The sequence below is a fragment of the Polaromonas sp. P1_G1 genome (genome assembly GCF_056405595.1).
Window position 1 is genome coordinate 1 of sequence record NZ_JBFUBU010000055.1, and the last position, 47,201, is coordinate 47,201.

46 protein-coding genes are annotated in these 47,201 nt (G+C 65.6%); 13 read left to right on the forward strand and 33 right to left on the reverse strand.

Annotated elements, in window-relative coordinates; all coding sequences use genetic code 11:
- Positions 1 to 274: 274 nt before the first annotated feature.
- The 24 genes from nagZ to AC1D1Y_RS22565 form a co-directional block, all read right to left on the reverse strand.
- The gene (nagZ, locus tag AC1D1Y_RS22450; RefSeq protein ID WP_477684291.1) at positions 275 to 1,333 is read right to left on the reverse strand and encodes a beta-N-acetylhexosaminidase; all 1,059 of its coding nucleotides are present in this window, start codon (positions 1,331 to 1,333) and stop codon (positions 275 to 277) included.
- Between the two features lie 21 nt (positions 1,334 to 1,354).
- On the reverse strand, positions 1,355 to 1,750 hold the full coding sequence (gene acpS / locus AC1D1Y_RS22455) for a holo-ACP synthase (protein ID WP_477684292.1): 396 nt from the start codon (positions 1,748 to 1,750) through the stop codon (positions 1,355 to 1,357).
- A 127-nt stretch (positions 1,751 to 1,877) separates the two neighbouring features.
- On the reverse strand, positions 1,878 to 2,684 hold the full coding sequence (locus AC1D1Y_RS22460) for a pyridoxine 5'-phosphate synthase (protein WP_477684293.1): 807 nt from the start codon (positions 2,682 to 2,684) through the stop codon (positions 1,878 to 1,880).
- A 10-nt stretch (positions 2,685 to 2,694) separates the two neighbouring features.
- Complete coding sequence (gene recO, locus AC1D1Y_RS22465) at positions 2,695 to 3,444, reverse strand: DNA repair protein RecO (RefSeq protein WP_477684294.1); 750 nt, start codon at positions 3,442 to 3,444, stop codon at positions 2,695 to 2,697.
- A 153-nt stretch (positions 3,445 to 3,597) separates the two neighbouring features.
- Positions 3,598 to 4,542 (reverse strand): GTPase Era, encoded by a 945-nt coding sequence (gene era / locus AC1D1Y_RS22470; protein WP_477678615.1) that lies wholly within the window; start codon positions 4,540 to 4,542, stop codon positions 3,598 to 3,600.
- Positions 4,543 to 4,715: 173 nt separating this feature from the next.
- Entirely contained in the window at positions 4,716 to 5,417 is a 702-nt protein-coding gene (rnc, locus tag AC1D1Y_RS22475; protein ID WP_436153606.1) for a ribonuclease III, read from the reverse strand.
- Positions 5,418 to 5,759, reverse strand: a complete 342-nt coding sequence (locus AC1D1Y_RS22480) for a DUF4845 domain-containing protein (RefSeq protein WP_477684295.1) — start codon at positions 5,757 to 5,759, stop codon at positions 5,418 to 5,420.
- Positions 5,760 to 5,824: 65 nt separating this feature from the next.
- Positions 5,825 to 6,799, reverse strand: coding sequence for a signal peptidase I (gene lepB / locus AC1D1Y_RS22485; protein WP_477684296.1), 975 nt, complete (start codon positions 6,797 to 6,799; stop codon positions 5,825 to 5,827).
- 11 nt (positions 6,800 to 6,810) lie between these two features.
- The gene (gene lepA, locus AC1D1Y_RS22490; protein WP_477684297.1) at positions 6,811 to 8,622 is read right to left on the reverse strand and encodes a translation elongation factor 4; all 1,812 of its coding nucleotides are present in this window, start codon (positions 8,620 to 8,622) and stop codon (positions 6,811 to 6,813) included.
- Between the two features lie 572 nt (positions 8,623 to 9,194).
- Positions 9,195 to 10,652: a DegQ family serine endoprotease gene (locus AC1D1Y_RS22495; protein ID WP_477684298.1), complete on the reverse strand. Its 1,458-nt coding sequence runs from the start codon at positions 10,650 to 10,652 to the stop codon at positions 9,195 to 9,197.
- 82 nt (positions 10,653 to 10,734) lie between these two features.
- Positions 10,735 to 11,745, reverse strand: a complete 1,011-nt coding sequence (locus AC1D1Y_RS22500; protein WP_477684299.1) for a MucB/RseB C-terminal domain-containing protein — start codon at positions 11,743 to 11,745, stop codon at positions 10,735 to 10,737.
- A 36-nt stretch (positions 11,746 to 11,781) separates the two neighbouring features.
- Positions 11,782 to 12,396, reverse strand: coding sequence for a sigma-E factor negative regulatory protein (locus AC1D1Y_RS22505; protein ID WP_477684300.1), 615 nt, complete (start codon positions 12,394 to 12,396; stop codon positions 11,782 to 11,784).
- A 110-nt stretch (positions 12,397 to 12,506) separates the two neighbouring features.
- Entirely contained in the window at positions 12,507 to 13,151 is a 645-nt protein-coding gene (gene rpoE / locus AC1D1Y_RS22510) for an RNA polymerase sigma factor RpoE (RefSeq protein ID WP_477655996.1), read from the reverse strand.
- Positions 13,148 to 13,690, reverse strand: coding sequence for a hypothetical protein (locus tag AC1D1Y_RS22515; RefSeq protein WP_477684301.1), 543 nt, complete (start codon positions 13,688 to 13,690; stop codon positions 13,148 to 13,150). The genes rpoE and AC1D1Y_RS22515 overlap by 4 nt, the downstream gene beginning before the upstream one ends.
- 34 nt (positions 13,691 to 13,724) lie before the next feature.
- Positions 13,725 to 14,969: a beta-ketoacyl-ACP synthase II gene (gene fabF, locus AC1D1Y_RS22520; RefSeq protein ID WP_477684302.1), complete on the reverse strand. Its 1,245-nt coding sequence runs from the start codon at positions 14,967 to 14,969 to the stop codon at positions 13,725 to 13,727.
- Positions 14,970 to 15,053: 84 nt separating this feature from the next.
- Positions 15,054 to 15,293, reverse strand: a complete 240-nt coding sequence (gene acpP, locus AC1D1Y_RS22525; protein ID WP_007873885.1) for an acyl carrier protein — start codon at positions 15,291 to 15,293, stop codon at positions 15,054 to 15,056.
- Between the two features lie 159 nt (positions 15,294 to 15,452).
- Complete coding sequence (gene fabG / locus AC1D1Y_RS22530) at positions 15,453 to 16,199, reverse strand: 3-oxoacyl-ACP reductase FabG (RefSeq protein WP_477684303.1); 747 nt, start codon at positions 16,197 to 16,199, stop codon at positions 15,453 to 15,455.
- The gene (gene fabD / locus AC1D1Y_RS22535) at positions 16,196 to 17,146 is read right to left on the reverse strand and encodes an ACP S-malonyltransferase (RefSeq protein ID WP_477684304.1); all 951 of its coding nucleotides are present in this window, start codon (positions 17,144 to 17,146) and stop codon (positions 16,196 to 16,198) included. The genes fabG and fabD overlap by 4 nt, the downstream gene beginning before the upstream one ends.
- A 92-nt stretch (positions 17,147 to 17,238) precedes the next feature.
- Positions 17,239 to 17,880, reverse strand: a complete 642-nt coding sequence (locus AC1D1Y_RS22540; protein ID WP_477684305.1) for a hypothetical protein — start codon at positions 17,878 to 17,880, stop codon at positions 17,239 to 17,241.
- Positions 17,861 to 19,207: a sialidase family protein gene (locus tag AC1D1Y_RS22545; RefSeq protein WP_477684306.1), complete on the reverse strand. Its 1,347-nt coding sequence runs from the start codon at positions 19,205 to 19,207 to the stop codon at positions 17,861 to 17,863. Before AC1D1Y_RS22545 ends, AC1D1Y_RS22540 begins: the two co-directional genes overlap by 20 nt.
- A 44-nt stretch (positions 19,208 to 19,251) precedes the next feature.
- The gene (locus AC1D1Y_RS22550) at positions 19,252 to 20,175 is read right to left on the reverse strand and encodes a beta-ketoacyl-ACP synthase III (RefSeq protein ID WP_477684307.1); all 924 of its coding nucleotides are present in this window, start codon (positions 20,173 to 20,175) and stop codon (positions 19,252 to 19,254) included.
- A complete protein-coding gene (plsX, locus tag AC1D1Y_RS22555) occupies positions 20,175 to 21,290 on the reverse strand; it encodes a phosphate acyltransferase PlsX (protein ID WP_477684308.1) in 1,116 nt (371 codons plus the stop codon). Before plsX ends, AC1D1Y_RS22550 begins: the two co-directional genes overlap by 1 nt.
- A gap of 85 nt (positions 21,291 to 21,375) precedes the next feature.
- Positions 21,376 to 21,558, reverse strand: a complete 183-nt coding sequence (rpmF, locus tag AC1D1Y_RS22560; protein WP_007873878.1) for a 50S ribosomal protein L32 — start codon at positions 21,556 to 21,558, stop codon at positions 21,376 to 21,378.
- Between the two features lie 239 nt (positions 21,559 to 21,797).
- Positions 21,798 to 22,349 (reverse strand): YceD family protein, encoded by a 552-nt coding sequence (locus AC1D1Y_RS22565; protein WP_477684309.1) that lies wholly within the window; start codon positions 22,347 to 22,349, stop codon positions 21,798 to 21,800.
- A gap of 26 nt (positions 22,350 to 22,375) precedes the next feature.
- Between AC1D1Y_RS22565 and AC1D1Y_RS22570 the strand changes: the two genes are divergently transcribed.
- Together AC1D1Y_RS22570 and AC1D1Y_RS22575 are read left to right on the forward strand one after the other, a co-directional pair.
- Complete coding sequence (locus AC1D1Y_RS22570; RefSeq protein WP_477684310.1) at positions 22,376 to 22,996, forward strand: Maf family nucleotide pyrophosphatase; 621 nt, start codon at positions 22,376 to 22,378, stop codon at positions 22,994 to 22,996.
- Entirely contained in the window at positions 22,993 to 23,760 is a 768-nt protein-coding gene (locus AC1D1Y_RS22575) for an SAM-dependent methyltransferase (RefSeq protein WP_477684311.1), read from the forward strand. The genes AC1D1Y_RS22570 and AC1D1Y_RS22575 overlap by 4 nt, the downstream gene beginning before the upstream one ends.
- Positions 23,761 to 23,824: 64 nt before the next feature.
- Here AC1D1Y_RS22575 and AC1D1Y_RS22580 read toward each other — a convergent pair whose 3' ends face one another.
- From AC1D1Y_RS22580 to AC1D1Y_RS22600, 5 genes are all read right to left on the reverse strand, one after another.
- Positions 23,825 to 24,883, reverse strand: a complete 1,059-nt coding sequence (locus AC1D1Y_RS22580) for a S49 family peptidase (protein ID WP_477656008.1) — start codon at positions 24,881 to 24,883, stop codon at positions 23,825 to 23,827.
- Between the two features lie 21 nt (positions 24,884 to 24,904).
- The gene (locus AC1D1Y_RS22585) at positions 24,905 to 25,270 is read right to left on the reverse strand and encodes a Rieske (2Fe-2S) protein (RefSeq protein ID WP_477684312.1); all 366 of its coding nucleotides are present in this window, start codon (positions 25,268 to 25,270) and stop codon (positions 24,905 to 24,907) included.
- Between the two features lie 17 nt (positions 25,271 to 25,287).
- Positions 25,288 to 25,947 (reverse strand): HAD family hydrolase, encoded by a 660-nt coding sequence (locus AC1D1Y_RS22590; RefSeq protein ID WP_477656010.1) that lies wholly within the window; start codon positions 25,945 to 25,947, stop codon positions 25,288 to 25,290.
- Positions 25,948 to 26,011: 64 nt separating this feature from the next.
- Positions 26,012 to 26,626, reverse strand: coding sequence for a hypothetical protein (locus tag AC1D1Y_RS22595; RefSeq protein ID WP_477684313.1), 615 nt, complete (start codon positions 26,624 to 26,626; stop codon positions 26,012 to 26,014).
- Positions 26,623 to 27,705 (reverse strand): RluA family pseudouridine synthase, encoded by a 1,083-nt coding sequence (locus AC1D1Y_RS22600; RefSeq protein WP_477684314.1) that lies wholly within the window; start codon positions 27,703 to 27,705, stop codon positions 26,623 to 26,625. The genes AC1D1Y_RS22595 and AC1D1Y_RS22600 overlap by 4 nt, the downstream gene beginning before the upstream one ends.
- A 700-nt stretch (positions 27,706 to 28,405) precedes the next feature.
- Between AC1D1Y_RS22600 and AC1D1Y_RS22605 the strand changes: the two genes are divergently transcribed.
- The 10 genes from AC1D1Y_RS22605 to AC1D1Y_RS22650 all read left to right on the forward strand — a co-directional run bounded on the left by AC1D1Y_RS22605 (position 28,406) and on the right by AC1D1Y_RS22650 (position 39,704).
- Positions 28,406 to 31,591 (forward strand): Rne/Rng family ribonuclease, encoded by a 3,186-nt coding sequence (locus AC1D1Y_RS22605; RefSeq protein ID WP_477684315.1) that lies wholly within the window; start codon positions 28,406 to 28,408, stop codon positions 31,589 to 31,591.
- Between the two features lie 121 nt (positions 31,592 to 31,712).
- Positions 31,713 to 32,225 (forward strand): RDD family protein, encoded by a 513-nt coding sequence (locus AC1D1Y_RS22610; RefSeq protein WP_477684316.1) that lies wholly within the window; start codon positions 31,713 to 31,715, stop codon positions 32,223 to 32,225.
- Between the two features lie 11 nt (positions 32,226 to 32,236).
- Entirely contained in the window at positions 32,237 to 32,953 is a 717-nt protein-coding gene (locus AC1D1Y_RS22615) for an RDD family protein (RefSeq protein ID WP_477684317.1), read from the forward strand.
- Positions 32,950 to 33,948 carry a stage II sporulation protein M gene (locus tag AC1D1Y_RS22620; RefSeq protein WP_477684318.1) on the forward strand — a complete coding sequence of 333 codons (999 nt, stop codon included), beginning with the start codon at positions 32,950 to 32,952 and terminating at the stop codon, positions 33,946 to 33,948. Before AC1D1Y_RS22615 ends, AC1D1Y_RS22620 begins: the two co-directional genes overlap by 4 nt.
- On the forward strand, positions 33,938 to 34,693 hold the full coding sequence (locus tag AC1D1Y_RS22625; RefSeq protein ID WP_477684319.1) for a hypothetical protein: 756 nt from the start codon (positions 33,938 to 33,940) through the stop codon (positions 34,691 to 34,693). The genes AC1D1Y_RS22620 and AC1D1Y_RS22625 overlap by 11 nt, the downstream gene beginning before the upstream one ends.
- Entirely contained in the window at positions 34,690 to 35,487 is a 798-nt protein-coding gene (locus AC1D1Y_RS22630; RefSeq protein ID WP_477684320.1) for a DUF4129 domain-containing protein, read from the forward strand. The genes AC1D1Y_RS22625 and AC1D1Y_RS22630 overlap by 4 nt, the downstream gene beginning before the upstream one ends.
- Positions 35,484 to 36,710 (forward strand): DUF4350 domain-containing protein, encoded by a 1,227-nt coding sequence (locus AC1D1Y_RS22635; RefSeq protein ID WP_477684321.1) that lies wholly within the window; start codon positions 35,484 to 35,486, stop codon positions 36,708 to 36,710. Before AC1D1Y_RS22630 ends, AC1D1Y_RS22635 begins: the two co-directional genes overlap by 4 nt.
- Positions 36,711 to 36,725: 15 nt before the next feature.
- The gene (locus AC1D1Y_RS22640; protein WP_477684322.1) at positions 36,726 to 37,721 is read left to right on the forward strand and encodes an AAA family ATPase; all 996 of its coding nucleotides are present in this window, start codon (positions 36,726 to 36,728) and stop codon (positions 37,719 to 37,721) included.
- 12 nt (positions 37,722 to 37,733) lie between these two features.
- On the forward strand, positions 37,734 to 39,101 hold the full coding sequence (locus AC1D1Y_RS22645; RefSeq protein WP_477684323.1) for a DUF58 domain-containing protein: 1,368 nt from the start codon (positions 37,734 to 37,736) through the stop codon (positions 39,099 to 39,101).
- Between the two features lie 60 nt (positions 39,102 to 39,161).
- Positions 39,162 to 39,704 carry a DUF805 domain-containing protein gene (locus AC1D1Y_RS22650; protein WP_477684324.1) on the forward strand — a complete coding sequence of 181 codons (543 nt, stop codon included), beginning with the start codon at positions 39,162 to 39,164 and terminating at the stop codon, positions 39,702 to 39,704.
- Between the two features lie 33 nt (positions 39,705 to 39,737).
- Here the strand turns inward: AC1D1Y_RS22650 and AC1D1Y_RS22655 are convergent, their stop codons facing one another.
- From AC1D1Y_RS22655 to hemC, 4 genes are read right to left on the reverse strand one after another with little or no spacing between them, the layout of a single operon-like run.
- On the reverse strand, positions 39,738 to 41,027 hold the full coding sequence (locus AC1D1Y_RS22655) for a heme biosynthesis HemY N-terminal domain-containing protein (RefSeq protein WP_477684325.1): 1,290 nt from the start codon (positions 41,025 to 41,027) through the stop codon (positions 39,738 to 39,740).
- A gap of 24 nt (positions 41,028 to 41,051) precedes the next feature.
- Positions 41,052 to 42,218: a uroporphyrinogen-III C-methyltransferase gene (locus AC1D1Y_RS22660; RefSeq protein ID WP_477684326.1), complete on the reverse strand. Its 1,167-nt coding sequence runs from the start codon at positions 42,216 to 42,218 to the stop codon at positions 41,052 to 41,054.
- Complete coding sequence (locus tag AC1D1Y_RS22665) at positions 42,215 to 43,048, reverse strand: uroporphyrinogen-III synthase (RefSeq protein ID WP_477684327.1); 834 nt, start codon at positions 43,046 to 43,048, stop codon at positions 42,215 to 42,217. The genes AC1D1Y_RS22660 and AC1D1Y_RS22665 overlap by 4 nt, the downstream gene beginning before the upstream one ends.
- On the reverse strand, positions 43,048 to 44,040 hold the full coding sequence (gene hemC / locus AC1D1Y_RS22670; RefSeq protein ID WP_477684328.1) for a hydroxymethylbilane synthase: 993 nt from the start codon (positions 44,038 to 44,040) through the stop codon (positions 43,048 to 43,050). The genes AC1D1Y_RS22665 and hemC overlap by 1 nt, the downstream gene beginning before the upstream one ends.
- 80 nt (positions 44,041 to 44,120) lie before the next feature.
- On the opposite strand from hemC, the gene ppc reads away from it, so the two are divergent.
- The gene (gene ppc, locus AC1D1Y_RS22675; RefSeq protein WP_477684329.1) at positions 44,121 to 47,006 is read left to right on the forward strand and encodes a phosphoenolpyruvate carboxylase; all 2,886 of its coding nucleotides are present in this window, start codon (positions 44,121 to 44,123) and stop codon (positions 47,004 to 47,006) included.
- Positions 47,007 to 47,201 lie beyond the last annotated feature (195 nt).

Below are 47,201 nucleotides of genomic sequence, written 5' to 3' on the forward strand. Positions count from 1 at the left end.
CCACCCCTTGTGGATGCGCCGAGGAGCGGAGGTCCAGACGGATCAGGGATCGCGTTGTTTGAGCGAAGCGAGTTTAGCGAGACCCCGTCTGGACCGAGCACCGCAGGTTGCCCGCAGCGAAGCGAAGGGACGCAGCAACCAGGGTCGCCGTTTCTTTTGCTTACTTTTATTTTGGCGAAGCAAAAGAAAAGTGAGTTGCCGCCGGGCAACCCCCGGCCAGCAGAACCAAGCAAGGAGAACAGGAAAGCGCGCAAAGACCGGCGCAAGACCCGGCTTAAGGAATCAACCCCAAAGCATGCATATACGCCGGCTGCACCATCAACTCATCCCACCCAAACCCCTTCCCCTGCGGCAGCAACGCCAGTCGCCGCAACTCGCTGGCCTCCATGGCTTCCCACTGGCCTTTGAGCAGGGCTTCGGCCATGCCGTCCAGCAGTTCGTCGACGGGCTGGCCCTCGCCCACGGACTGGTTGCACAGCAGCACCATGTCGCAGCCGGCGTTGAGCGCCGTCACCGCGGCTTCGGTATAGCTCACCTCTTTGCCGTCTATCAGGCGGGCACCGGCCATGCTGAGGTCGTCGCTGAAGATCGCGCCGCCGAAGCCCAGCTGGCTGCGCAGGATGAAGTTGAGCCACTGGCTGGAGAAACCGGCCGGCCGGGCGTCGACCTTGGGGTAGATCACATGGGCGGGCATGACGCTGCTGAGCGTGGTGTTGAGCCAGCCGTAGGGTGCGGCGTCGTCGGCCAGGATGGCTTTCAGGCTGCGCTTGTCGACCGGGATGTCGGTGTGGGAATCGGCCTTGACGAAACCATGGCCGGGGAAGTGTTTGCCGCAGTTGGCGACGCCGGCCTGCAGCAGGCCGTGCATGAGGCTTTTGGCCAGCAGCGTGACGACGCGCGGGTCGCGGCCGAAGGCGCGGTCGCCGATCACGCCGCTTTCACCGTAATCCAGGTCCAGCACCGGTGTGAAGCTGAAATCGACGCCGCAGGCACGCAGTTCGGCGCCCAGCACATAACCGCAGGCGGTTGCGGCATTGGTGGCGGCCAGCTGGTCCTTCATCCACAGCAGGCCCAGTTCGCGCATAGGTGGCAGGTGGGTGAAGCCGTCGGTCTTGAAGCGCTGTACGCGGCCGCCTTCGTGGTCCACGCAGATCAGCAGATCCTCGCGAATGTCCTTGATCTCGGTGCACAGGTCGGACAACTGCCGGCGGTCTTTCCAGTTGCGGGCAAACAAAATAATGCCGCCGGTCAGCGGGTGTTTGAGGCGCCGGCGGTCGGCTTTGGTGAGCGATAAACCGTCGATGTCGATGATGAGGGGGGCGTGCTGGGTCATAGGGAAATCCGGAGGTTGGGGTCAGGAGCGTTTTTCCACCACACAGAAGCTGGCGGCGTAATCAGTCTCGTCGGTCACGGTGACATGGGCCGTGAGCTGGCGCGACTCGAACCAGGCCTTGAGCGCGCCGTGCAGGACGATTTCGGGCTTGCCGCTGGTGGCCTTGGCGATTTCGCAGGAGCGCCAGGTCATGGGCATGCGCATGCCCATGCCGATCGCCTTGCTGAAAGCCTCCTTGGCGGAAAAACGCGTGGCCAGGTAGCTGACACCGCGATCCGGCCAGCGCGCGCTGCGCTCTTTCCAGGTGGCAAGTTCGCCGTCGGCCAGGATTTTTTTGGCAAAACGCTCGCCATGCTTTTCAAGGCTGGCGCGAATGCGGCGCACGTCGCAGATGTCGGTGCCGATCCCGTAGATCATGGAGCCCCCACGGTCGCCCACTGCGTGTGGCTTCCTGCCCCCCGAGGGGGCCGCCCGCCTGCGGCCCGGCAAAGCCGGTTCCGCGGCTCAGGCTGGTACTTCAGGGTCGTTTCACGGCAGCGGGAAATCATGCCGGTGCAAACGCCCGGTCTATGCAAGCTAGGTAGCCCCTGACAGTGGCGGCATAACCCAGCTCCAGCGCGTCGGCGACCAGGGCGTGGCCTATGGACACTTCCAGCACGCCGGGCACTTCGCGCACAAACTCCGTAAGGTTGTCGCGGTTCAGGTCGTGGCCGGCATTGACGCCCAGGCCGGCGGCGGCGGCGGCGTGGCCTGCCTCGGTGAAACGGGCCAGGACTTGCGCTTTTTCAGGGCCGCCCCAGGCGCGAGCGTAGGTTTCCGTATAAAACTCCACCCGATCGGCGCCCACGGCTTTGGCGGCGGCCATGGCTTCGGGCACCGGGTCCATGAAGAGGCTGACGCGCACGCGGCGGTCATGCACCTGCTGGATCAAGGGCCACAGGCGCTCGGCATCTTCGGGGAAATTCCAGCCGTGGTCGCTGGTGAACTGGTCTTCGCTGTCGGGCACAAAGGTGCACTGGTGCAGCGGCAGGCCGCGGGCGGCCAGGTCATGCACAAAACCCATGAGGTTCTGGAAGGGGTTGCCTTCGATGTTGAATTCGCGATCCGGCCAATCTTTCATCAGTGCCGCGAGCTCAAAGACGTCGTCAGGGCGAATATGGCGCTCGTCGGGCCGCGGGTGCACCGTGATGCCCTGGGCGCCGGCCTCCAGGCACAGCTCGGCGGCGCGGCGCACGCTGGGGATGTCCAGGTGACGGGTATTGCGCAGCAAGGCGACCTTATTGACGTTGACCGACAGTGCGGTCTTGCCGTACGCATGGGACACGATGGGAACGGGCGAGAGGAGTTTCATGGGTGGCTCGTTAAAAAGCTTGCAGATCCATCATCATTTGCCGGGTTTTCAGGACCTTCACGCCGCAATGGTAGTGCAGCAGGGCGCGCAACTGGGTTTTAAGCTCATTGAAGCCGGGGATACAGGCCCGCACGGTGTCCGAGAACAAGGCCTCGTCGCCCAGCGCCTGCTGCAGCGCCTGCCACTGCCCGCCGGGCAGGCTGACACGGTCGTCGTCGTGCGCCTGGCGCAGGCCTGCCTCGGGCACCAGCACATAACGCGTGTCCGGGTCCAGCGGCGCCAGCGTGGCGGTCTCAAGATCCAGCAGGGGCAAAAGGCCGATGTCGCGCAGCAAGCGCAACTCGAACGCGCGCAGCGCCAGTTGCAGGGTTTCGGCGCTCTGCGCGGCGATCAGTTGCACCGTGGCCGCATAGGCGTCAAACAGCACGGGATGCGGGTCGTCACGGGCCATCAGGCGCATCAGCAGTTCATTGAGGTAATAACCCGACAGCAGCGCATCGCCCGTCGGCATCACATGGCCGCCCTGCCATTCGGCGCTCTTGAGGGTGCGGATTTCGGCATCGCCGCCGAAAGCGATGTGCAGCGGCTGCAAAGGCAGCAAGATCGGCCGGAAACTGGAACTCGGCTTTTTGGCCCCCCGCGCCACCAGCGCCACCCGGCCATACTTGCGGGTGAACACTTCGAGAATCAGGCTGGACTCGCTCCAGTCGTAGCGGTGGAGAACGTAAGCAGGCTCGTCGCCAATGCGTTTAGTGGCCATAGCGGTGCGCCTATAAATCCGATGGCCGGGCGCATGGCGGCGTTGCGCGGTGCTCGGAATCCTCATGCACCCAAGTGCATTCCGGTGTCCTGCGCTCCGTGCGCCTTGCCCTGCATCCCGGCCATCGAATTTCTAGGCGCACCGCGACTCCACTTACTCGTAGCCGAATGTTTTCACTCTGGCTTCATCATCGGCCCAGCCTGAGCGGACTTTCACCCAGATCTCCAGGAAGACCTTGCCGCCGGTCAGGGTCTCAAGCTCATGCCGGGCTTCGGTGCCTATGCGTTTGAGCTTTTCGCCTTTCTCGCCAATGATCATGCCCTTGTGACCGTCGCGCTCGACCACGATGGTGGCGGCGATCTTGCGCAAGGCGCCCTCCTCCTCGTACTGGTCGATGATGACGGTGGAGGTGTAAGGTAGCTCGTCGCCGGTCAGGCGGAACAGCTTTTCGCGGATGATTTCAGCGGCCATGAAGCGGTCGCTGCGGTCGGTCAACTCGTCGGCGCCGTACATCCAGGGCTGGACCGGCAGGTATTTCTCGCAAATGCCGAACAGGCGCTCGATGTCCTTGGCGTTGTTGGCCGACATGGGCACGAATTCGGCGAAATTGTGCCGCTCCTGCATTTCCTTGAGCCAGGGGGCGATCTCTGCGCGCCGGTGTATCAGGTCAAATTTGTTGGCCAGCAGGATCGCGGGCGTTTTTTCAGGCAGCAGAGCCAGCACCTTGGCGTCGGCCTGGTTGAACTGCCCGGCTTCGACCACAAAGACAATCAGGTCCACGTCGTTTACGGCGCCCACCACGGTGCGGTTCAGCGAGCGGTTCAGCGCGTTGCCGTGCCGGGTCTGGAAACCCGGCGTGTCCACGAATACATACTGTGTCGCCTTGACCGTGCGCATGCCGGTGATGCGGTGGCGCGTGGTCTGGGCTTTGCGCGAGGTGATGCTGATTTTTTGCCCCACCAAAGCATTGAGCAGGGTGGATTTGCCCACGTTGGGCTTGCCGACAATGGCGATAAGGCCGCAGCGCTGCTCGCCGGCAGCCGGCGTGCCGGGGGCGGGCACGGCAGCGCCGCGCGAGGACAGGGCTTGCGCCAGCATGGCTTCGAGCGCGTCGGGCGGCTGCACAGCGTCCAGGGCTTTGGCCTGCCGCGCTTTGGGCTTGGCGGCCGGGGCGACGGCCGGGGCCGTCGCGGGTTTCTTGGGTTCTTTTTTACCTGTACTCATAATCTTGGTGTGTTGGCCTGCGTCTCTGGGCGGCCGCAGGCGCGGAGTCAGGATTCCAGCGTCTTGACAAACATCAGCATGGCCGCGGCGGCGGCCTGCTCCCCGGCGCGGCGCGAACCGCCTATGCCGCGCTCGGCCCGCCCGAATTCGGCGATTTCACATTCGACGTCAAATGTCTGCTTGTGGGCGGCGCCCATGGTGCCCACCACGCGGTAGATGGGCAGGTTCATTTTGCGCCCTTGCAGCCACTCCTGCAATTCAGTCTTGGGATCCTTGCCGATGGCCTGCATCTGGGGATTGATCTCGACGTCCTTGAAAAGGCGGCGCACCAGCTGATTGGCGGTTTCAAATCCTGCATCCAGGTAGACCGCGCCGATCACGGCCTCCAGCGCGTCGGCAAGGATGGACGGCCGCTTGTGGCCGCCGGACTTGGCCTCGCCCTCGCCCAGGCGCACCAGGTCGGGCAGGCCCAGCACCACCGCCAGCTTGTGCAGGGTGTCCTGCTTGACCAGGTTGGCGCGCACGCGGGACAGGTCGCCTTCGGGCAGCTCGCTCAGTTGTTCATAAAGCAGGCCGGCCACCGCAAGGTTCAGGACGGAATCGCCCAGGAACTCGATGCGCTCGTTATGGTCGGACGAAAAACTGCGGTGCGTCAGCGCCTGCAGCAGCAGTTTGGGATTGGAGAACTCATGCTCCAGGCGCTTTTGCAGCGCTGGCAGGCCCGGGCTCGATGTGGCGCTGGCTCGCACTTATTTGGATTTGCCGCTGTACTTGAGCAGCAAGAAGGCGGGACCGACCATGTGGATTTCCTTGGTGTACGCGAAAGCCACCACGGTTTTGTCGCCATCCTTGGTCACTTCCAGGTCCTTGCCAGTGATCGATTTGATGTCGTCAATCTGGGCCGCCTTGTCGAAGATGGTCCGGACTTCGGCGACGGTATTGCCGTCCCTGGCCTTGTTGGCGGCCTTGGTGATGGCCTGGAGCTCCACCAGGGTCGGGAAAACCTGGGCGGCCACAATACCCGCGCAGACCAGGATGACGCAGAAAAACAGAAGGCCGATGAAAGAAAGGCCGCGTTGCTGATGTTTCATTTTTTCTCCGCTCCGACTAAAAAATCTTCCGGCTCACCATCGGGACGGCGCCGCCGCCCGTGACCTTATTCGAAAGAGCCGATACGTTTGAGGTTGCCGAAATTCATCCAGACAAAAAAGGCCTTGCCCACGATATTGGCCTCCGGGACAAAGCCCCAATAGCGCGAATCCTGCGAATTATCGCGGTTGTCGCCCATCATGAAGTACTGCCCCTCAGGCACCTTGCAGACCATGCCCTCGCTACTGTAACGGCAATTTTGCTTGAAAGGAAAGTCCATGACCTCACGCTCATCCAGTCCGGCGCGCCGTGTGTCGTCATTCAGCAACCGGTACTTGCGGGCGCCGTTGACCTCCTCGAACTGCTTGGCGTAGCGCAGCACGTCTTCATCGAAGAAATCCGGCAGCGGCGTCTTGGGCAAGGGCTTGCCGTTGATGGTCAGCTTCTTGTTGATGTAGGCCACCTCGTCCCCCGGCACGCCGACCACGCGCTTGATGTAGTCCAGGCTGGGTTTGGGCGGGTAGCGGAACACCATTACGTCGCCGCGCTGAGGGCTCTGGTTGTTGATGACCTTGATGTTCAGCACCGGCAGGCGCACGCCGTAGTGGAATTTGTTGACCAGGATCAGGTCGTTGACGAGCAGGGTCGGGATCATCGAGCCCGAAGGGATCTTGAAGGGCTCGAACAGGAAGGAGCGCAGCAGGAAGACCACCACGATCACCGGGAAGAGGCCCGCCGTCCAGTCCAGCCACCAGGGCTGCATGATGAGCCGGGCCCGGGCCTCGCCGAAGTTGATGTTGTCGACCTGGGTAATGCCTTTTTTGGCCAGTTCGGCCTGCCGGCTGGCGGCGCTTTCCTCGAGCGCCGCGGCGGCCCTGTAGCGCTGCGGCAGGAAATAAAAGCGCTCGGCCAGCCAGTAAATGCCGGTGACCACGGAGGCCAGGAACAGCAGCAGGGAGAAATTGCCTTCGACGGCGCCGAAGTACCAGGCGGCACCGTAGCCCACAAAGGCCGCCAGCACCACGGCGGTGATCGTGCTCATTGCGCCGCGCATCAGTCTTCCACCTGCAAAATGGCCAGGAAAGCTTCCTGGGGTACTTCAACGGAACCGATTTGTTTCATGCGTTTTTTACCCGCTTTTTGTTTCTCTAGGAGTTTGCGCTTGCGTGAAATATCGCCGCCGTAGCACTTGGCGATCACGTTTTTGCGCAGCGCCTTGATTGTCTCACGCGCAATAATGTTGGCCCCGATGGCCGCCTGGATCGCGACGTCGAATTGCTGGCGCGAAATGATCTCGCGCATTTTGGCCACCACCGCTCGCCCGCGGTAGGCCGACTGGCTGCGGTGGACGATGATGGACAGCGCGTCCACCTTCTCGCCATTGAGGAGGATGTCGACTTTCACCACGTCGGAGGCCCGGAATTCCTTGAATTCGTAGTCCATGGACGCGTAGCCGCGGGAGACGGATTTGAGCTTGTCGAAAAAGTCCAGGACGATCTCGCCCAGCGGCATCTCATAGGTCAGCATGACCTGCTTGCCGTGGTAGGCCATGTTCAGCTGGATGCCGCGTTTCTGGTTGGCCAGCGTCATGACGGCGCCCACGTAGTCCTGCGGCATATATAAGTGCACGGTGACGATGGGCTCGCGGATCTCGTTGACTTTCCCGGCGTCCGGGATTTTGGACGGGTTCTCGACCTTGATGGTCTCACCGTCGGACTTGAGCACCTCATAGACAACGCTGGGCGCCGTGGTGATCAGGTCCTGGTCAAACTCCCGTTCCAGCCGCTCCTGGACGATCTCCATGTGCAGCAGGCCCAGGAAGCCGCAGCGAAAGCCGAAACCCAGGGCTTCGCTGACTTCCGGCTCATAGTGCAGGGAGGCATCGTTGAGCTTGAGCTTTTCGAGCGCGTCGCGCAGGGACTCGTACTCGCTGGCCTCGGACGGGTACAGCCCGGCAAACACGGCGGGCTGGATTTCCTTGAAGCCGGGCAGTGCCTCGGTGGCGGTGAAAGCCGCGCCGCCGGTGCCGGGCTTGATCAGCGTGACGGTGTCGCCCACGCGGGCGGCCTGCAGTTCCTTGATGCCGGCGATCACAAAGCCCACTTCGCCGGACTCAAGCGCCTGGCGCGGCTCGGTGTGCGGGGTGAAAACCCCCAGTTGCTCGGCGTTGTACATGGCTTCGCTGGCCATCAGCTTGATGCGGTCGCCCTTGGCGAGCCGGCCGTCCACCACGCGCACTAGCATGACCACGCCCACATAGGCGTCGTACCAGCTGTCGATGATCATGGCGCGCAACGGGCCGTCGGGGTTTCCCTTGGGCGGCGGAATCCTGGCGACAACGGCCTCCAGAATTTCATCGATGCCCATGCCGGTCTTGGCGCTACAGGGGATTGCGTTGGTCGCGTCGATGCCGATCACTTCCTCGATTTCCTGCTTGGCGTTTTCGGGGTCGGCCTGCGGCAAGTCCATCTTGTTGAGCACCGGCACGACTTCGACGCCGAGGTCCAGCGCGGTGTAGCAGTTGGCGACGGTCTGCGCTTCCACGCCCTGGCTCGCATCCACCACCAGCAGCGCGCCCTCGCATGCGGACAGCGAGCGGCTCACTTCATATGAGAAGTCGACGTGGCCCGGCGTGTCGATCAGGTTGAGGTTGTAAACCTCGCCGTTGAGTGCCTTGTATTTGAGCGCGGCGGTCTGCGCCTTGATGGTTATCCCACGCTCTTTTTCGATGTCCATCGAATCCAGAACCTGCGCGCTCATCTCGCGGTCCTGCAAACCACCGCAGCGCTGGATGAGCCGATCGGCCAAGGTGGACTTGCCGTGATCGATGTGCGCAATGATCGAAAAATTTCTGATGTGATTCATCAACGAGAACGCCTAAGTACTTGAAAGTATTGCGAAGAGATTGGACTCAATTCGCGAGGGGCCATAAAAAAGGGCGCGTCGATTGCGACGCGCCCTGAACCAACAATCTATGGCAACTGCGATAGTTGGAACTTCATTGTAGGCAAAAAGCCAGAGCCGAACAGTCCCGAAATCGCCATATTTTTGTCGTTGCAGGCTAGCAACAGGAATCTTATACACAACTTATTCACAATTTTAAACTGCTTGTCTCTGGACAACTTGTGGGTGATCTGTGGAGCGATGGGTATTACCCAAAATTAAGATCGAAAGTGGGATTTTGGGCTTCCCGATATATCCAAAAGACGCAGAGGCAAGCCGATATTCTACCGAAAACCGTCCTTGTCTCGTTTTATTGTTAGTGGTCACCAACAAAAAGCAGAGGCGAGCCCTCTCAAAAATATATTTTTTGGAGGCCCAAAAAAGACTGGGGACCCCGGCAAAACCCACAAATCCCAGCAGGGTATGGGGGCCTTGAAGACCCGCATCGACCTCTCCGACGCCTTTGCCGGGCCTCCTCCAGGTTTGCTTGCGGTTTAGCGTGAGGGCCGGATCAAAGCGTACTGCGCCCATTCGCCGCGGCGGAACAGCACGTTGATGGCCTTGGTCTTGTCGATTTTTGCGAGCGCAGCCTCAAATTCCTTGACGCTGGTGACTTCGGAATTGGCGATCGCCACGATCACGTCGCCCTCTTTCAGCCCAGCGCGTGAGGCCGCGGCTTCGGCCGTGTCCACCTTGACGCCGCCCTTGATCTTGAGTTCCTTCTTCTGCGCGTCGTTCACTTCGCTGACCACCAGGCCCAGGGCCTGCGCGGCGCCGGCGACCGGGGGCTTGGGCTCGGGGCCCGACGCTTTTTTGGCCGGTTTTTCAGGCTCGACTTCGCCGATGGTGACCGAGAGGTCCTTGCTCGCGCCGCGCCTGAAGACGGTCACCACGGCCTTGGTGCCGGGCTTCACATTGCCGACCATGCGCGGCAGGTCGCTGGATTTCTCGATGGCCTTGCCGTCGAACTTGATGATGATGTCGCCGGCCTCGATGCCGGCTTTTTCCGCCGGTGCGCCGCTTTCAACGCCGCGGACCAGAGCGCCCTGCACCTTGCCCAGGCCTATGGATTCCGCCACCTCCTTGGTGACCTGGTCGATCTGCACGCCGATACGGCCCCGCGTCACCTTGCCGGTGCTGCGCAGCTGGTCGGACACGCGCGCGGCCTCGTCAATGGGGATGGAAAAGGAAATGCCCTGGAAGCCGCCGGAGCGCGAGTAGATCTGGCTGTTGATGCCGACGACCTCACCGCGCATGTTGATCAGGGGGCCGCCGGAATTGCCGGGGTTGATGGCCACGTCGGTCTGGATGAAAGGCAGGTAGTCGCCGGTGTCGCGCTGCTTGGCGCTCACGATACCCGCGGTCACGGTGTTTTCAAGGCCGAAAGGCGAGCCGATGGCCATCACCCATTCACCCACCTTGAGGCGGTTGATGTCGCCGATCTTGACGGCCGGCAGGCCTGTCGCCTCGATCTTGACCACGGCCACGTCGCTGCGTTTGTCGGCGCCGATGATTTTGGCCTTGAATTCACGCTTGTCCGTCAGGGTGACGAGGACCTCGTCGGCGCCCTCGACCACATGCGCATTGGTCATGACGAAGCCGTCCGCCGTCAGGATGAAGCCGGAGCCCACGCCGCGCGGCTGATCTTCGTCGGGCTGGCCGCGGTCGGGCCGGGGCGCGCGCGGCATGTTGGGCGGAACCGGAATGCCGAAGCGCTTGAAGAACTCCAGCATCTGCTCGTCAGCGCTTCCGCCGGCGGAAGGCTTGGCCTTTTCCAGGGTGCGGATGTTGACCACCGACGGGCCTACCTGCTCCACCAAATCCGTGAAGTCAGGCAATGTGCGGTTTTGCGCCCATGCAGGGGTTGCCGGCACCAGCGTGGTGACGGCAGCGGCGGCCACCAGGCCGGCAGTCAGGCAGGAGCGCAGGGGTTTCCAGTTCAGTTCAAGCATTGTCAGCCTCGTCAAAAATATGGGTCTTCAGGCCTCCAGGCCACCGCCGGAAAGAGCCGGCCGCCGGAGCGCCAGGGGCATATTATTTCCTGCGCTCCAGGCCGTTGGCAAAGAGCTTCAGGGTGGCCATGGGGACTTCGCCCATGACGGTGATCCAGTAGGCATCCAGCTGCCGGGTGATGGTCTGGGTGGCGCCCATCGACAGGCTGGATTCGCGTTCATGGCGTTGTCGGTCGAAGGGCTCCACAAAAATGGAGACCGAGGCCAGGCCGTCGGAAAAAATCCATTGCAGGGGTTCCTCGCCGGGCGCCGGGCTGGCCGTCACCGGCCGCTTGTAGCAGCTCATGGGCTTGAAACCCGCCACCGGCGCCTTCAGCACCCAGCCCTCAGCACTCGCGGAGGTCTTCACCAGGACCGGTTTTTCCACGCGGTAGCCCTCGACCTTGCCCATCATCTGGAGCAGCTTGTCCATCTTGACCGGGGCATCGAGCTGCAACTCGGAAAACGCCGCCTGTTCCAGCACCTTGCCGTCGGTGTCCAGCGTCTGCAGCTTCACGACCAGGCCTTTTTTCTGCTCGGTCCAGACACGGTAGCCGAAGCGCATGCTGTCCTTGGGCACCAGCAGCACGATGTCGGCTTCGACGCCGGCCACGCGATCGGTGCCCTCCTGCTTGACCTTGTAGAAATCGGCGATACGGCTGTCGGTCGATTGCAGCAGTTGCGGGAACATGCCCAGCGACTCGCGCTTTTCACTGCGGACCACCTTGTGGTCGGGCATGAAGGTGACCACCTGGTCGTTGTGGCGGAAGATGGAGCGCGGCGCGCCGGTCAGCGTTTCGACCCGTTCCATCTGCTGGTCGCCTTCGCAGACATGCCAGATCTTGGCGCTGGACATGGCGCCGCCCGACGAGACCACAAAGGTGCCGATATAGGAACGCTTCCTGGAGGCCTCGTGCATGCGCATCAGCCAGTCGTTGATGCTGCGGGACTCCACGGCCGATGCCGCGGGGGGCGAGGCCTGCGCCGCCACGTGCCCCATGGCCGGCAGCGTGCATCCTGCGAGGGCGAGAAGACGAAGAAGCTTGAGGTTCATGGTGTCGCCAAAGCCCGGTCGCAACGCAGCGCGCGTTCAGCGCCCGGCATTGCGAGGGGTCTCAAAAGTGGCATTGCGCAGGAAGCCCGAGGGCTCCTGGAGGGCCGAGGTGCCGCCCAGTTGCTTGTGTGCGGCCAGCAGTTCTTCAAGCCGCGCATCGCGAACCATGAGGCCTTGCGGCGAAGCGACCACCACCTGCTGGGGGGAGGCAGGCGCCTGGGCCAGTTGCGGCGCGGCGGCGGGTGACAGCAGGCCGGCGGCGTTCCACGCAATGGCGGACACCGCCGCGAGCGACGCGAAACCCGCCACCAGCTTCCAGCGAAATTCTCCGTCGTTGGAAGCCTGGCTGCGGTGAGGAGGCAGGACCAGGGGCACATCCTGGACGGCCGGCTGGACCGGACGGGTCGGTGCACCCGGCAAGGCTTCCTGCGCCAAGCGCTGGTTCAGGCGACTCAAAAATGCCGTATCCACGCCGCGCAGGCCCTGCGAAGGGGATCGCAACGCATCGCCGATCAGGTGATAGGTATCCCAGCACGCCACGGCCGAATCATCGTGCCGGCTGGCATGCAGCGCGGCCGCAAAGTCTTCCCCGTCCAGCTGGCCATCGGCCAGTGCGGATATGAGTTCGCTGGTTTGCATAGACGGTTTCATGATGTTCGTGGTGTCCGTGGTGCTCGGGGGTAGCGGGGCTGCCGTGGTGACGGGCTGAAAATACCTGGTTTGCTTCGTGGCTTCATGGTTGGCTCCTGGGTGCTGCGGCCTCACCAGCGCTTGCCGCTCTGGTTTTCCAGCAGGGGTTTCACCTTCTGTGAAATCGCTTCACGTGCCCTGAAAATCCGGGACCGCACCGTGCCTATGGGGCAATCCATGGCCTCGGAAATCTCTTCATAGCTCAAGCCCTCGATTTCACGCAGGGTGATGGCCTGACGGAGCTCCTCCGGCAGGGCTTCCATGGCGGCATTGATGATCTCCGCGATTTCCTTGCTGGCCAGCACGGCTTCCGGCGTTTCCGAGCTTGTTAGTTCGTTTTCCAGCGGGGAAGTTTCATCGCTTTCCTCGCTTTGGCCCGATTTGAAGGAATTTTCGGAAACGGTCGGGTCCCGTTTGAGGTCCATCAGGGCTTTTTTCGCGGTATTCACGGCGATCCGGTACAGCCAGGTGTAAAACTGGGCCTCGCCCCTGAATTGCGCCAGGGCCCGGTAGGCCCGGATAAACGTCTCCTGGGCGATGTCTTCCACCAGGTCCACGTCGCGAACCATGCGGCCTATCAGGCGCTGGATGCGCCGCTGGTATTTGATGACCAGGAGCTCATAGGCTTTCTGGTCACCCGCGACGGTGCGCTCGACCAGCATGGCGTCGCTGTCGATGGCTTGCTCCGCCGGCAATGGTGGCAGGTCAGCGCTCATGGAGGGTTTGGCGTGCCGTCAATGGAGTGCATAGCCCCCGATACTGCCACAGCCGGTGCCCCATCCATTCGCAGTGAGTCGTGCTGCCAAGGCATAGCGGCCGCCTTGTGCGGCGAAAAAACCGCCCTGCGCAGGTCCAGCCAGCGCTCGGGCATGCTGCGCCGCTCCATCCAGAGCCACAAACAGGCATGGGCCTGGTTTTCGAGCCGCAGCAGCATGGCATGCTGGAAATCAGCCAGCACCGACAGCCCGTACTCGGCGATGCCGGCCTGGTAGCCCGGACTTTCCCAGCGCCAGACCTCGCCGTCCCAGGCGAGTTGACCCGCCGGAGCGTTGCGCCAGCCGGTATAGGCCGCGGCGCCGGCGCCAAGCACAAAAACAAGCGCCAGCGCGATACGCCAATCGAGTGGCCTGCCGCCCTGGAAAAACCAGGCCAGTGTCAGGAACAGGCCACAAAGCCACAGGCACAGCAAAAGCGCGCCCAGGAAACGCGAACGCCCCAACGGATAAACAACCGGAGGGGCGTTGTGTGTGGTCAAGGGCGTGCTTGGCTTGCGAGGCGTGCGGGAAAAATCAGGCGCGCTTGAAAACCAGCGTGCCGTTGGTACCGCCAAAACCGAAGTTGTTTTTGACGGCGAGCTCGATCTTGGCGTCACGCGCGGTGTTGGCGCAGTAGTCAAGGTCGCACTCGGGATCCTGGTTGAAGATGTTGATGGTCGGCGGGATCTTCTGGTGATAAAGCGAGAGCACGGTAAACACCGATTCGATGCCGCCCGCCCCACCCAGCAGGTGGCCGGTCATGGACTTGGTAGAGCTGACCACCAGGTCCTTGGCGTGGCCGCCGAACGCCGCTTTGATGGCATTGGTTTCGTTCAGGTCACCCAGTGGCGTGGACGTGCCATGCGCATTGAGGTACTGGACCTCATCGGCGTTGACACCGGCGTTCTTCAAGGCCATCACCATCGAGCGGCGCGGGCCGTCGACGTCGGGGGCGGTCATGTGGTACGCGTCGGCGCTCATGCCGAAGCCGGTCAGCTCGGCGTAAATTTTTGCGCCGCGCGCCTTGGCGTGTTCGTACTCTTCGAGCACCAGCACGCCGCCGCCCTCGCCCAGCACAAAACCATCACGGTCTTTGTCCCAGGGGCGCGAGGCTGTTTTCGGGTCTTCGTTGCGGGTGGACAGGGCGCGGGCGGCCGCGAAGCCGCCTATGCCCAGGGGAGACACGCAGGACTCCGCGCCACCGGCCACCATCACGTCGCAATCACCGTATTCGATCATGCGGGCCGACAGGCCGATCGCGTGAAGGCCGGTGGTGCAGGCCGTGACGACCGCGATGTTGGGGCCCTTGAAGCCGAATTTGATGGACACATGCCCGGAGATCATGTTGATGATCGAGGCAGGCACAAAAAACGGTGAAATCCGGCGCGGGCCGCGATTGACCAGCTCGGTATGCATCTGCTCGATCATGGGCAGACCGCCAATGCCAGAGCCGATATTGCAGCCGATGCGCGTGGCCATTTCGTCGCCCAGCGCCTCGCCGGTGGGCAAACCGCTGTCGGCCACCGCCTGGAAGGCCGCGGCCAGTCCCAGGTGGATGAAGCGGTCCATGTGCCGGGCTTCTTTTTCGGGGATGTAATCCGCGATGTTGAAACCCTTGACTTCGCCGGCGAATTTGCAGGCGAGGTTGCTGGCATCAAACCCGGTGACAAGGTCAATCCCGGGCTTCCCGGCAAGAAGATTGGCCCAGGACTCAGCCACGGTATTACCTACCGGGCTGACGCAACCCAGACCTGTCACGACGACACGACGACGGCTCATTCAGAAATCCTGAAAAGAACCTGAAAAGGCCCTGTGGCTTTTCAGGCTTGATGACGGCAGAGTCACAGGCGAAAACCTGCGGCCTCAGGCCTTTTGATGGGTGTTCGCGTAGTCAATCGCGTTCTGGACGGTGGTGATCTTCTCGGCGTCTTCGTCGGGAATCTCAATGCCGAACTCGTCTTCCAGAGCCATAACCAGTTCTACGGTGTCAAGGGAGTCTGCGCCCAGGTCGGCCACAAAGGCTTTTTCATTGGTGACCTGGCCTTCTTCCACGCCGAGTTGTTCGGCAATGATTTTCTTAACACGTGCTTCGATATCGCTCATAGTTCCCTCTGAGGGTTGTAAATTAATCCGTGATTTTACCGCGTTAGAGTCGTTTCCCTAAGCACCGCGCCGGACGGATAAAAACCGGCTTCGATTTCCCGTGTTTTACCACTGTCAACCCGCGGTTTTCATGAAACCCCAGGTTGACGGCCCCAAGGGCTACATATACATACCGCCGTTGACGTGAATCTCCTGGCCGGTAATGTAAGCCGCCTGCGGGCTGGCCACAAAGGCCACAGCGTGCGCAATGTCTTGCGGCTTGCCGAGATGGCCCAGCGGAATCTGCCCCAGCAGCGCTTTTTGCTGCTCTTCGGGCAGGCCGGCCGTCATGTCGGTCTCGATAAAGCCGGGCGCCACGCAATTGACGGTGATGTTGCGCGAACCTAGTTCGCGCGCCAGCGCACGTGTCATGCCGGCCACGCCGGCCTTGGCGGCCGCGTAATTGGACTGGCCTGCATTGCCCGAGGCGCCGACCACCGAGGTGATGCTGATGATGCGGCCGTAGCGCTGCTTCATCATGGTGCGCATCACCGCGCGGCTCATGCGGAACACAGCCTTGAGATTGGTATCCAGCACCGCATCCCAATCGTCGTCCTTGAGGCGCATCGCGAGCATGTCGCGCGTGATGCCGGCGTTGTTGACCAGCACCTGCAGGCCGCCGTGCTCCTTGACGATGGCCTCGATCAGCGCTTCGGCGGCGGTAACGTCGTTCACGTTCAGGTTTTTGCCGGCGCAACCCGGAAAAGCCGCGAGGGCCAGGCCGATCTTGGCCGCCCCTTCGTCGCTGGTCGCGGTGCCTATGACCTTGAGGCCTTTCTGGGCCAATTCGAGTGCGATGGCCGCACCGATTCCACGCGAGGCACCGGTGACCAGCGCGACCTGGCCTTCAAACTTGACTTCACTCATGCCATTAACTCCTTCACTTCCGCCAGCGAGGCGGGATCAAACAGGGCGACGCCGGTCAATTCGGGGTCGATTCTTTTGGCCATGCCGGCCAGCACCTTGCCCGGTCCGCATTCGACCAGCGTCGTGAGGCCGCGCGCCTTGATGGCCTGCACGCACTCCACCCAGCGCACCGGACCGAAGGCCTGGCCGTAGAGCGCCGCGCGAATGCGTTCCGCGTCGGTCTCGACGGCCACTTCGATGTTGTTGATGACCGGGATTTGCGGCGCCGCGAAATCGACGGCGGCCAGCTTTTCGCGCAGCTTCTCGGCCGCGGGCTTCATCAGGCTGGAGTGGAAGGGAGCCGACACCGGCAGGGGCAAGGCGCGCTTGGCGCCGTTGGCCTTGAGCACTTCGCAGGCTTTCTCGACCGCAGCCTTGCTGCCCGCGATGACGGTCTGCATCGGATCGTTGAAATTGACGGCTTCCACCACCTCGGAGGTGTTGGTGCCGAAGCTGCGCGCGGCTTCGGCGCAGCCTTCGATCACTTTGGAGGCTTCCATGCCCAGAATGGCCGCCATCGCGCCCACGCCAACCGGCACGGCGTCCTGCATGGCCTGCGCGCGAAAACGCACCAGCGGCGCGGCCTGCGCGAGCGTCAGCACGCCGGAAGCCACCAGCGCGGAATATTCGCCCAGCGAGTGGCCAGCCACCGCGGCCGGCGCGGCGCCGGTCTCGGCCATCCAGGCGCGGTAAGCCGCCACGCCGGCGACCAGCATCACGGGCTGCGTGTTGGTGGTCAGCGCCAGCGCCTCCTTGGGGCCTTCCTTGATCAGCCGGCCGACGTCCTCGCCGAGTGCCTCGGAGGCTTCGGCCAGGGTCTGCGCAACCACCGGATGGTCGCCCCAGGCGTCCAGCATGCCGACCGACTGCGAGCCCTGGCCGGGAAAAACAATAGCAAACGATTTCAAATGATTACTCCATGGGTCGAATTCTTGGATCGCTGAAAAGCATCCGCCTGTATTTTAAGAAGATGACCAGCCATTTTTTAAAGCGCGACCGGTCAGGCTGAGGATGGCATGGCGCCATGGTGTGTACCTCGCAGCCGCGCAAGCCCCAAGCCAATCGCCGATTTGATGCACTGGTAAATCGCCGCAACGGCCAGCCAGGGGTCCATAAGGTAATCCCACAGGTTGGTCGACTCCAGCGCGCCCGCCACCCAGGCCAGCAGCCCCAGGGCCAGCAAGGCGGGCAACAGCCGAAAACCCTTGGCCCAGCAGGCCAGTGACAGCACCAGAAGCGCCGCCCAGAGGGCCCACGAGCCCCATCCCAGCCGGTAGGCATCCCAGTCACCCCAGCCCAGGGCCAGCGGATACAAAAACAAGGCGCCGGCCGCGAAGGCCAGGTTCACCGCCATGCGCTCACGCTGCGTCACCAAAGGGATGCCGCGCAGCCGCTGGTACATGCCCAGGCAGGCGATGGCTACCAGGGAAATGCTCAGGTCCGAGCTGATGCCGCGCACATAGGCCACGAGCGGCAAACGGGCGGGCCCCACCGGGCACCACAGCAGCGCAAACACCGCAGCGGTCACAACTTTGGTCCACTGCGTGGCGCCACGCCGCCAGCTCAGCAGGCGCAGGCAGCCGGCGCTGAGCACCAGGTTGATGCCGAGCAAGGCGATCAGATCATTTGCCGGGGGGAACATGGCTGGGCGCCGCTTGCGCGGACTCAAGGGTTTGCAGGGGATCCAGCCGCACATGCTTGATGCGCGTGCGGTGCCAGGTATAGATCAGGTGCAGGTAGCCGTCGCGGCTTTGCAGCAGGTAGGGATAGGAAAACTCCTGGGAGCAGCTCTGGCCGCCGCACAGCTGGCGCCGGGCGCTGGCCACATAAGCCTGGGCTTCATCGTCCCGGGCGCCGCGGGCCTTGAGTTCCTGCGTCAGCAGGCGCTCGTAGTCAGCGAGGGACGTGCGTGCCTCTGGATTGGCGGACGACTCCACGATCCATGGCGCCACGCCGTCAAACGAGCCACCCGCCCCCGTTTGCAGCAAGGCCAGGATTTCGCGGTTGCGGGGCGCCGGGTTCAGGGCCAGCCATTGCGCGCCGGTGTTCGTCACGGCGCTGGCCACAGCGGAGTCCGGGTTGGGCCAGGTACTGGCATGGGCCGGCGACCAGGTCTTGCCGGCATCGGTGGTGCCTGAGGCCATCAGCGCCACGGCATTGCCCGAACGCATATAGACCTGCGCCTTCTCTGGCCCCGAAACCAGGACAACCGGCTGCAGGCTGGTGCGGCTGCCGGGAATGCGAATTTTGTCGACCACTTGCCCCATGGCGTTGACACGCAGGACTTCGCCGAACTTGGCGATGAACTCGTGGTACACGGGCAGGCCGGTTTCGCCGTTCTCGAAGCCGATGGGCGCGCCTTTGACCAGGGTGCTGATATTCAGGAAGGGTGAAGTCACCAAGCGGCGCGGCGCGCTCCAGGTCGCACCTTCGTCGGTGGAACGTGCCCAGGTGATGGAGCTGCCCGCCCACCCGCCCAGCGAAACATTGACCATCCACAGGCTCAGCGAGCCGTCGGGCGCGCGGGCGATCACCGGATTTCCGAGCTTCTTGACGTAACGCCACAGGCCTTGCTGGAGAGTTTGCCGGTCAAACAGGGTGCTTTCCGCGCTCCAGCGCAAACCGGTTGCGTCCGTGACAGCGCTCTGGATGGTGACGTCCCCGGCGCCCTCGCGGGAACCCGAGAACCAGACCGCCCGCAAGCGCCCGTCGCGCAACTCCACCAGGGAAGCCGCATGCACGGCCTGGCCGGGGGAAGAGGAAACGAACTGCGCATCAAAGCGAAAGCGTCCGTCCGGCGAGCGCTGCTGCGCCGGCGGGACTGTGCGCGGCGAGGGTTTGATCGCCGGAGCCGACAAAAACGGCGAAGCCGTCGGGTGCTGCAGGATTTTCCATCCGGCCAGGGCGAAGGCCAGCACCAACAAGGCAGCTGCGAGGCGCTCCAATGCACCGGACGGTTTGAAATTCAATTGCCCACCTGTCTGTGAAAGCCTGGCGGATGGGTGGGAGCCGCTCAGTAGTTGAGAAGCACCGCACCCCAGGTAAAGCCACCGCCCACGCCTTCGAGCATGAGGGTGTCGCCTTTTTGGATCTTGCCGCTGCGCACTGCCGTATCCAGCGCGAGCGGGATGGAGGCGGCGGAGGTGTTGCCGTGCTGGTCGACGGTGACCACCAGTTTCTCAAGCGGCATCTTCAGTTTTTTGGCCGTGCTCTGCATGATGCGGATATTGGCCTGGTGCGGAATCAGCCAGTCGATGTCGGCATCGGTCATGTTGGCCTTGGTCAGCGTGGCGCGCGCGGCGCTTTCGAGCACGCCCACAGCCAGCTTGAACACGGCCTGGCCGTCCATCTTGAGCAGGGGGTCGCCGAGAATCTGGCCGCCCGAGACATTGCCGGGCACGCAGAGAATGCCGACGTGCTTGCCGTCGGCATGCAGGTCGCTGGCGAGAATGCCGGGTGTCTCCGAAGCTTCGAGCACCACGGCGCCGGCGCCGGCGCCGCACCCTATCACCAGCGCCTTGCTGGCCGAACCGGTGCGTATCATGGCGTCGGCCACGGTCAGCGCGTAGACGAAGCCGCTGCACACGGCCTGCACGTCAAAGGCCGCGCAACCGGCGATACCGAGCTTGTTCTGCAAAATGCAGGCGGCAGACGGAAACACCATGTCGGGTGTCGAGGTCGCCACGATGATGAGGTCGATGTCGGATGCCTGAAGGCCGGCGGCCTGCAGGGCATTTTTGGCCGCTTCGACGCCCAGGTCGCTGCTGGTCACGTCGGGCGCGGCGAAGTGGCGGGCCCGGATGCCGGTGCGCTCCACAATCCATTCGTCGGAAGTTTCCACGCCTCGGGTGGCCAGGTCGGCGGCCAGTTCGGCGTTGGTCAGTCGGCGCGGCGGCAAATAACTACCGGTGCCGGTGATGCGTGAGTAACGGGTCATTAATGAGTGGCCGGTGTTGAAACTGCTGAGTCAACTGGCATTGAGAAGGCCTCGGTCGGCGTATCGGCGGAAGGTGCCGCCTGCGCCGCAGCCAGCAAAGGGGCCGCATGGGCAATACGTTCGCGGACTCTCTCAAGCAAATTGTTCCGAGCCGCATCATAAGCCCGATTCAGCGCCCTCTCGAACGCGAAGGCATCGGCCGAGCCGTGGCTCTTGAAGACCAAGCCTTGTAGGCCGAGCAGCGCCGCCCCGTTGTAGCGCCTATGATCAACTCGATTTTTAAAGGCATTGAGAACCGGATAGGCGATGATGGCCGAAATTTTCGTGAAGATATTGCGGGAGAATTCGGTCTTCATGAAGCCGCCAATCATGCTGGCCAAGCCCTCGCTAGCCTTGAGCGCCACATTTCCCACAAAGCCATCACACACAACGATATCCGTCGTTCCCTTGAAAATATCGTTGCCCTCGACATTCCCATAAAAATTCAAATCACCGGAATTAGAAGCAGATCGAAGCAATTCACCGGCTTTTTTTATCATTTCACTGCCTTTTATCGCCTCTTCACCGATATTAAGCAGCCCGACGCTGGGCGTGGGATTGGTAGTGATGGCAGCTACCAGGGCAGAGCCCATGACGGCAAATTGCAGCAGGTGTTCTTCGGTGCAGTCGACATTGGCGCCCAGGTCCAGTACCGTGGTGGCGCCGCCCAGGGCATTGGGCAATTGGGTGGCGATGGCAGGGCGGTCTATGCCTTCAAGGGTTTTGAGGACGTAGCGGGCAATCGCCATCAGGGCGCCGGTATTGCCGGCCGACACCGCCGCCTGGGCCGCGCCATCCTTGACCTGGTTGATTGCGACCCGCATCGAGGAATTTTTCTTGCGCCGCAGGGCGATCTCGATCGGATCGTCCATGGTGACGATCTCGCTGGCCGGGACGATCTGGCAGCGTGGGTGCGCCTGGAGCCGCGCGTGCAATGGATGCGTCGCGAGGGTTTCAGGCTGGCCCACCAGCACCACGGCGGCATCCGGGTGGCCGTCCAGGAACGCCAAGCTGGCCGGCAGCGTCACGGCGGGGCCGATATCGCCACCCATGGCATCGACAGCGATCCTGATCATGAGGCGACCGGTGCAGTCAAAATGAGGAGTTCAGGCAAAAGAAAGGCCCGCAGGATGAGTGCGGGCCCATGCTCAAAGCGTGAAATTACGCTTCGGATTTGGTTTTCAGCACCTTGCGGCCACGGTAGAAACCGGTGGGGCTGATGTGGTGGCGCAGGTGGGTTTCGCCGGTGGTGGATTCCACGGCAATGCCTGGCACGGTGAGTGCGTTGTGCGAGCGGTGCATACCGCGCTTGGAAGGTGACTTTTTGTTCTGCTGGACGGCCATGATCCGCTCCTGATGGGGTGTAAGGTTGGTAAATTACGCACCAAATTCCGAGTTCAGACAGCTGGACCTGAATATCGGCCGATGGCAGCCTGGGCGCCATGTCACCGTATTCACCGCATTGGTACGCGAAGCCTTTGATTATAGCTTGATGCGGCGTCATTTTCACTACACCACCTTGTTGCGTGTGAAATGTCGGCCTATTCAAGGGGCTTGTCGCCTGAATATGTAATACCAAATTACTATTTTTTGGTTTTAAGCTGTGCCAGCACGGCAAACGGGTTGGGCTTTTTCTCAGGCTCGCCGGCTTCATCCGGCTCCGCAATGCCACCCGCCTGCAGCTTTGGCGCGACCGGGCATTCCTCATGCATGGGCACCAGGGGCAAGGCCATCAGCAACTCGTCCTCCAGCACGGCGAGCAGATCGAACTGCGGCTCCATCACCAGCAAATCCTCTTCGGACTGGTCGTCTTCGGCCATGGCAATGTCTTCGCTGGCGACAAAACGGTACCACTGGTCGACCTCCACCGGCGTCTCGACCACGCCCATGCAGCGCTGGCAGGTCAACGGAACGGTGCCTCGGGCCTGCAGGTGCAGCCACACCTCGTCGTCCGCGCCGGTGCGCGGGCGCAACTCGCCGAGCGCCTCCCACTGCACCGTCGAATCGGCCCGCAGCCCTTGCGTTTCCTCGGCAAGGCGCTCCATATTCTGTAGCGGAGTGGTTTCAGCGAGCGCCACGCCCTCCTGGGCGAACGCTTTCATGTTGAGCCGGTTGGGCTGAAGGGATCTGGACATGGATGCAGTGTAAGAGAATCGGGGGCATGACCCTTGCCCCCGCTCCCGCCACAAACCGCCCTCTCGTCCTGGGTTCCACCTCACGCTACCGCCGCGAATTGCTGGAACGGCTGCACATTCCGTTTGAAGTTGCCGCGCCCGACGTGGACGAAACCCCGCACCCCGGTGAAGCGCCGCGCGCGCTGGCCGAGCGCCTGGCCCTGGCCAAGGCCCGCGCGGTGGCCGCGGCCTTCCCGGGCGCCGTCGTCATCGGCTCCGACCAGGTGGCCGACCTGGCCGGTGAGCCGCTGGGCAAACCGGGTAACCACGAAAACGCCGTCGCACAGCTGCGCCGCATGCGCGGGCACACCGTGATTTTCCAGACCGCCGTGGCCGTGGTGTGCCTCGAAAGCGGCTATGAGGCACAAAGCCTGGCCCCTGTGAAAGTCAAATTCCGCGACCTGAGCGACGAGGAGATCGAAAACTACCTTCGCATCGAGCAGCCTTACGACTGCGCGGGCAGCGCCAAAAGCGAGGGACTGGGCATCGCGCTGCTGGAATCCATCGACAACGACGACCCGACGGCCCTGGTCGGCCTGCCGCTGATACGCACTTGCCGGATGATCCAGGCGGCCGGCGTCAAGCTGTTGTCGGGAGGCCGGCCATGAGCGCCGCAGCAAAGGGCAAGCTCTACCTGGTGCCCGCGCCGCTCGATTTCGGCTGCGACACGCAGGCGTCGCTGCAGGACGTCATGCCGCTGCAGACGCTGCAGCTCGCGTCGCAGTTGACCTGCTGGATTTGCGAGAACGCCAAAAGCACGCGCGCCTACCTCAAGCGCATCGACGCGCTGCACCCGCTCAGCGCGCCGCTGCAGTCGCAGCAGATCCAGGAACTGCCGCGCGAGGTGCATAAAAAAGGCGACCACAGCGGCAACTTCGACGCCCGCCCGCTGCTGGCGGCCGCCCTGGAAGGCCGCGACATGGGCCTCGTCAGCGAAGCCGGCATGCCGGCAATCGCCGACCCGGGATCGTCGGTGGTGCGCGCCGCGCATGACCTGGGGCTGGAGGTCGTGCCGCTCACGGGCCCGATGTCGCTGATGCTGGCGCTGGCCGCCAGCGGCCTCAACGGCCAGAGCTTCGCCTTTGCCGGCTATGTGCCGCAAACGCCGGCCGAGCGCGTGCAGCGCATACGCGAGCTGGAATCGCTGGCCCTGAAATCCGGCCAGACCCAGCTCTTCATCGAGACGCCCTATCGCAACGCCGCCCTGCTCCAGTCGCTGCTGCAAACTTTGCAGGGCAACACCCGGCTGGCACTGAGCTGCGGCCTGACCCTGGGCGCCGGCTGGTCGCGCAGCGCACAGGTCAGCGCCTGGAAGCGCGACAAGCCCCAGGCGCCGCTGGACTTGCCTACCGTGTTCGGCATAGGCCGTTAAAAAGCGCTTTATGCCAATAAAAAAGCCCGCGTAATGCGGGCTTTTTAACGGGGAAGCGATCCGCTCAGCGCAGCGCGGGAATCGCCTTGAAGGCCTTCATCGCGCCCTCGCCCATGGCGGCGCCGAACTTCTTGGCCAGGCGCTCGGCGACGTTGTCGCGGCGCGTGTAGTCGATGATCTCGTCGGTCTTGACCACCTCGCGCGCGACGTAGTCGAGGTTGCCGAGCTGGTCGGCCAGGCCCAGTTCCACGGCCTGCTGGCCGCTCCAGAACAGGCCGCTGAACATTTCAGGCGTTTCTTTCAGGCGCTTGCCGCGGCCGGCCTTCACCACCGCGATGAACTGCTGGTGGATCTGGTCCAGCATGGCCTGGGCAAACACGCGCTGCTTTTCATTTTGCGGGCTGAACGGGTCCAGAAAGCCCTTGTTCTCGCCGGCGGTCAGCAGGCGGCGCTCCACGCCCAGCTTGTCCATCAGGCCGGTGAAGCCGAAGCCGTCCATCAGCACGCCTATGCTGCCGACGATGCTGGCCTTGTCGACGTAGATCTTGTCGGCCGAGACGGCGATGTAGTAAGCGGCGGAAGCGCAGGTCTCTTCGACCACGGCATAGACCGGCTTCTTGTGCTTGGCCTTCAGGCGCAGGATTTCGTCGTTCATCATGCCGGCCTGCACAGGGCTGCCACCGGGCGAATTGATCAGCAGCACGACGGCCTTGGCGCCTTCGTCTTCAAAGGCCGCACGCAAGGCCGCATTGACAAATTCAGCGCTGGCGTCGGCGCCCGCGGCGATCTCGCCCTTGATTTCCACCACGGCGGTGTGCGGAACCGTCGCGTCGCTGGCGGGCGTGCCGCGGTGCAGCGCCATCCAGACCAGCGCGACAAAGAAAGCCAGCCAGGCCAGGCGCACAAAAGTCTTCCAGCGGCGCGTGGCCTTTTGCTCGTTGAGCGCGGCGAAAGCCAGTTTTTCCAGTGTGGCGCGTTCCCAGCCGGGAGTGGCGGAAGGGTCGGCGGCGGATTTTTTGGTTTGAGCGTAAGGCGGAACGGACTCCGGCTGGTTGGGCCGGAAATCCGACTCGCGCAGTGAATCAGAGTCCATGGGAGGGTCGGGGCGATGGGGGTCGTTCATGGGCGTTAGTTTAGAGAGGTATTAGAACTGTAGCGGTTTAAGGTTGTAAGCAGAATGCCAATAAACAACCCCCTGCGCCTCGGAAAGCTGGATTTTGATCAGGCCGCCCTGGCAGGGCCCGCCCGCGCATTGGCCGGTGTCGGGACGGTAGGCGGCGCCGTGGCTGGCGCACAGCAGCCACTGGCCCTGGTCGTCGAACACGCGGTTAGGTTGCCAGTCCAGTTCCATCGCGACGTGGCTGCAGCGATTGAGGTAGGCATGGACCATACCTTCAAAACGCACGGCGAAGGCGCGGCAGGTCTGCCCCGCGTAGACCACATCGAAGGGCACCGCCAGCCCGCCTTCGAGCAGGTCCCGGCTGTTGCACAGGGCGAGCCGTTCGTCCATGGCCTTAACGCCCGAGATCAACCATGAGCCAACAACCAGTCATGCAGTTCCGGCACCGAATGCGCCACATGGCGCGGCGCCAGCACCGCGAAGGTGTCGGGCTCATGCGCGCCGTAGCTCACGCCCACGCTGGGGCAGCCGGCATTGAGCGCCATCTGCAGGTCGTGGGTGGTGTCGCCCACCATCAGCACGCGCTCGGGCGCGACGCCGAACTCCGCCATCAGTTCGTGCAGCATCAGCGGATCGGGTTTCCCGGCCGTCTCGTCGGCGGTGCGCGAACCGTCGAACATGCCCTTGAGCTCCACCGTGCGCAGCACCTCGTCGAGGCCGCGGCGCGACTTGCCGGTGGCCACCGCGAGCAGGTGGCCGCGCGCCTTCAGTGCGTCGAGCAGTGGCAGCACGCCGCCAAACAGGCTCAGGTCGTCGTAGTGCGCGGCATAATGGTGGCGATAGCGTTCGCCGAGCTGCGGGTATTTTTCTGGCGGCACGTCGGGCGCGGCATGGGCCAGGGCCTGCATCAGGCCCAGGCCTATGACGTAACCGGCTTCCTTGTCGGTCGGCACCGTGCCACCCACATCGCGCACCGCGGCCTGGATGCAGCGCACGATGATGCTGGTCGAATCAAACAGCGTGCCGTCCCAGTCAAAGGCGATCAGGTCGAAATTTCGGGTTTGCATGGGGATATTGTCTTAGGGAAGGCCGGCCTATGCGCGCGCATGGACAAACATTGGGATGCCTGCCTCAGTTGACCTGACGTTTACGGAAGCACCACGACGAGAGCCCGTAAGTTGCACCGAGCAGGGTGCCTGCCAAGCCGAGCAAGGTCAGGTGGAAAAGCGGCCCATAGCTGTCAAGAAATCCCCATTCCGAGTCTTCGTACGGGGACAGGGTACGGGGATTGTAAAAATACAGCGCGTCCCACCCTTGCGTCACTGTCGACGGATTCAGGACCACAAAAGCGCACACGCACACCACCAGGCAGGCCGCCGATCTGGACAAAACAAAACGGAAGGCGGACATGGCGTTCAAGGAAGGCATCAGCTTCTTGTTCAGCAGCCAGAAAGCCACGGCGGCCAACACGGTAGGGAGCGGAACCTGGAACAGGGATTCAAGATTCCCGAACGACAGCCAGAACAGGAACTCCATCAGAAGTGGCCAGAACATCAGCGAGGGCGCCTCACTCCAGCGGAATTCGTTGCGCCCCAAGCCACCCGCCACCAGGTAATAGGCCACACCGTACAGAGCGGGACCGGCAAGGACGAACATCAGCACCGTCCCGGCCAAGCCGCTGAACTTCCCCTTGGTAAGCCCGGCCGCACTCTTTGAATCAAGCGCTTCAGGAGCGTCGTGAATCATGAGGAAACCGACGCCGGCAAAAACTGCTGCAGCTCAGGCGGCAGGGGCGCCTGCAGGTGCACCACCTTGCGCAGCTTGGGATGGTTGAACTTCAGGCTCCAGGCATGCAGGAACATGCGTTTGAGCGGCACGGCGCCGGCCGCGGCTTTCTGCAGCGCCCGGTTCAGCTCGAAATCGCCGTATTTGTCGTCGCCGGCGATCGGGTGGCCTTCATTGGCCAGGTGCACGCGGATCTGGTGCGTGCGGCCGGTCTTGATGGTCACTTCCAGCAGGGTGAAGGGTGTGGCGGGGGCCAGCGGGCTGGCCGGAACCGCCGTCTTGACCTTCACCAGCGTCACCGAGCGCATGCCGTCGGGGTGGTCGTTGTCGACCACTTTCACGCGCCGCTCGCCATCAGGCAGTAAATACTTGTGCAGCGCCTTGTCGATCACACGGTGGTTGGCGGGCCAGGCGCCGCCGGCCAGTGCCAGGTAAACCTTGTCGGTTTCGCGCTCGCGGAACTGTTCCTGCAGCAGCTTGAGGGCCATGCGTCGCTTGGCGATCAGCAAAATACCGCTGGTTTCGCGGTCCAGCCGGTGCACCAGCTCCAGGAAGTCGGCCTCCGGCCGCGCCATGCGCAGCTGTTCGATCACGCCGAAACTCACGCCGCTGCCGCCGTGCACCGCTACGCCGGCCGGTTTATCGATGGCCAGCACGAAGTCGTCTTCAAACAGGATGGGGAATTCGCGGGACGGCGCATAGCCGCCCGTGGTGGAACTGGCGCCGTGGCGGGCGATTTCCTGCGCCATGGCCTCGGCTTTCTGCCCGGCCCGCTCAGAAGTGCGCACCGGCGGCAGGCGCACCACGTCGCCGGCCTCCACGCGCGTGTCGGCCTGCGCCCTGCCCTTGTTCACCCGCACCTCGCCGCTGCGGATGATGCGGTAGACATGGGTTTTGGGCACGCCCTTGAGCTGGCGGATCAGGAAATTGTCCAGGCGCTGGCCGGCGTAGTCCTCGTCGACGGTCACCAGCGTGGCCTGGGGCGCCGCGGGGGCTGCTGCCTGGGGAATGGGCGCCGCCGGGGTGGCAGGTGCAGACACGGCCGCGGACGCCCATACCGGTGTTTTCCCGGGTTTCCTTGCCAAGCCCTTTGCTGACCCTATAATGTGTTTCACTAGCGATGCGCTGTAAGTGGTTGATTTGCCTGGAGTTTAGTCCACGCAAGTCCCCGGCCCTGAAAAGGCGAACAAGCAGCCTCGCTGGAAGGTCGATGCCCACGCCGGCAATTGCCCGCAAGCGACGAGTGCCAGGCACCTCGCGGCGAGCGTCTTTGCACGGTAGACGAGTCGACGTTTTGCGAACACAACTACGGAATACCATGTGTGCAGCCCAAGTCACGAACAACAGGCTGCACGCGGATCCAGCCGAGAACAAGTCCTTTAACGGGTAGCCCTCTGATGACAACACTGGTCAGTCTGATTTATATATGCCTGCGGCGCCTCACGACATTCGTGAGCCCCGCATTCGGCATGAATCAGCCGCCGGCCCTTGTCCAGTGGGCGCAAGCAGCCGCGTTTTGCGCGGCCCCCACCCGTTTGACCCCTGCTCGCTCCATCCACGCGCCTACGCCCAGACCACGTCGCTGACCGATTCATTTCGGTCGGCCGCGCGCTGTCAAAAGCTCTCCGGCAATTCCTCCACGTTCGCACTGCGTCCCTCCGGCGTCGTTGGCCCATTTTGGGCATGTGATTGATGTTTCAGACATGACATCAAAACGAAGAACGATAAGGAAGGCTACCCATGAAACGGATGCTGGTAAACGCCACTCAGGCTGAAGAACGCCGCCTGGCGATCGTCGACGGACAAAAACTCCTCGACTACGAAATTGAAATCGAAGGGCGCGAACAGCGCAAGGGCAACATCTACAAGGCCGTCGTCACGCGCGTCGAGCCCTCGCTGGAAGCCTGCTTCGTCGACTACGGCGAAGACCGCCACGGTTTCCTGCCGTTCAAGGAAATCTCCAAGCAGTACTTCGCCCAGGGCGTGCCGGTCAGCCAGGCACGCATCAACGACGTCATCAAGGAAGGCCAGGAACTGCTGGTCCAGGTCGAAAAGGAAGAACGCGGCAACAAGGGCGCGGCCCTCACCACCTTCGTTTCCCTGGCCGGCCGCTACGTGGTCCTGATGCCCAACAACCCGCGCGGCGGCGGCGTGAGCCGGCGCATCGAGGGCGACGACCGGGCCGAGCTCAAAGAAGCGATGGACCAGCTCGAGTACCCCAACGGCATGAGCATCATCGCCCGCACCGCCGGCATCGGCCGCAGCGCGCCTGAACTGCAGTGGGACCTGAACTACCTGCTCAAGCTCTGGACCGCCATCGACGGCGCCGGCAAGGGCGGCAAGGGCGCTTTCCTGATCTACCAGGAATCCAGCCTCGTGATCCGCGCCATCCGCGACTACTTCAACAGCGACATCGGCGACATCCTGTTCGACACCGACGACGTCTACGAGCAGGCCAAGCAGTTCATGGCCCACGTGATGCCCGAGCACGAGCACCGCGTCAAGCGCTACCGCGACGACGCGCCGCTGTTCAGCCGCTTCCAGATCGAGCACCAGATCGAGTCGGCCTATGCCCGCACCGTGCAGCTGCCTTCCGGCGGCGCCATCGTGATCGACCACACCGAGGCCCTGGTCTCGGTCGACGTCAACTCGGCCCGCGCCATCAAGGGCGGCGACATCGAGGAAACCGCCACCCGCACCAACCTGGAAGCCGCCGATGAAGTCGCGCGCCAGATGCGTTTGCGCGACCTTGGCGGCCTGATCGTCATCGACTTTATCGACATGGAAGAGTCGCGCAACCGCCGCGACGTCGAAAACCGCCTGCGCGACGCGCTGCGCCAGGACCGCGCTCGCGTGCAGTTCGGCACCATCAGCAAGTTCGGCCTCATGGAAATGAGCCGCCAGCGCCTGCGCCCGGCCCTGTCCGAAGGCGCATCGATCCCCTGCCCGCGTTGCGGCGGCTCCGGCCACATCCGCGACACCGAGAGCTCGGCGCTGCAGATCCTGCGCATCATCCAGGAAGAGTCCCTCAAGGACAGCACGGCCTCGGTGCTGTGCCAGGTCCCGGTCGACGTGGCCTCCTTCCTGCTCAACGAAAAGCGCTCCGAGATCGCCAAGATCGAGGTCAAGCAGCGCATCAACGTGCTGCTGGTGCCCAACAAGACGCTGGAAACCCCCAATTACCGCCTGGAACGCCTGAAACACGACGACCCGCGCCTGGACAACATCGCCGCCAGCTACAAGATGGCCGACGAAATCGAGGACCCGACCACCGTCACGCGCCGCAGCCAGGAAAAGCACAACAAGCAGGAGCCCATCATCAAGGGCGTGCTGCCCGACGCGCCTGCCCCCGTGGCCCCGCCCAAGCCCGAAGCCGTGCCGCATGCGGCGCCCAAGGCTGCCGCCCGCCCCGCACCCGTGGCTGCTGCGGCACCCGCTGCTGAAAAAGGCTTCTTCGGCTGGATCAAGGGCCTGTTCGGCGGCGCCGAAGCGCCGGCCCCGGCGCCTGCGGCCAAGGAAGTGAAAAAAGACGAGCGCGGCGAAGGCCGGCGCGAAGGCCGTGGCGCTGAAGGCCGCGGCGGCGAGCGCGGCGAGCGTTCGGACCGTGGCGGCGAACGCGGTGGCCGTGACGGCCGGCGCGGTGGCCGCGGCCGCAGCGAAGGACGCGGCGAGGGCCGCGGCGCCGAAGGCCGTAGCGAAGGCCGCGAAGCACGTCCTGAAGGCCGTGGTGAACGTGGCGAAGGCCGCGGCGGCGAGCGCCGTGAGCGCAATGCCGAAGGCCGCCAGGAACGCCCGGCCGGTGAAGCCCGCGCCGAAGGCGCAGCCGACCAGCCACGCGGTGACACCCCCAACCGTGAAGGCCGCGAAGGCGGCCGCAACCGCCGTGAACGCGGCGAGCGCAGCGGCGAACGTGGCGAGCGCGGTGAACGCATCCAGCGCGATGCCGTAGAGCAGGACCTCGCACTGGCCAACCAGGCCGCCATGGCAGCCGCCATGGGCGGTGACGCCGGCGAAGCACGCCAGGAACGCGCACCCCAGGACGGCGAACGCCAGGGCAACCGCGAGCCGCGTGCCGACCGCGGAGAACGCGGAGAACGCGGTGAAGGCCGCCGTGAACGCGGTGACCGCAACGGCCGCCGTGGCGAGCGCCGCGGCGCAGACCGTCCTGAAGGCGCCGAAGGCCAGAACGCCCCCGCCGAAGGCGCAGTGGGCTTCAACCCCGACGCTCCCGCGGCAGCACCTCTGCTCGACGAAGCCGGCAATGTGATCGCTCCCACGGCCAACGGCCAGGGCGACGAACAGCGCCAGCCGCGCGAGCGCCGCAGCCGCGACCGCTACGGCCGCGACCGTGATCGCCGCGAACGCGGTGAAAACGGCGAGCGCACCGAGCAGCAGCCCGCCGAAGGCGGCGCGGACGCGGCCCCGGCCGGTTTTGCCGAGCCGCGCCAGCAGCCGCAAGCTCCCGAAGAACGCGCTCCGGCAGTGGCCGACTATGCGGCACCCGCGGCCGCCGTGACGCCCGCAGCGCCTTTTGTGCCCGCAGCAGCACCGGTCCCCGCCTATACGGCACCCGTGGCCGTTGCCGCACCGGCACCCGCGCCAGCACCTGTCGTGGCCGCACCGGTCCAGGCCGCAGCACCGGCACCAGCACCTGCGGGCATCACCTTGCCCAAGGTCCAGTCTTACGCGCTGCCTCTCGATGAGCTGGCCCAGGTGGCCCAGTCCTCGGGCCTGCAGTGGGTGAACTCCGACGCGGCCAAGATCGCCGAGGTCAAGGCCGCCATCGCCGCCGAAACCAAGGCTGTGCACGTGCCGCGCGAGCGCCCGCCGCTGGTTGTGGCCGACGAAGGCCCGCTGGTGCTGGTCGAGACCAAACGCGACCTGGGCGCGATGTCCCTGCCCTTCGAAAAGTCGGCGGGCCAGTAAACGCCCCGACCCAGGCCGCATCAACGGCCACCCCCTGAAAAAGCCCGCAAATGCGGGCTTTTTTATGCCTTGAAAACTGGCCCTAGAATCAGGCCAACAAAACTGACAAGGGGGGAAGAGGATGGACAACCCAACGCGTGATGCGCGCTACGCGCCGCCGCAGGCCGTGGTGGAAGACGTGGCCGACGCGGACCAGGGCCCGCAACTGGCCGGCCGCGTCGAACGGCTGGGCGCCGTGATCCTCGACACGGTTTTCCAGAGCCTGGTGCTCTGGCTGGTGTCGATACTGACCCCTTACAACCCCTGGGCCACGCCGGGGGAAAACGCGTGGTCCGGCGTCGACCCGCTGAGCATGGCCGTCGGCACCCTGGTCTTCCTGTTGCTCAACGGCTACCTGCTCGCGACGCGCGGCCAGACGATTGGCAAGGTCCTGCTCAAGATACGCATTACCAGGCCTTCGGGCGAAGCCGTTTCCCCCACGCGCCTGGCCCTGCGCTATGGCGTGGGCTTCGTCGCCACCCTCATCATGGTCGTGGTCTGGATTTATTCGCTGATCGACTGCCTGATGATCTTTCGCAAGTCCCGCCGCTGCCTGCACGACGAGATCGCCGACACCATCGTCATCAAGGCCTGAGACCCCAGCCTGTGGCCACCGCGCGCCTTGACACGCTTTACACGGCCGAAACGCCGGAGGGCATCACCCTGTCCCTGCGGCCCGCCGGCATCGTCGCGCGTGGGCTGGCCTACCTGATAGACCTGGCCATACGCGGCTGCCTGTTCATCGCCGTGGCCATCGCGGTCGGCGTGATGGGCAAGGCCGGGGTGGCCGTACTGCTGCTCGCGTATTTCGGACTCGAATGGTTTTATCCCGTGGTGTTCGAGCTGACCCGCGCGGCGGCCACCCCCGGCAAGCGGGCCATGGGACTGCGCGTGGTGATGGATTCGGGCCTGCCGGTGACGCCCGCCGCCTCGCTGACCCGCAACCTGCTGCGCGCCGCCGATTTCATGCCCGCGCTGTTCGGCGCCGGCCTGGTGTCCATGCTCTGGCGCAATGACAGCAAACGCCTGGGCGACCTGGCCGCCGGCACGCTGGTTGTTTTCACCGATGCCGTCAAGCTGCACGGCGAGGTGCCCCTGTCGCCGCCGCAGGCGCCCGCGCGGCCGCTGTCCGCCGCCGAGCAGGCCTCGGTGCTGGCCTGGGCCGGCCGCGCCACGCGGCTGACGCCCGAGCGCCTCGGCGAGCTTGCCGCCCTGGCCGAGCCAGTGCTGGGCACAGGCGTGCCGGGCAGCAGCGCCACGCAACGCCTGCTGGGCGTGGCGCAATGGCTGATGGGCCGTCGCGAAGGGGATGCGAGGCGATGACACCCCTGCAATTTGAAGCGGCCTATGCGCCGCTCTGGACTGAACTCGAAACCGTCATCGGCGTCGCCGAAACCGAGCGCAAGTTCGACGGCGCGCGGCTGGCCACGCTTTACCGCCGCGTCTGCGAACACCTGGCGCTGGCGCAGGCCCGCGCCTACCCCGTGCACCTGACGCAACGGCTGGAGACCCTGACGCAAAGCGCCCACCGGCTGATCTACCGGCGCCACGACTACGGCCTGGCGCGCCTCGGGTGGCTGGTGCTGGTCGACTTCCCGCAGGCGGTGCGCGCGCACCGGGCCTACCTGCTGGTGTCGGCCCTGCTGTTCGTGGTGCCGCTGCTGGCGGCGGGCCTGGCCACCTACCGCGACCCGGGCTTCATCCTGCACCTGCTGGACGCGGCCCAGGTGCAGAACTTCGACAGCATGTACAGCGACAGCGCCAAGTCCTTCGGGCGCAACCGCGACGCCAGCGGCGACTGGCAGATGTTCGGCTTTTACGTCATGCACAACATCGGCATCGGCTTTCGCTGCTTCGCGGCCGGCATCTTCGGCGGCGTCGGCAGCGCCGCCGTGCTGCTGTTCAACGGCGTGCAGATAGGCGCCGTCGGCGGCTACCTGATCGCCTCCGGCCACGGGCAGAACTTCTGCTCCTTCGTCGTCACCCACGGCGCCTTCGAGCTGACCGCCATCGTGCTCGCCGGCGCGGCGGGATTGCGCCTGGGCTACGCGCTGATCGCGCCGGGCCGCCATACACGGCTCGAGGCGCTGCGGCTGGCCGCCCGCCACGCCATCGTCGTGGTCTACGGCGTCATCGGCCTGCTGCTGATCGCCGCCGCCGTCGAAGCCTTCTGGTCCTCGGCGCGCTGGGTCACCCCCGCCGTGAAATACGGCGCCGGCGCGGCCTGCTGGGCCCTGGTGTTCGCCTACCTGGGCTGGCAGGGACGGCCGCGTGCAGGCGCCGCACCCGCGCGCGAAAGGCAGCGCCATGCAGGTTGATGCGCTGGCCGTCGCGCTGCGGCCCCGGCCCATGGCCGAGGCCGCCGACCTCGGCGTCGCGCTGGTGCGCCGCCACGCCGGCTCCATCTGGCGCACCTTCCTGCCCATGTATGTGGTGGTCATCGCGCTGGTGCTGTGCACCATCGAGTTCGCCTACTGGCTGCCCGGCCTGCTGATTTTCTGCCTCAAGCCCTGGTTTGACCGCAGCCTGCTGTTCATCCTGTCGCGCGCGGTGTTCGGTCAGTCCACGCACTGGAAAGACCTCTGGGAGCACCGTGCCCAGGTGTGGGGCGGGCAGTTGCTGCGCACGCTGCTGTGGCGCCGGCTGTCGCCCTGGCGCTCCTACACGCAGGCCGTGGACCAGCTCGAAGGCCAGCGCGGCGGCGCCCGGCGCAAGCGGCGCGACCAGTTGCTGCGCGGGCGGCGCGGCGCGGGCGCCGGCATGCAGCTGATTTTTTCCAACGTCGAGATCGCGCTGGAATTCGCCCTTCTCTCCATCCTGTTCTGGTTCGCGCCCGAGGGCACTCTCTCGGAACTCTGGCGCTGGCTGATCGCTTCCGAGTCCACACTGCAAAGCCTCAGCCTCGCCCTGGTCTACGCCTTCGCCGTCGGGCTGGTCGAGCCCTTCTTCGTGGCGGCCGGTTTCGCGATGTACCTGAATCGCCGCGTCGAACTCGAAGCCTGGGATATCGAGCAGGAATTTCGCCGCGCCTTCACGCCCGCACCGGCCGGGGGCAGCCCATGACGGCCGCGCGTCCCGCCGCCGCGAAACGCTTTCCCTGGCGGCGGGCCGCAGTCTGCGCCGTGCTGGCGGGCTGTGCCATGGGCATGCCCTCGCGGGGCAACCCGGCCGCAGCGGCGCCGGGCGAAGCGCCCTCGCGCCAGCAGGTGCAGTCGGCCGCCGACCGGGTTCGCGCCGATCCCAACCTGCCCGGCAGCAAGAAAGAAAAAACCCTGAGCTTCAAGGACCGCGAGAAAAAGCCCGAAGACAAAAAGAAGGAGCGCGACAGCTTCGGCTGGCTCAAGGATTTTGTGACCACGGTATCCGAAGGCGCGCGCCTGCTGGTGTGGGCGCTGGGCGCGCTGGCTCTAGCCTGGCTCGTGGTGGGCATACGGCGCTGGGTGAAGGTGCGGGCCGGCGGCGGACGCCACCGCATGGCGCCCCTGCCCAGCCACATCGGCAGCCTGGACATACGCCCCGAAAGCCTGCCCGACGACGTGGGCTCCGAAGTCGCCTCGCTGTGGCAGCGCGGCCAGCGGCGGCCCGCGCTGTCGCTGCTGTACCGCGGCGCGCTGTCGCGCCTGGTGCATCTGCACGAGGTGCCCATACGCCATGCCAGCACCGAGGGCGAATGCGTGGCGCTCAGCCAGGGGCGGCTGGCACCCATGTCGCTGGAATTCTTTTCGCGGCTGGTGGCTGCCTGGCAGCTGGCGGCCTACGGCGGCCGCCTACCGCCCACCGCCGGCGTGCTGGCGCTGTGCGACGAATTTGACGCGCGGCTGGGCGCACCGGCCGGGCCGGCGAAGGCGGCGCCATGAGGGACCGGCTGATCCTCATCCTGCTCGGCGTGCTGCTGCTGGCCGGCGGCGTCTGGCTGATGTCGGCCACCGAATGGGTCGACGTCGACGTCCCCACGCCGGCCAAGGGCGAGGCCCTCACCAACCCGCTGTACGCCACCGAAAAACTGCTGGGCGCCCTGGGAGCGAAAGTCGTGCGGCGCACCAGCCTGGACGCCATGCCGCCGCCGCAGGCGCGGCTGGTGCTGGTGTCGCGCAACTGGGACCTGTTTCCCGAGCGCAGGCAGCGCCTGCGCACATGGGTGGCGCAAGGTGGACACCTGGTGATCCCCGGCTTCCTGGCCGGCCACGAATCGCTGAAGGGCTGGCTGCCCGTTACGGAGCAACGCCCCCTCAAGTTTGAGCCGCCCGCGATGCCGCCGCGCCCCTTGGGCAAGCCCGCCAAGGACACGGATTGCCGCGCGCTCGAGGAACCCGCCGACGTCACGTCCAGTTACGGCGACAGCCGGGTGTTTCGCGCCTGCGGCGCGTACTTCAGCTCCCAGTACCTGCCGGTGAACCGGCAGGCCGCACCGCTGTGGGCGCTGCAGGGCATGGCCGGCACCGAGGCCGTGCGCGTGCAGGTCGGCCAAGGCACGGTCACCGTACTCGGCGGCTGGGGCCTGCTGAACAACAGCAACCTGCTGCGCGCCGACAACGCCCTGCTGGCGGCCGCGGCGCTGCAGGCGCGCCCCGGTGCCGAGTTCTGGTTTGTCGCCGAAGAAGCCAGGGAGCCCTTCGCGCCCTGGCTCTGGCACCAGGCCTGGGCGGCGTTGCTGCTGGGCCTGCTGGCCCTGGCGCTGGCCCTGTGGCGCGCCGGCGTGCGCTTCGGCCCGCTGGCGCCTTCGGCCCCCGCCCACCGGCGCTCCATGGCCGAGCAGGTGCGCGGCACCGCGCGCTTCCTGCACATGCACGGGCCCAAAGCCCTGCATGCGGCCCAGCTTCGCGCGCTGCACGCGTCGGCCGCGCGGCAGCTGCCGCGCTTCTCACAGCTGGCCCCGGCGCGCCGCACCCAGGAGATCGCGCGCGCCACCGGCCTGGACGCGCAGGTGCTGGAACGCGCGCAGGCCGACAGGGCGCGCAACCGCGGCGCGCTGGCCGCCGACCTCGAACTGATAGAAACCGCCCGCCGGCGGCTCGATGCGCGCGAACCCGCCGCATCACCGGCTCCTTCATCCGCTCCTTCATCCGCCTCTTCACCCTGAACCCGAGAAACCACCATGTCATCAATTCCCAACGAAGAACTGATACGCGCGGCCGAATGGCTGCAGACCCTGCGCCACGAAGTCGGCAAGGCCGTGGTCGGCCAGAAGGAAGCCGTCGACCAGACCCTGGTGGCGCTGGTCGCGTCCGGCCACGTGCTGATCGAGGGCGTGCCCGGGCTCGGCAAGACGCTGCTGGCGCGCGCACTCGCGCAGGCCATGAGCCTGCGTTATGCGCGCGTGCAGTTCACGCCCGACCTGATGCCCTCGGACATCACCGGCCATTCGGTGCTGGACCCGTCGACCCGCGGCGAATCCGGCATAGGCACGCTGCGCGTGCACCAGGGGCCGGTCTTCACCCACCTGCTGCTGGCCGATGAAATCAACCGCGCGCCGGCCAAGACGCAGAGCGCGCTGCTCGAAGTGATGCAGGAATACCAGGTCACGCTGGAAGGCCGGGCCATGCCGCTGCCGCGCCCCTTCATGGTGATGGCCACGCAAAACCCGATAGACACCGAGGGCACCTACCCCCTGCCCGAGGCGCAGCTCGACCGTTTCCTGCTCAAGATCAACATTGCCTTCCCCAGCCATGCCGAAGAAAAAGCCGTGGTGCAGCTCACCACCGGCCAGCGCGCCGGCAACCAGCTGCCGCTGGACGCCGTCAGGCCCTGCCTGGACGACACGCAGGTGCTGGAGCTGCAGCGCCTGGCCAGCCTGGTGCAGGCGCATGAACAGGTGATCGACTACGCGGTGCGCATCGCCCGCGCCACGCGCGACTGGCCCGGCCTCTCGTCCGGCGCGGGGCCGCGCGGCACCATGGCGCTGGTGCGCGCCGCGCGCGCCGGCGCGCGGCTGGCCGGGCGCGACTTCATCACGCCCGACGACGTGGCGCGCCAGACCCTGCCGGCGCTGCGCCACCGCGTGATGATTTCGCCCGACGCGCAGCTCGAAGGCCTCAGCGTGGACGACCTGCTGCGCAGCGCCCAGGGCAGCGTGCAGGCGCCCCGCCTCTAAAGGCCGGCACGCATGCGCTGGCTGGTGATTCCCACGGCAGGCATGGTCCAGGCGCTGGCCGGCGCAGCCGTGGCCGCTTCCCTGGCCCTGCTCGCCGGCCTGCCGGTGGGCACGGTGGCCATGCTGGCCGGCGCCGTGCTGCTGCCGGCGCTGGCCTGGGCGCTGTTCGACCTCTGGCGCAGCCTGCGCCTGTGGCGGCAGGCGCCGCTGCGCATAGAGCGCACCTTGCCCGGCGCCTTTTCGCTGGGCGTGCCGACCGTGCTCACGTTGGTGCTGGTCAACGAAGGCCCGCGGGCCTGGGCCGTCACCGTCTTCGACGAGGTCGACCCGCGCTTTGCCTTCGAGGGCCTGCCGCAGTCCCTGCGCATCCCGCCGGCCTCGCGCGCCGAACTGCGCTACACGGTGACCGCGCGCGAGCGCGGCGTGGCCCTGTTCGGCATCACCCAGCTGCGCTGGCGCAGCCGCGGCGGCTGCTTTGAGGTGCAGCAGCCGCTGGGCCAGCCCGGCAAGCTGCGTGTGTACCCCAACTTCGCCGCGTTGGCGCGCTACGCCTGGCTTTCCGGCGACCGGCGTCTGGCCCAGATCGGCATCAAGACCTATGTGCAGCGCGGGCTGGGCACCGATTTCCGCCAGCTGGCCGACTACAAGACCGGCGATTCGCTGCGCCACATCGACTGGAAAGCCACGCTGCGCCACCAGCGGCCCATCGTGCGCGAATTCCAGGACGACCGCGACCAGTGCGTGTTTTTCCTGCTCGACTGCGGCCGCCGCATGCGCGCCGATGAAGGCGGGCCCGAGCAGGACGGCCAGGGCAGCAGCCATTTCGACGAGGCCCTCAACGCACTGATGCTGCTGAGCTACGTCGCCCTCAAGGAAGGCGACGAGGTCGGCGCGATGACCTTCGGCGGCGTGCCCGGGCAGCGCCGCGACTTCGCGCCGCGCAAGGGCGCGGCCACCCTCAACGCCCTCATGAACCGCCTGCACGACATCCAGCCCGGTGCCATGCATTCGGACTACCTGCTGGCCGCGCAGGAACTGCTGCGCGTACAGCGCCGGCGCGCGCTGGTCATAGTGCTCACCAACTTCCGCGACGAGGACGCGGCTGAACTGCGCCCCGCGATCAAGCTGCTGCGCCGCCAGCACCTGGTGCTGGTGGCCAGCCTGCGCGAGCGCGTGCTGGGCCGCATCGCCGGCCAGGCCCTGTCCACCCCCGCGGACGCGGTGGACGTGGCGGCCGCCCACCTGTTCGCGCAGTCGCGGCGCGATGCCTTCGCGCGCGTGGTCGGCCAGGACCCGCTCTCCATGGATGTGGAGCCGGCGCAACTGGCCGTTTCGCTGGTCAACCGCTACCACGCGGTCAAGCGCGCCGGGCTGCTATAGGGCTTCCACGGAGGCCCCGGCAACGGTTATCCTTCGGTTCTCAACAACAGGAGGGATGAGATGTCTGAAGCAGTGAACCCGTATGCAGCGCCCAAGGCCGTGGTGGCCGACGTTTATGACGATGAAGCGGGCGTGCAGCCCGTCAAGCTGTTTTCCGCCAAGGGGCGGGTCGGCCGGCTGCGCTACCTGGCCTACAACCTGGGCAGCTACATTCTCATGGTGGCGGCCGCCGCCGTGCTGGGCTTTATCGCCGGCGCCCTCGGCTTCCCCAAGGCAGCCGTCGTGCTCGGCGTGCTGGCGGTCATCCCCTATTTCATCTTCATCGTGCTGATGACGATACAGCGCAGCCACGACATGGGATGGACCGGCTGGACGGCGATCCTGGCCCTGATTCCCTTTGTGGGACTGATCTGGCTTTTGAACCCGGGCACCAAGGGCGGCAACCGCTTCGGCGCGCCCCCGCCGCCCAACACCACGATGGTCAAGATCGGCGGCCTGGCCTTCCCCGTCATCATGGTGGTCGGCATCATCGCCGCCGTCGCCTTGCCGGCTTACCAGGGTTACACGCAGCGGGCCAAGGCGGCCCAGGTGGTCAAGCCTTAAACCTGCCGCAAGCGCGCGCGCCGGAAACTGTTTTCAGATCTGCGCGGCGCGCTTGTAAGCCTGGGCGGCGGCGGCTTCGTCTTCGCGCTGCTCGGCCAGCAAGGCCAGCGCGCGCCAGGCATTGCGGTGCAGCGTGACGTCCTGCAGGGCCGGGGCGGCCTGCGACAGCAGTTGCCGGGCCTTGCCCCAGAGCTGGCGGCTCAGGCAGGCCATGCCCGCCAGGTACTGCAGGTTGGCGTCGCGCGGGCGGCTCAGCTGCGCCGCCTCGATGCGCGCCAGCCAGGCCGCGTCCAGCGAATCCAGGCCGGCCTCCAACACGCTGATCAGCTTGATGCGCAGGTTGTCGCCGATGTCCGAGCGCGGCTGCATCATCGCGTCCCAGACCTGAAGCAGCCAGGCGCGCGCCAGTTCCGGCTCGCCGTGCAGTGCCATCAGGCGCGACGCGGCGTGCACCACCAGCTCGGGCATGGCGCGCTCTGCCTCGTCGAGTGAGAACCAGGCCTGCTGCAGCTGCGCCGGGTCGTGCGCGTCGTTGAGCAGTTCCAGCGCCAGGCCGCGGACGATGCTTTGCGCCGCCGCCTGCGAAAACGCGCGGTGCTTGGCCAGCAGGCGCGCGGTTTCCAGCGCCTGCGAAGTCCGCCGCGCATGCCGCGAGGCGCGCAGCTTCATGCGCAGGGCCAGCGTGCGGCGTGATGCGCCCTGCGGCAACTGGGCCAGCCAGTCGAGCGCGGCGCCGGCATCGCGGTCGTCCAGCGCCCAGCGCGCCGCGCGGAACTGTACGCCCTCGCGCACTTCTTGCGCGTGGCGCGGGGCCGAACTTTGCAGCGCCTGGTGCAGGTGCTGGTCGCGCAGGCCCTTGTTCTGCAGGGACTGCGCGGCCTCGGCCACCAGCAGGTGGGCCAGCGCGCGCAACTGGCTGCCGCGGCTGGCGCTGTGGCCTGTCACGTGGCCGTAGTGGTCAGCCAGCGGGCGCAGGCTTTTTTCCTGCGCCAGCGCGTTTTGCGCCGATTTGGTCGAGCGTATGTAGCGCCCGGCCAGCAGGTGGGCCAGCGAATCCATCAAGGCGCCGTACATCGCGCGCTCTTTTTGCTGGGCGCGCCAGCGCCGCGCTTCGGCCGGCAGCGAGAACACCGCCGACACCGCGCGCAGCGCCAGGTACAGCACGAAGAACAGGCCGGCCAGCAACAGCACCATCAGGTTGAAGGAAATGTCGACCCGGTGCGGCGGCCAGAAGATGGTCACCACTGCCTGGTTGTTGCCCGCGAACAGCGCCACGGCAACCGCCACGCCAAAAAGGGCCAGTAGCCAGAGAGCGGCGCGCATGCGTGTGTCCTGCCTTTAGGGAAATCAGCGGCCCGCGGCCGCCGTGGCCAGCGCGGCCATGGTTTCGTCAAGGCGCGGCAGCTCACTGGTCTTCAGCTGGCCCTGCACCTGGGCCAGCAACTGGGCCGCGGCCTGTGTCTTGCGCGAGCTGGGGTCGAAATACTTGCCCAGCCAGGCGCCGGCGCTGGCAAGGTCGGCGCGCACAGAATCGGTCTGGCGCGACAGCAACGCCAGGCGCGCATTGAGCAGGCGCAGCTTGAGGTTTTCACGCAGGAAGAAGGATTGCTCGGGCGACAGCAGCGCCGCCTCGGGCTGCTCGATGCGGCTCACGCGCAGCAGTTTGCGCCCCTCTTCGCGCAGGTTGTCCAGCGTGCGCTGCGACCAGGCGTCGAACGAAAGTTTGTCGAACAGGCCCATCGAAGGCTTGTCGGCCGCCGGGGCGCTGGCACCAGGGCGCACGGCGGGGGCGTGTGCCGGCGCGCTCAGGGCCGGCGCCGCACGCAGGGAATTGTTGGCCACCATGGCATTGGCCACCGGCAGCTCGTCGGCCATGCGGGCCAGTTCGTCGAGCTTGAGCATCAGCACCGGCACGTCGGTCAGCGTCGCGGCCTTGATGCGGTCCATGTCACGCGCGATGGCGCGCTGCAAAGGGTTCAGGCGCGGCTGGGCGGCGCGCGCCAGGCGCTGGTCGGCAGACTTCAGCGCGGCCAGCAGCGGCTCGGCGCTGCCCGTGAGCTGGGCCTGCTGCTGCGCCAGGCGCAGCGCGGACTCGACGTCCACCACCAGGTTTTCATCGCGCGAGCGCGACAGGCTCTGCATCAATTCTTCAAGCTGGGTGCGCTGCAGGCTGACCTCGCTGATGCGGGTTTCCTGGATGGCCAGCCGCGCCGAGAGCTCGCGGGCGGCTTCCTGGGCCTGGCGCGCCAGGGCGCGCGCTTCGATGGACTGCGTGCCCGAATCCATGCTGCGGCGCGCCAGTTCTTCCTGGATATTGCCGAGCTTTTGCCACAGCAGGCCGCTGGCCAGCAGGCCGCCGGCCGCCAGCACGCCCACCCCCAGCGCCCACTTGCGGGGCACCAGCCAGACGTCGGGGGCCGCGATCGGCGGTTCGGCCACGACCAGCGCGCGCTCCAGCACAGGCTGGTTGTCGGGCGTGGAGGGGCTGGGCTGGGCTGTGTGGGGATCGCTCATGGATAAAGGGATTCTATCGAGGCCAATGTGTCCCTGATGTCCTTCAGGGCGGGACGTGACGCCACAACAACACCCCAGCCGGCAGCCCGCACGGCCTCCTCAATCCGCGGGTGCGTGGCCACCGCGCGGGCCTTGCGCCAGTCGACGCCGGCCAGCGCCGGCAGGCGCGTGAGGTTGGCCAGCGCCTCCGAGCTGCTGAACAACCAGACCGAGCCGTCCGCGCTGGCGGCGCGCGCGCGCGCCACTTGCTGCTCACTGAATTGGGGTGCGCGGCGCTGGTAAACGCCGACAAAATCCACCTGTGCGCCGGCGGCTTCCCACTGGCGGGCGATCCAGTCGCGTCCCGACGACACCCCGCCGCCCGCGGCATCCGGGCTTTCGCCGCGCACCACCAGCACACGCCGGCCGCGCCAGTCACGCTCACCGACCACGGCCCACAGGGCTTCAGAGTCAAACTGCCCGGCGGTGTCGGCCGGCGCATCGACCTGCGCGGCGGGCACGCCCGCCGCCAGCAGCGCCGCCACGGTGCCCGGCCCGGGCGCCATCAGGCGCAGGGACGGCGGCAGGCCTTCAGCGCTAGCCAGGGGGGTTTTGAAAAAATATTCCACCGCATTGCCGCTGACGAACATGCAGGCCGCATAGCCGCCCAGCGCCTGCCGCGCCCGAGCCAGCGCGGCGCTGTCGGCCGCGGGAGCGATGGCTATGAGCGGCAGGGCTTCGGCTGCGAAGCCCTCCTGCCGCAGTTGCTCCACCCAGTGTTGCGCATCGGCCGCCGGCCGCGTCACGATGACGGGGGCCGCACCGGCCGCAGGCACCGGCATCCGCGGCATCAGGCGTCCGGGCCCTTGCCGGCCCACACGGCGCCGCCGGCGCGCAATTGCGCCGCCACGGCTTCACCCAGGGCCTCGGCCTCGGCGAAATTGCGCACCTGGGCGGCCTGGTTCACCCGCACCAGCGGCGCCAGCGGGCCGGCGGCGGCCTGGGTAGGCGCCTCGGCCGTGGCCGGGTCGCCCCAGGCGGCATTGAGCTGCATCGCATCGCCCGCCGCTGCGCCTTGCGTGAAGGCCGCCAGCGGCATGGAGCAGCTGCCGCCCATGGCGCGCGACACCGTGCGCTCAGCCGTCACGGCCAGCCAGGTCGGCATATGCGCCAGCGCGGCCAGTGCGGCCAGCAGGTCGGTGCGGTCGGCGCGCACTTCAATGCCCAATGCGCCCTGGCCCGCTGCGGGCAGCATCTGGGCCGGTTCAAAAGTGGCGCGTATGCGCGACTCCAGGCCCAGGCGTTTGAGGCCCGCGGCCGCCAGCACGATGGCGTGGTACTGGCCTTCGTCGAGCTTGCGCAGGCGCGTATCGAGGTTGCCGCGCAGCGGCTGTATCACCAGGTCGGGCCGCAAGGCCTTGAGCAGCACCAGCCGGCGCAGGCTGGAGGTGCCCACCACCGCGCCCTGCGGCAGATCGGCCAGCGTGGCGAATTGATTAGAGACAAAAGCATCGCGCGGATCCTCGCGCTCCAGCACGCAGGCCAGCGCAAAGCCCTCTGGCAGGTCCATGGGCACGTCTTTCAGCGAGTGCACGGCGATGTCGGCCCGCCCTTCGCTGAGCGCCACCTCGAGTTCCTTGACGAACAGGCCTTTGCCGCCGACCTTGCTCAGCGAACGGTCCAGGATCTGGTCGCCCTGGGTGGTCATGCCCAGCAGTTCGACCTGCCAGCCCAGGCGCGCCTGCAGCAGCGCCTTCACATGCTCGGCCTGCCATAGGGCCAGGCGGCTCTCGCGCGTGGCGATGACCACCTTCTTGATATCAGGGGACTTGGATTCAGACACTGCGGACACTCGTAACCTGCTGGTAATACATGGGGGGAAGTGAATGCTAGCATGCGAGGATCAAGAACTAGAGGGTAGAGATGGTCACTTCCGCGCGCGCCAAGAAGCTACAACAACACGCCGGTGAGGGCGCCAGGGACGGCGCCGCAGCCGCCGTTCCCAAGGCCTCCACCCGTTCACGGGACAACGAACGGCCGCTGGTTGAAGATATTCGCCTGCTGGGCCGCATCCTCGGCGACGTGATCCGCGAACAGGAAGGCGTGGCCGCCTACGAGCTGATAGAGCAGGTGCGCAAGCTGTCGGTCACCTTCCGGCGCGACGCCGACCCCGAAGCCGACAAGGCGCTCAAGAAGCTTCTCAAGGGCCTGTCCGGCGACCAGACCGTCAGCGTGATCCGCGCCTTCACCTACTTCAGCCACCTGGCCAACCTGGCCGAAGACCGCCACCACATCCGCCGCCGCGCCGTGCACGAACGCGCCGGCGACACCCAGGAAGGCAGCATCGAGGTCGCGCTGGCCCGGCTGCGCTGGGCCGGCATCTCGACCCGCACGATCTCCAACACGCTGGCGCACAGCTTCGTCTCGCCGGTGCTCACCGCCCACCCCACCGAAGTGCAGCGCAAGAGCATCCTCGACGCCGAGCGCGACATCGCCCAGCTGCTGACCGCGCGCGACGACATCAAGGCCCTGGCGCTGGCCCACAACGCCGCCAAGGACGCCCTCACGCCGCGCGAGCTGGCCGCCAACGAGGCGCAGCTGCGCGCCCGCGTGATGCAGCTGTGGCAAACCCGGCTGCTGCGTTTTTCCAAGCTCACCGTGGCCGACGAGATCGAAAACGCGCTGAGCTACTACGAAGCCACCTTCCTGCGTGAGATCCCCAAGCTCTACGCCAACCTCGAGCGCGAACTCGGCAACCAGCCGGTGCACAGCTTTTTGCGCATGGGCCAGTGGATAGGCGGCGACCGCGACGGCAACCCCAACGTCAGCGCCGAGACCCTCAACTACGCGCTGGGCCGGCAGGCCGAGGTGGCGCTGCGCCACTACCTGACCGAAGTCCACTTCCTGGGCGGTGAACTCTCGCAGTCGGCCATGCTGGTCGACTTCAGCCCCGAAATGCGCGCCCTGGCCGAAAGCTCGCCCGACACCAGCGAGCACCGCAAGGACGAGCCTTATCGCCGCGCACTGACCGGCGTCTACGCCCGACTGGCCGCCACCCTGAAAGACCTGACCGGCGGCGAGGCCGCGCGCCACGCCGTCGCGCCGCAAAACGCCTACCTGAAGTCCGAAGACTTCCTGGCCGATTTGCGCACCGTAGAAACCTCGCTCCGGGCCCACCACGGCGAAGCCATCGTCGCCCAGCGCCTGCACCCGCTGATACGCGCGGTCGAGGTCTTCGGCTTTCACCTGGCCACCGTCGATTTGCGCCAGAGCTCCGACAAGCACGAGGAAGTGGTGGCCGAATTGCTGGCCGTCGCGCGCATCGAAGCGCACTATGCCAAGCTCGATGAAGCCGCCAAGCGCGTGCTGCTGGTGGGCCTGCTCAACGACGCGCGGCCGCTGCGCGTGGTCGGCAGCGACTACTCGGCCCACGCGCAAAGCGAACTGGCGATTTTCGAAGCCGCCCGCACGGCGCGCGCGCGCTTCGGCAAGGAGGCGATACGCCACTACATCATCAGCCACACCGAAACCGTGAGCGATTTGCTCGAGGTGCTGCTGCTGCAAAAAGAAGTCGGCCTGATGCACGGCACCCTCGACGGCAACGCCACCAACGATCTGATCGTGGTGCCGCTGTTCGAAACCATCGAAGACCTGCGCAATGCCGCGCCCATCATGCGCGAGTTCTACGCGCTGCCCGGCATCGCCCAGTTGGTCAAGCGCAGCGGCGCCGAACAGGACATCATGCTCGGCTACTCCGACAGCAACAAGGACGGCGGCATCTTCACCAGCAACTGGGAGCTCTACCGCGCCGAGATCGCGCTGGTCGAACTGTTCGACGTGCTGGCCAACTCGCACAACATCCAGCTGCGCATGTTCCACGGCCGCGGCGGCACGGTAGGCCGCGGCGGCGGCCCCAGCTACCAGGCCATCCTGGCCCAGCCGCCCGGCACGGTGCGCGGGCAGATACGCCTGACCGAACAGGGCGAGGTCATAGGCTCCAAATACGCCAACCCCGAGATCGGCCGGCGCAACCTGGAAACCCTGGTCGCCGCCACGCTGGAAGCCACGCTGCTGCAGCCGACCAAACCGGCGACCAAGGCCTTTTTGCAGGCCGCGGCCGGTTTGTCGGAAGCCAGCATGGCGGCCTACCGCGCGCTGGTTTACGACACCCCCGGCTTCACCGAATATTTCTTCAGCGCCACGCCGATACGCGAAATCGCCGAACTCAACATCGGCTCGCGCCCGGCCTCGCGCAAGGCCTCGCAAAAGATCGAAGACCTGCGCGCCATTCCCTGGGGTTTCAGCTGGGGCCAGTGCCGCCTCACCTTGCCAGGCTGGTACGGCTTCGGCTCGGCCATCGCGCAGATGCTGAACGAAGGCGGCACGCCCGCCGCGCGCAAGGAGGCGCTGGCCCTGCTGCAAAAAATGTACAAGCAGTGGCCCTTCTTCCGCACCCTGCTCAGCAACATGGACATGGTGCTGGCCAAGAGCGACCTGGCGCTGGCCTCGCGCTATTCCGAACTGGTGGGCGACGCGCGCCTGCGCAAAAAAATCTTCAGCGCCATTGAGGCCGAATGGCACCTCACGGCCGAAGCACTGGGCCTGATCACCGGCGAAAAACAGCGCCTGGCCGGCAACGCCGCGTTGCAGCGCTCCATCCGCCACCGCTTTCCCTACATCGACCCGCTGCACCATCTGCAGGTCGAGCTGGTGCGGCGTTATCGGGCGGGGCAGGCTGACCAGCGGGTGCAGACGGGTATTCATATTTCGATTAATGGCATCGCGGCCGGCTTGCGCAACACGGGCTGACGCCGGGTCTTGCGCCGGCTGCGCGCCCTCGCCCTCTGCATAGGGCTGCTGGCCGGGGGTTGCCCGGCGGCAAGTAACTTTCTTTTGCTTCGCCAAAAGAAAGTCACCAAAGAAAAGGCGACCCGCAGTCTGGGTCCCTACGCTTCGCTACGGGCAACCTGCGGTGCTCGACTACGGCGGGGTCTCGCGCAAACT

What these genes read in the sequence shown, in the direction of transcription:
- AC1D1Y_RS22640 (WP_477684322.1), top strand. Translation starts at nt 36,726, where the DNA reads ATGTCATCAATTCCCAACGAAGAACTGATACGCGCGGCCGAATGGCTG.
- AC1D1Y_RS22595 (WP_477684313.1), bottom strand. Translation starts at nt 26,626, where the DNA reads ATGATTCACGACGCTCCTGAAGCGCTTGATTCAAAGAGTGCGGCCGGG.
- lepA (WP_477684297.1), bottom strand. Translation starts at nt 8,622, where the DNA reads ATGAATCACATCAGAAATTTTTCGATCATTGCGCACATCGATCACGGC.
- AC1D1Y_RS22650 (WP_477684324.1), top strand. Translation starts at nt 39,162, where the DNA reads ATGTCTGAAGCAGTGAACCCGTATGCAGCGCCCAAGGCCGTGGTGGCC.
- AC1D1Y_RS22540 (WP_477684305.1), bottom strand. Translation starts at nt 17,880, where the DNA reads ATGTTCCCCCCGGCAAATGATCTGATCGCCTTGCTCGGCATCAACCTG.
- AC1D1Y_RS22575 (WP_477684311.1), top strand. Translation starts at nt 22,993, where the DNA reads ATGAGCGCCGCAGCAAAGGGCAAGCTCTACCTGGTGCCCGCGCCGCTC.
- AC1D1Y_RS22660 (WP_477684326.1), bottom strand. Translation starts at nt 42,218, where the DNA reads ATGAGCGATCCCCACACAGCCCAGCCCAGCCCCTCCACGCCCGACAAC.
- AC1D1Y_RS22460 (WP_477684293.1), bottom strand. Translation starts at nt 2,684, where the DNA reads ATGAAACTCCTCTCGCCCGTTCCCATCGTGTCCCATGCGTACGGCAAG.
- AC1D1Y_RS22590 (WP_477656010.1), bottom strand. Translation starts at nt 25,947, where the DNA reads ATGCAAACCCGAAATTTCGACCTGATCGCCTTTGACTGGGACGGCACG.
- ppc (WP_477684329.1), top strand. Translation starts at nt 44,121, where the DNA reads ATGGTCACTTCCGCGCGCGCCAAGAAGCTACAACAACACGCCGGTGAG.
- plsX (WP_477684308.1), bottom strand. Translation starts at nt 21,290, where the DNA reads ATGATCAGGATCGCTGTCGATGCCATGGGTGGCGATATCGGCCCCGCC.
- acpS (WP_477684292.1), bottom strand. Translation starts at nt 1,750, where the DNA reads ATGATCTACGGGATCGGCACCGACATCTGCGACGTGCGCCGCATTCGC.
- AC1D1Y_RS22625 (WP_477684319.1), top strand. Translation starts at nt 33,938, where the DNA reads ATGCAGGTTGATGCGCTGGCCGTCGCGCTGCGGCCCCGGCCCATGGCC.
- fabF (WP_477684302.1), bottom strand. Translation starts at nt 14,969, where the DNA reads ATGAGCCGTCGTCGTGTCGTCGTGACAGGTCTGGGTTGCGTCAGCCCG.
- AC1D1Y_RS22570 (WP_477684310.1), top strand. Translation starts at nt 22,376, where the DNA reads ATGACCCTTGCCCCCGCTCCCGCCACAAACCGCCCTCTCGTCCTGGGT.
- AC1D1Y_RS22585 (WP_477684312.1), bottom strand. Translation starts at nt 25,270, where the DNA reads ATGGACGAACGGCTCGCCCTGTGCAACAGCCGGGACCTGCTCGAAGGC.
- AC1D1Y_RS22655 (WP_477684325.1), bottom strand. Translation starts at nt 41,027, where the DNA reads ATGCGCGCCGCTCTCTGGCTACTGGCCCTTTTTGGCGTGGCGGTTGCC.
- rpmF (WP_007873878.1), bottom strand. Translation starts at nt 21,558, where the DNA reads ATGGCCGTCCAGCAGAACAAAAAGTCACCTTCCAAGCGCGGTATGCAC.
- AC1D1Y_RS22500 (WP_477684299.1), bottom strand. Translation starts at nt 11,745, where the DNA reads ATGAACCTCAAGCTTCTTCGTCTTCTCGCCCTCGCAGGATGCACGCTG.
- fabG (WP_477684303.1), bottom strand. Translation starts at nt 16,199, where the DNA reads ATGAGTGAAGTCAAGTTTGAAGGCCAGGTCGCGCTGGTCACCGGTGCC.
- AC1D1Y_RS22550 (WP_477684307.1), bottom strand. Translation starts at nt 20,175, where the DNA reads ATGACCCGTTACTCACGCATCACCGGCACCGGTAGTTATTTGCCGCCG.
- AC1D1Y_RS22635 (WP_477684321.1), top strand. Translation starts at nt 35,484, where the DNA reads ATGAGGGACCGGCTGATCCTCATCCTGCTCGGCGTGCTGCTGCTGGCC.
- lepB (WP_477684296.1), bottom strand. Translation starts at nt 6,799, where the DNA reads ATGAGCACGATCACCGCCGTGGTGCTGGCGGCCTTTGTGGGCTACGGT.
- rpoE (WP_477655996.1), bottom strand. Translation starts at nt 13,151, where the DNA reads ATGAGCGCTGACCTGCCACCATTGCCGGCGGAGCAAGCCATCGACAGC.
- AC1D1Y_RS22505 (WP_477684300.1), bottom strand. Translation starts at nt 12,396, where the DNA reads ATGAAACCGTCTATGCAAACCAGCGAACTCATATCCGCACTGGCCGAT.
- AC1D1Y_RS22665 (WP_477684327.1), bottom strand. Translation starts at nt 43,048, where the DNA reads ATGCCGCGGATGCCGGTGCCTGCGGCCGGTGCGGCCCCCGTCATCGTG.
- AC1D1Y_RS22610 (WP_477684316.1), top strand. Translation starts at nt 31,713, where the DNA reads ATGGACAACCCAACGCGTGATGCGCGCTACGCGCCGCCGCAGGCCGTG.
- AC1D1Y_RS22605 (WP_477684315.1), top strand. Translation starts at nt 28,406, where the DNA reads ATGAAACGGATGCTGGTAAACGCCACTCAGGCTGAAGAACGCCGCCTG.
- AC1D1Y_RS22565 (WP_477684309.1), bottom strand. Translation starts at nt 22,349, where the DNA reads ATGTCCAGATCCCTTCAGCCCAACCGGCTCAACATGAAAGCGTTCGCC.
- AC1D1Y_RS22495 (WP_477684298.1), bottom strand. Translation starts at nt 10,652, where the DNA reads ATGCTTGAACTGAACTGGAAACCCCTGCGCTCCTGCCTGACTGCCGGC.
- acpP (WP_007873885.1), bottom strand. Translation starts at nt 15,293, where the DNA reads ATGAGCGATATCGAAGCACGTGTTAAGAAAATCATTGCCGAACAACTC.
- AC1D1Y_RS22580 (WP_477656008.1), bottom strand. Translation starts at nt 24,883, where the DNA reads ATGAACGACCCCCATCGCCCCGACCCTCCCATGGACTCTGATTCACTG.
- AC1D1Y_RS22480 (WP_477684295.1), bottom strand. Translation starts at nt 5,759, where the DNA reads ATGAAACATCAGCAACGCGGCCTTTCTTTCATCGGCCTTCTGTTTTTC.
- AC1D1Y_RS22645 (WP_477684323.1), top strand. Translation starts at nt 37,734, where the DNA reads ATGCGCTGGCTGGTGATTCCCACGGCAGGCATGGTCCAGGCGCTGGCC.
- AC1D1Y_RS22630 (WP_477684320.1), top strand. Translation starts at nt 34,690, where the DNA reads ATGACGGCCGCGCGTCCCGCCGCCGCGAAACGCTTTCCCTGGCGGCGG.
- AC1D1Y_RS22620 (WP_477684318.1), top strand. Translation starts at nt 32,950, where the DNA reads ATGACACCCCTGCAATTTGAAGCGGCCTATGCGCCGCTCTGGACTGAA.
- recO (WP_477684294.1), bottom strand. Translation starts at nt 3,444, where the DNA reads ATGGCCACTAAACGCATTGGCGACGAGCCTGCTTACGTTCTCCACCGC.
- nagZ (WP_477684291.1), bottom strand. Translation starts at nt 1,333, where the DNA reads ATGACCCAGCACGCCCCCCTCATCATCGACATCGACGGTTTATCGCTC.
- era (WP_477678615.1), bottom strand. Translation starts at nt 4,542, where the DNA reads ATGCTGGCGCAAGCCCTGTCCTCGCGCGGCGCTGCCGTGCCCGCCCCC.